The sequence below is a fragment of the Paenibacillus sp. Soil522 genome (genome assembly GCF_001428245.1).
Classification (GTDB): Bacteria; Bacillota; Bacilli; order Paenibacillales; family Paenibacillaceae; genus Pristimantibacillus.
Map to the genome: position 1 here is coordinate 57,672 of NZ_LMRV01000013.1, position 57,671 is coordinate 115,342.

At 49.3% G+C, this 57,671-nt stretch carries 54 protein-coding genes and 1 tRNA gene (2 of these 55 cut by a window edge); 14 read left to right on the forward strand and 41 right to left on the reverse strand.

The features are described from left to right. The 6 genes from lonB to ASG81_RS03190 all read right to left on the reverse strand — a co-directional run. Positions 1–459, reverse strand: the 5' end (the start) of a protein-coding gene (lonB, locus tag ASG81_RS03165; protein ID WP_056629133.1) for an ATP-dependent protease LonB. The gene continues 1,245 nt to the left of window position 1, outside the view; only the first 459 of its 1,704 coding nucleotides appear in the window; its start codon is at positions 457–459; the stop codon falls past the left edge of the window. Between the two features lie 247 nt (positions 460–706). Then, complete coding sequence (gene ispG, locus ASG81_RS03170; RefSeq protein ID WP_056629135.1) at positions 707–1,816, reverse strand: flavodoxin-dependent (E)-4-hydroxy-3-methylbut-2-enyl-diphosphate synthase; 1,110 nt, start codon at positions 1,814–1,816, stop codon at positions 707–709. 196 nt (positions 1,817–2,012) lie between these two features. Continuing rightward, the gene (gene clpX / locus ASG81_RS03175) at positions 2,013–3,269 is read right to left on the reverse strand and encodes an ATP-dependent protease ATP-binding subunit ClpX (protein WP_056629139.1); all 1,257 of its coding nucleotides are present in this window, start codon (positions 3,267–3,269) and stop codon (positions 2,013–2,015) included. Between the two features lie 16 nt (positions 3,270–3,285). Next, the gene (gene clpP / locus ASG81_RS03180; RefSeq protein WP_056629141.1) at positions 3,286–3,879 is read right to left on the reverse strand and encodes an ATP-dependent Clp endopeptidase proteolytic subunit ClpP; all 594 of its coding nucleotides are present in this window, start codon (positions 3,877–3,879) and stop codon (positions 3,286–3,288) included. Between the two features lie 230 nt (positions 3,880–4,109). Continuing rightward, on the reverse strand, positions 4,110–5,399 hold the full coding sequence (gene tig, locus ASG81_RS03185) for a trigger factor (RefSeq protein WP_056629143.1): 1,290 nt from the start codon (positions 5,397–5,399) through the stop codon (positions 4,110–4,112). A gap of 88 nt (positions 5,400–5,487) precedes the next feature. Then, positions 5,488–6,393, reverse strand: coding sequence for a hypothetical protein (locus ASG81_RS03190; RefSeq protein WP_235548713.1), 906 nt, complete (start codon positions 6,391–6,393; stop codon positions 5,488–5,490). 239 nt (positions 6,394–6,632) lie between these two features. On the opposite strand from ASG81_RS03190, the gene ASG81_RS03195 reads away from it, so the two are divergent. Then, positions 6,633–6,709: transfer RNA gene (locus tag ASG81_RS03195), tRNA-Arg, on the forward strand. 160 nt (positions 6,710–6,869) lie between these two features. Here the strand turns inward: ASG81_RS03195 and ASG81_RS03200 are convergent. The 8 genes from ASG81_RS03200 to ASG81_RS03235 all read right to left on the reverse strand — a co-directional run bounded on the left by ASG81_RS03200 (position 6,870) and on the right by ASG81_RS03235 (position 16,399). Continuing rightward, on the reverse strand, positions 6,870–7,595 hold the full coding sequence (locus ASG81_RS03200) for a ThuA domain-containing protein (protein ID WP_056629145.1): 726 nt from the start codon (positions 7,593–7,595) through the stop codon (positions 6,870–6,872). Further along, on the reverse strand, positions 7,596–8,696 hold the full coding sequence (locus ASG81_RS03205) for a Gfo/Idh/MocA family protein (protein ID WP_056629146.1): 1,101 nt from the start codon (positions 8,694–8,696) through the stop codon (positions 7,596–7,598). It lies immediately after the preceding gene. Positions 8,697–8,725: 29 nt separating this feature from the next. Continuing rightward, entirely contained in the window at positions 8,726–10,270 is a 1,545-nt protein-coding gene (locus ASG81_RS03210) for an ABC transporter substrate-binding protein (protein WP_056629148.1), read from the reverse strand. A gap of 64 nt (positions 10,271–10,334) precedes the next feature. Beyond that, positions 10,335–11,222, reverse strand: a complete 888-nt coding sequence (locus ASG81_RS03215) for a carbohydrate ABC transporter permease (RefSeq protein WP_056629149.1) — start codon at positions 11,220–11,222, stop codon at positions 10,335–10,337. 18 nt (positions 11,223–11,240) lie between these two features. Continuing rightward, the gene (locus tag ASG81_RS03220; protein ID WP_056629363.1) at positions 11,241–12,173 is read right to left on the reverse strand and encodes an ABC transporter permease; all 933 of its coding nucleotides are present in this window, start codon (positions 12,171–12,173) and stop codon (positions 11,241–11,243) included. Between the two features lie 321 nt (positions 12,174–12,494). Continuing rightward, entirely contained in the window at positions 12,495–14,108 is a 1,614-nt protein-coding gene (locus tag ASG81_RS03225) for a response regulator transcription factor (RefSeq protein WP_056629150.1), read from the reverse strand. Between the two features lie 18 nt (positions 14,109–14,126). Further along, the gene (locus tag ASG81_RS03230) at positions 14,127–15,869 is read right to left on the reverse strand and encodes a cache domain-containing sensor histidine kinase (protein WP_056629152.1); all 1,743 of its coding nucleotides are present in this window, start codon (positions 15,867–15,869) and stop codon (positions 14,127–14,129) included. A 155-nt stretch (positions 15,870–16,024) separates the two neighbouring features. Next, positions 16,025–16,399, reverse strand: a complete 375-nt coding sequence (locus ASG81_RS03235; protein ID WP_235548714.1) for a hypothetical protein — start codon at positions 16,397–16,399, stop codon at positions 16,025–16,027. 98 nt (positions 16,400–16,497) lie between these two features. Between ASG81_RS03235 and asnB the strand changes: the two genes are divergently transcribed. Beyond that, positions 16,498–18,342, forward strand: a complete 1,845-nt coding sequence (gene asnB, locus ASG81_RS03240) for an asparagine synthase (glutamine-hydrolyzing) (RefSeq protein ID WP_056629155.1) — start codon at positions 16,498–16,500, stop codon at positions 18,340–18,342. Positions 18,343–18,412: 70 nt separating this feature from the next. On the opposite strand, the gene rdgB is transcribed toward asnB, so the two are convergent. From rdgB to ASG81_RS03255, 3 genes are all read right to left on the reverse strand, one after another. After that, on the reverse strand, positions 18,413–19,075 hold the full coding sequence (gene rdgB / locus ASG81_RS03245; protein WP_056629157.1) for an RdgB/HAM1 family non-canonical purine NTP pyrophosphatase: 663 nt from the start codon (positions 19,073–19,075) through the stop codon (positions 18,413–18,415). 4 nt (positions 19,076–19,079) lie between these two features. Then, complete coding sequence (gene rph, locus ASG81_RS03250) at positions 19,080–19,817, reverse strand: ribonuclease PH (RefSeq protein ID WP_056629159.1); 738 nt, start codon at positions 19,815–19,817, stop codon at positions 19,080–19,082. Between the two features lie 269 nt (positions 19,818–20,086). Continuing rightward, entirely contained in the window at positions 20,087–21,139 is a 1,053-nt protein-coding gene (locus ASG81_RS03255) for a GerMN domain-containing protein (RefSeq protein WP_056629161.1), read from the reverse strand. Between the two features lie 130 nt (positions 21,140–21,269). Here ASG81_RS03255 and ASG81_RS03260 point away from each other — a divergent pair, with 130 nt between their 5' ends. From ASG81_RS03260 to ASG81_RS03275, 4 genes are all read left to right on the forward strand, one after another. Next, on the forward strand, positions 21,270–21,809 hold the full coding sequence (locus ASG81_RS03260) for a phosphatidylglycerophosphatase A family protein (protein WP_056629164.1): 540 nt from the start codon (positions 21,270–21,272) through the stop codon (positions 21,807–21,809). 58 nt (positions 21,810–21,867) lie between these two features. Further along, complete coding sequence (locus ASG81_RS03265; protein ID WP_056629165.1) at positions 21,868–22,548, forward strand: TIGR00266 family protein; 681 nt, start codon at positions 21,868–21,870, stop codon at positions 22,546–22,548. A gap of 132 nt (positions 22,549–22,680) precedes the next feature. Beyond that, on the forward strand, positions 22,681–22,992 hold the full coding sequence (locus ASG81_RS03270; protein WP_056629167.1) for a hypothetical protein: 312 nt from the start codon (positions 22,681–22,683) through the stop codon (positions 22,990–22,992). 75 nt (positions 22,993–23,067) lie between these two features. After that, positions 23,068–23,421, forward strand: a complete 354-nt coding sequence (locus ASG81_RS03275; protein WP_268795755.1) for a phosphotransferase family protein — start codon at positions 23,068–23,070, stop codon at positions 23,419–23,421. Positions 23,422–23,478: 57 nt separating this feature from the next. On the opposite strand, the gene glpX is transcribed toward ASG81_RS03275, so the two are convergent. The 4 genes from glpX to fni form a co-directional block, all read right to left on the reverse strand. Beyond that, positions 23,479–24,450, reverse strand: a complete 972-nt coding sequence (gene glpX, locus ASG81_RS03280; protein WP_056629170.1) for a class II fructose-bisphosphatase — start codon at positions 24,448–24,450, stop codon at positions 23,479–23,481. 287 nt (positions 24,451–24,737) lie between these two features. Further along, complete coding sequence (locus ASG81_RS03285; RefSeq protein ID WP_056629172.1) at positions 24,738–25,751, reverse strand: MBL fold metallo-hydrolase; 1,014 nt, start codon at positions 25,749–25,751, stop codon at positions 24,738–24,740. A 2-nt stretch (positions 25,752–25,753) separates the two neighbouring features. Then, positions 25,754–26,500, reverse strand: a complete 747-nt coding sequence (locus ASG81_RS03290; RefSeq protein WP_056629174.1) for a class I SAM-dependent methyltransferase — start codon at positions 26,498–26,500, stop codon at positions 25,754–25,756. A 227-nt stretch (positions 26,501–26,727) separates the two neighbouring features. Continuing rightward, a complete protein-coding gene (gene fni / locus ASG81_RS03295) occupies positions 26,728–27,783 on the reverse strand; it encodes a type 2 isopentenyl-diphosphate Delta-isomerase (RefSeq protein WP_056629176.1) in 1,056 nt (351 codons plus the stop codon). Positions 27,784–28,082: 299 nt separating this feature from the next. Between fni and nagB the strand changes: the two genes are divergently transcribed. Next, entirely contained in the window at positions 28,083–28,808 is a 726-nt protein-coding gene (gene nagB, locus ASG81_RS03300; protein ID WP_056629177.1) for a glucosamine-6-phosphate deaminase, read from the forward strand. Beyond that, positions 28,809–30,005 carry an N-acetylglucosamine-6-phosphate deacetylase gene (nagA, locus tag ASG81_RS03305; RefSeq protein WP_056629180.1) on the forward strand — a complete coding sequence of 399 codons (1,197 nt, stop codon included), beginning with the start codon at positions 28,809–28,811 and terminating at the stop codon, positions 30,003–30,005. Positions 30,006–30,099: 94 nt separating this feature from the next. Here the strand turns inward: nagA and ASG81_RS03310 are convergent, their stop codons facing one another. The 7 genes from ASG81_RS03310 to citZ form a co-directional block, all read right to left on the reverse strand. Next, positions 30,100–30,882, reverse strand: coding sequence for a DeoR/GlpR family DNA-binding transcription regulator (locus ASG81_RS03310; protein ID WP_056629182.1), 783 nt, complete (start codon positions 30,880–30,882; stop codon positions 30,100–30,102). A gap of 2 nt (positions 30,883–30,884) precedes the next feature. Further along, the gene (locus tag ASG81_RS03315) at positions 30,885–31,841 is read right to left on the reverse strand and encodes a sugar kinase (protein ID WP_056629185.1); all 957 of its coding nucleotides are present in this window, start codon (positions 31,839–31,841) and stop codon (positions 30,885–30,887) included. A 49-nt stretch (positions 31,842–31,890) separates the two neighbouring features. After that, positions 31,891–32,313, reverse strand: coding sequence for a hypothetical protein (locus ASG81_RS03320; protein ID WP_056629187.1), 423 nt, complete (start codon positions 32,311–32,313; stop codon positions 31,891–31,893). A gap of 214 nt (positions 32,314–32,527) precedes the next feature. Beyond that, positions 32,528–34,681: a DNA helicase RecQ gene (gene recQ, locus ASG81_RS03325; RefSeq protein WP_056629190.1), complete on the reverse strand. Its 2,154-nt coding sequence runs from the start codon at positions 34,679–34,681 to the stop codon at positions 32,528–32,530. A 127-nt stretch (positions 34,682–34,808) separates the two neighbouring features. After that, positions 34,809–35,750: a malate dehydrogenase gene (gene mdh / locus ASG81_RS03330; RefSeq protein ID WP_056629192.1), complete on the reverse strand. Its 942-nt coding sequence runs from the start codon at positions 35,748–35,750 to the stop codon at positions 34,809–34,811. A 356-nt stretch (positions 35,751–36,106) separates the two neighbouring features. Continuing rightward, positions 36,107–37,402 (reverse strand): NADP-dependent isocitrate dehydrogenase, encoded by a 1,296-nt coding sequence (gene icd, locus ASG81_RS03340; RefSeq protein ID WP_056629197.1) that lies wholly within the window; start codon positions 37,400–37,402, stop codon positions 36,107–36,109. A gap of 67 nt (positions 37,403–37,469) precedes the next feature. Then, entirely contained in the window at positions 37,470–38,582 is a 1,113-nt protein-coding gene (citZ, locus tag ASG81_RS03345; RefSeq protein WP_056629199.1) for a citrate synthase, read from the reverse strand. A gap of 304 nt (positions 38,583–38,886) precedes the next feature. Here citZ and ASG81_RS03350 point away from each other — a divergent pair, with 304 nt between their 5' ends. Continuing rightward, complete coding sequence (locus ASG81_RS03350; protein WP_056629201.1) at positions 38,887–40,434, forward strand: Ppx/GppA family phosphatase; 1,548 nt, start codon at positions 38,887–38,889, stop codon at positions 40,432–40,434. Here the strand turns inward: ASG81_RS03350 and ppk1 are convergent. The 9 genes from ppk1 to ASG81_RS03395 all read right to left on the reverse strand — a co-directional run bounded on the left by ppk1 (position 40,406) and on the right by ASG81_RS03395 (position 52,140). Then, entirely contained in the window at positions 40,406–42,472 is a 2,067-nt protein-coding gene (ppk1, locus tag ASG81_RS03355) for a polyphosphate kinase 1 (RefSeq protein ID WP_056629203.1), read from the reverse strand. The genes ASG81_RS03350 and ppk1 overlap by 29 nt on opposite strands. A 97-nt stretch (positions 42,473–42,569) precedes the next feature. Next, the gene (locus ASG81_RS03360; protein ID WP_056629205.1) at positions 42,570–42,962 is read right to left on the reverse strand and encodes an FxsA family protein; all 393 of its coding nucleotides are present in this window, start codon (positions 42,960–42,962) and stop codon (positions 42,570–42,572) included. Positions 42,963–43,034: 72 nt separating this feature from the next. Then, a complete protein-coding gene (locus tag ASG81_RS03365) occupies positions 43,035–43,502 on the reverse strand; it encodes an acyl-CoA thioesterase (protein ID WP_056629208.1) in 468 nt (155 codons plus the stop codon). Positions 43,503–43,628: 126 nt separating this feature from the next. Then, positions 43,629–45,383, reverse strand: a complete 1,755-nt coding sequence (gene pyk / locus ASG81_RS03370) for a pyruvate kinase (RefSeq protein WP_056629210.1) — start codon at positions 45,381–45,383, stop codon at positions 43,629–43,631. A 94-nt stretch (positions 45,384–45,477) separates the two neighbouring features. After that, positions 45,478–46,548: an acetyl-CoA carboxylase carboxyltransferase subunit alpha gene (locus ASG81_RS03375; protein ID WP_081417097.1), complete on the reverse strand. Its 1,071-nt coding sequence runs from the start codon at positions 46,546–46,548 to the stop codon at positions 45,478–45,480. After that, positions 46,538–47,407, reverse strand: coding sequence for an acetyl-CoA carboxylase, carboxyltransferase subunit beta (accD, locus tag ASG81_RS03380; RefSeq protein WP_056629212.1), 870 nt, complete (start codon positions 47,405–47,407; stop codon positions 46,538–46,540). The genes ASG81_RS03375 and accD overlap by 11 nt, the downstream gene beginning before the upstream one ends. A 40-nt stretch (positions 47,408–47,447) precedes the next feature. Further along, complete coding sequence (locus tag ASG81_RS03385) at positions 47,448–47,639, reverse strand: hypothetical protein (RefSeq protein WP_053374720.1); 192 nt, start codon at positions 47,637–47,639, stop codon at positions 47,448–47,450. Positions 47,640–47,734: 95 nt separating this feature from the next. Then, the gene (locus ASG81_RS03390) at positions 47,735–48,226 is read right to left on the reverse strand and encodes a phosphatidylglycerophosphatase A family protein (protein WP_056629214.1); all 492 of its coding nucleotides are present in this window, start codon (positions 48,224–48,226) and stop codon (positions 47,735–47,737) included. Positions 48,227–48,453: 227 nt separating this feature from the next. Continuing rightward, on the reverse strand, positions 48,454–52,140 hold the full coding sequence (locus ASG81_RS03395; protein WP_056629216.1) for a DNA polymerase III subunit alpha: 3,687 nt from the start codon (positions 52,138–52,140) through the stop codon (positions 48,454–48,456). Positions 52,141–52,329: 189 nt separating this feature from the next. Here ASG81_RS03395 and ASG81_RS03400 point away from each other — a divergent pair, with 189 nt between their 5' ends. From ASG81_RS03400 to ASG81_RS03410, 3 genes are all read left to right on the forward strand, one after another. Further along, a complete protein-coding gene (locus ASG81_RS03400; protein WP_056629218.1) occupies positions 52,330–52,656 on the forward strand; it encodes a YtrH family sporulation protein in 327 nt (108 codons plus the stop codon). A 3-nt stretch (positions 52,657–52,659) separates the two neighbouring features. Beyond that, on the forward strand, positions 52,660–53,175 hold the full coding sequence (locus ASG81_RS03405; RefSeq protein ID WP_056629220.1) for a hypothetical protein: 516 nt from the start codon (positions 52,660–52,662) through the stop codon (positions 53,173–53,175). An 87-nt stretch (positions 53,176–53,262) separates the two neighbouring features. Then, positions 53,263–53,559 (forward strand): YtpI family protein, encoded by a 297-nt coding sequence (locus ASG81_RS03410; protein WP_056629222.1) that lies wholly within the window; start codon positions 53,263–53,265, stop codon positions 53,557–53,559. An 8-nt stretch (positions 53,560–53,567) separates the two neighbouring features. Here the strand turns inward: ASG81_RS03410 and ASG81_RS03415 are convergent, their stop codons facing one another. Continuing rightward, positions 53,568–54,929: a DRTGG domain-containing protein gene (locus ASG81_RS03415; protein WP_081417098.1), complete on the reverse strand. Its 1,362-nt coding sequence runs from the start codon at positions 54,927–54,929 to the stop codon at positions 53,568–53,570. Between the two features lie 90 nt (positions 54,930–55,019). After that, complete coding sequence (locus ASG81_RS03420; RefSeq protein ID WP_056629224.1) at positions 55,020–55,493, reverse strand: hypothetical protein; 474 nt, start codon at positions 55,491–55,493, stop codon at positions 55,020–55,022. 230 nt (positions 55,494–55,723) lie between these two features. Here ASG81_RS03420 and ASG81_RS03425 point away from each other — a divergent pair, with 230 nt between their 5' ends. Then, complete coding sequence (locus tag ASG81_RS03425; RefSeq protein WP_056629226.1) at positions 55,724–56,077, forward strand: helix-turn-helix domain-containing protein; 354 nt, start codon at positions 55,724–55,726, stop codon at positions 56,075–56,077. 111 nt (positions 56,078–56,188) lie between these two features. On the opposite strand, the gene ASG81_RS03430 is transcribed toward ASG81_RS03425, so the two are convergent. After that, positions 56,189–56,470: a hypothetical protein gene (locus ASG81_RS03430; protein WP_056629228.1), complete on the reverse strand. Its 282-nt coding sequence runs from the start codon at positions 56,468–56,470 to the stop codon at positions 56,189–56,191. Between the two features lie 91 nt (positions 56,471–56,561). Next, positions 56,562–56,897: a YlbF family regulator gene (locus ASG81_RS03435; protein ID WP_056629230.1), complete on the reverse strand. Its 336-nt coding sequence runs from the start codon at positions 56,895–56,897 to the stop codon at positions 56,562–56,564. Between the two features lie 198 nt (positions 56,898–57,095). On the opposite strand from ASG81_RS03435, the gene ASG81_RS03440 reads away from it, so the two are divergent. Continuing rightward, a protein-coding gene (locus ASG81_RS03440; protein WP_056629231.1) for a YheC/YheD family endospore coat-associated protein crosses the window boundary here: on the forward strand, positions 57,096–57,671 show its 5' portion. The gene runs 798 nt beyond the window's last position; the window shows 576 of its 1,374 coding nt (coding positions 1–576); its start codon is at positions 57,096–57,098; its stop codon lies off the right edge, out of view.

Consider the following 57,671-nt stretch of genomic DNA (forward strand, 5'->3'; position numbering starts at 1 on the left):
GTCATGCACCGAGCCGATGAGCGGATCGGCTATTCCGCGCTCATCAAAACGCGCGGTTGTCGCATCGATCTCTGTAAATTTCGCCTCTGGCAAAAACGGCGAGGAAGGATTTTTTTTCGCCTCCTCCAGCACGACACGCGCAGCAGCTGTCTTCCCGACTCCCGGCGGACCATAGATGATGACATGCTGCGGGTTTGCGCTGCACAGCGCCGCCTTCAAGGCACGCAGTCCATCGCGCTGACCTACAATGTCCTGCAGCGCCTGCGGTCTAGTCTTCTCTGCAAGAGGCTTCGTGAGCGATACGCTCCTTAACTTCCGCAGCTTGTCCATCTCCTTCCGCGATTCCCGGTCAACTGCTGAGCGGTTCGTCTTCTGATTGCGCAGCAAGTTCCAGAAATACAAGCCAATAACGACAGCAAAAAAAACTTGAATCAACATCAATATAACACTTAAACTCATTAATAATCCGCTCCTCTCAAGCGAAAACGGCTGAAGCCGTCTTAGTAGTACAGGCTTATGTTCATATAAGCAACCTATCCGTAATAAGCATCCGTAATTGATAGTATTGCCTCTACAAAGTGGTAATAACCGTTAGTGCAGTTATTTTTCGCGGGCCTGGAAAGGAAGCGGACGAACCGCTTTAAAAGAACAAAAAAAAAAGACTTACTCACGTCAATAACCTGACGCAAATAAGCCTCTTATTCGATTAGGCCGGTGTATGATGCTTGCGGCCTGGAATTTCACCGGTCGCTTCAAACACGCGTACGATTTCGTCGATTTCCTTCTTAAGCTCGTTTAAAAGCTCAGCTTCCGGCACTTTACGAATCATTTCCCCGTAACGGAACAGCATGCCTTCTCCTCTAGCTCCTGCGATACCGATATCAGCCTCGCGAGCCTCGCCAGGGCCGTTAACGGCACAGCCGAGCACGGAAACTTTAATCGGCACTTTAATTTTGGCGATATAATCCTCAACTTCATTGGCAATGGAGAACAGATCGATATCCAGGCGGCCGCATGTCGGACATGAAACCAGCGTGGCCGCGTTCGTAATAAGCCCGAAAGTTTTCAGCAGCTCGCGAGCGACCTTAACCTCTTCAACCGGGTCAGCGCTAAGGCTAATCCGTACCGTATTGCCGATTCCAAGCGCCAGCAATGCGCCGATGCCTGCCGAGCTTTTGATGGTGCCGGTATGCAGCGTGCCTGCTTCCGTAATGCCAAGATGCAAGGGATACTTGATTTTTTCTGCCGCCATGCTGTATGCAGCAATCGCCATCGGCACGTCGGACGCTTTTAGCGAAACAATAATATCGTGGAAATCAAGCTCCTCCAAAATACCGATATGAAAGAGTGCGCTCTCGACCATTGCTTCCGGCGTCGGATAACCATACTTTTCCAGTAGATGGTTTTCCAGCGAGCCGGCATTAACGCCTATCCGAATCGGAATCCCCTTGTCCTTGCAAGCCTTTACAACCGCTTCCACCCGCTCGCGGCGGCCGATATTGCCCGGATTAATCCGAACCTTGTCCACGCCGTTCTCGATGGCCAGCAGCGCTAGACGATAGTCAAAATGAATGTCCGCAACAAGCGGAATATGAATGCGCTTCTTAATCTCTTTGATCGCATCTGCAGCTTCTTTATTATTAACCGTTACCCGGACAACCTGGCAGCCGGCTTCCTCAAGGCGCAATATTTCCGCGACAGTCGCTTCCACATCCGCAGTCTTCGTCGTACACATACTTTGAATAATAACTTCGTTGCTGCCGCCAATCGTAAGATCACCGACTTTAACCGCTGCCGTATCTTGACGTAAGTACATAAGCTTATCTCTCCCATGAACGTCAAAGTCCACCCTTTGACTGGCGGCAAAAATAACCGCGCGGCTGGGTGGAAACAATGACGGTAGTCAAGCGTAAACGGCTGTAGCCGTCAAATGGCGGCAGAGCTCGTTTCGCGGTGAAAATATAAACTGCGTAAAAACGTAAACTTATATTCTCTTATCGTTGAACGCTTGTTTATGCGCTCTCTTCTTTCTTCTTACTCTTCTTAGCAGTAAGCTCAGGCATAATTTTGTCTTGAACCGTTTGTTCGGTTATTAAGCAAGTACTCAGGTCATCGCGTGACGGCACCTCGTACATCACTTCAAGCATGATGCTTTCGATAATCGCACGCAAGCCGCGGGCGCCTGTGTTCCGCTTGATCGCTTCCTTCGCAATGGCATCAAGCGCAGCCGGCTCGAAATCAAGCTTCACGTTGTCCATCTCAAGCAATTTTTGGTACTGCTTCACAAGGGCGTTCTTCGGTTCGGACAAAATCCGAACGAGTGCCGGCTCATCAAGCGGCTCGAGCGTTGAAATGATTGGCAGACGTCCAACAAACTCCGGGATAAGCCCGAATTTCAACAGATCCTCAGGCAATACCATCGTTAGGTATTCGCCAGCTTTCAAATCCTTCTGCAATTCGCCTGTGGAGCTGAAGCCGATAACCTTCTTACCGATACGACGCTTGATCAAAGACTCAAGCCCGTCGAACGCGCCGCCGCATATGAACAAAATGTTCGTCGTATCAATTTGAATGAACTCTTGGTGCGGATGCTTACGACCACCTTGCGGCGGAACGGATGCTACGGTACCTTCTAATATTTTTAGAAGCGCTTGTTGAACGCCCTCGCCCGACACGTCGCGCGTAATAGAAGGGTTTTCCGATTTGCGCGCCACTTTATCGATCTCATCGATATAAATGATGCCGCGCTCCGCTTTTTCCACATCATAGTCGGCAGCTTGAATGAGCTTGAGCAAAATGTTCTCAACGTCCTCGCCGACATAGCCCGCTTCCGTAAGCGAGGTAGCATCAGCGATAGCAAAAGGAACGTTCAAAATTTTCGCCATCGTTTGAGCAAGCAATGTTTTACCGGAGCCCGTAGGGCCTAACAGCAAAATATTACTCTTTTGCAATTCGACGTCTTCAATTTTGCTTCCGGAATTAACCCGTTTGTAATGGTTATATACCGCTACAGACAACGATTTTTTTGCAAACTCTTGGCCGATGACATACGAGTCCAGAATAGCCCGGATATCTTTCGGTTTTGGAATATCCTTAAGATCAAGCTCTTCCTCGTTGCCGAGTTCTTCCTCAACAATTTCGGTACACAATTCGATACACTCATCGCATATATAGACACCGGGACCGGCAACCAATTTACGCACTTGATCCTGCGATTTACCGCAGAACGAACATTTCAATTGGCCTTTTTCGTCGTTGAATTTAAACATGTTATCACCCCTTCGATTAAATCGTCGATACCGGTGCAGTAATCACCTTGTCAATCAAACCGTAGGCAAGAGCCTCTTCCGCGCTCATGAAATTGTCACGGTCGGTATCGCGGTCGATTTTTTCATAAGGCTGTCCGGTGCGATCTACGTAAATTTGATTTAACTTTTGTTTCGTTTTCAAAATCCAGTCCGCATGAATTTTGATATCAGAAGCTTGACCGCTTATGCCGCCAAGTGGCTGGTGAATCATAACCTCTGCATTAGGAAGCGCAAAGCGCTTGCCTTTCGCGCCCGCTGTTAGCAGAAGCGAGCCCATGCTTGCTGCCATGCCCATGCAAATCGTGGACACCTCAGGCTTAATATATTGCATCGTATCAAAAATACCCATTCCCGCAGTCACGGAGCCGCCGGGAGAGTTGATGTACAGATGAATGTCTTTCTCCGGATCGTCGGCCGCCAGAAACAGCAGCTGTGCAATGATGGAGTTTGCTACATCATCATCGATTGCGCTCCCAAGGAAAATAATACGGTCCTTCAGCAAACGGGAGTAAATATCGTAAGAACGTTCTCCGCGATTCGTTTGTTCGACTACGATCGGTACCAGATTCATGCGACCAACCTCTTTTCGTTTATGACTTTGGTTACTTACTTATTGTAACACGTCGTCGTAGTGATGTCATTTTTCCGATAATACAGTATACGGCGACGGCCGTTCGTTATGTACGGAGATTAGCCTCCACGGCAAGCACATTTTCATATGTAGGGTCAAAATAAGGCACGTACCAATGACGTGCCTTATCTTGAGACAAACGATTTATTTAATTTTGATTATGTGAGCGATTAAACCGTTTTGCTATTTTCAAGCAAGAACTTAATTGTTTTGCGAAGCTCGATATCTTCTTGCAGGCTGTTCAGGTTGCCGTTTTTCGTGAAAATTTCACGAAGCTCCTCGGAAGGACGGTTGTACGCTTTGGACAGCTTTTCAAGCTCTTCATTCAAATCCTCGTCATTTGCAACAATTCCTTCAGCTTTAGCGATTGCGTCAAGAACGAGGTTGTTGCGAACGCGTTTCTCAGCATCTCCGCGCATTTGATCGCGAAGTACGGATTCGTTTTGACCGGAGAATTGGAAGTACAGCTCCATGTTCATGCCTTGCATTTTAAGACGGCTCTCAAAATCCTTGATCATGTAGTCTGTTTCAGAAACGATCATCGGCTCTGGAATTTCAACTTCTGCCGCTGCCGTAGCTTTATCAACAACAGCTGTTTCGCGAGCTTGCTCGCCTTCTTGGTCTTTGCGCTCTTTCAGTTTGCTTACGAGATCCTGCTTGTACTCTTCAAGCGTATCGAACTCGCTAACGTCTTTGGCAAACTCATCGTCAAGAGCTGGAAGCGTTTTGCGTTTGATTTCGTGCAGCTTCACTTTGAACACAGCAGGCTTGCCTGCAAGATGCTCTGCGTGGTAGCTTTCAGGGAACGTTACTTCAACGTCCTTGAAATCGCCGATTTGCATGCCGACAACTTGCTCCTCGAAGCCAGGGATGAAGGAATTCGAACCAAGCTCAAGCGAATAACGTTCGCTTGCTCCGCCTTCGAATTGTTCGCCGTCTACATAGCCGTCGAAATCGATAACCGTGATATCGCCGTTCTCTGCAGCGCCTTCTTCAATAACAGAAAGCTCAGCATGACGCTGCTGCAAACGCTCCAGCTCAGCTGCAACTTCCTCTTCCGTAACTTCGGATGCGACCGCTTCAACTTCCAAGCCTTTGTATTCGCCAAGCGTTACTTCAGGCTTAACGATAACTTTTGCTTTGAATTTGAAAATTTCGCCTTTTGCGAACTGCTCAACATCAATCTCAGGACGGTCAACCGGCTCTAAATTATGTTCTTTTACTGCATCGGAATAAGCATCCGGCAACAGAATGTCAATTGCATCCTGGTACAGGCTCTCAATTCCAAAACGGGATTCGAAAATGCCGCGCGGTACTTTACCTTTACGGAATCCAGGTACGTTTACTTTTTGAACCACTTTCTTAAAAGCCTGATCAAGAGCACCAGCGACTTTCTCCGCTTCTACCTCCACGTCGATTGACACGATGTTCTTGTCTATTTTTTCCCATGTTGCTTTCATTTTATGCCTTCCCCTCCGAAAAATGCTCATGCATTTTAGTTATCACGTTTCATAAACCATTCTATTATAAACAAGCTGGGCCAGATTATCAAGACTCTGGTTCGTCTTCCCGTGATTGCTGCAGTACAGCAACCTGTCTTAATGCCTTGCACGCTTGCTCATAACGGAATCTTAGTCCTTCGGTAATGCCGTATGTATCACGAATATCGTCATCGTTCGCCGAGCCGTAAACGGTTAGGAGCAGCGTCAAATGTAGTGCAGCCGCAAAGTAATCAACCGTATCCTCGTCTTCCCTCAGCATCCAATGATAAGCTGCCGTACCATACAAGAACTGCAAACTTTCCTTCCATAACTCTCTGGCAAAATGCGGCAATGTTGGATCATCAACCTCAGCAGCCTGCTCCGTCCGCTCTAAAATCCGGTTAACCTGCGAAGGGAAATCATCCATTGAAAGAGGCGTAGCTTCCAAAATGAGCTCTACAGTCTCCCCCAATCTCTCCAGAGCCAGCGGTCCGGTGGCGCCTCGCTTGCGCAAGCATTGGAGCGCCTTAAACTGAACGACAGGGTGTACCTGACTAGTTACCAGCCATTTCTTGATGGAATCATTCATATCAGGAGATTGGATATAAACAGCGCGTTCAAGGGCAAGTATTTGCTGATCGATCATGGGATGATTTTGCATGATGTAGAGCACTTGATTCACATAAGCCTCATCCTGATCGGGAGGATTTAGAAGCTGCTCGCGCAATGTCGCCTCGTCGTCTTCCTCCTCATGCTTGGCTATAAGAAATCCCGTACCTTCATCACGATTTCCGTCTTCGGGAAAGGCCATGTCGAGCCATGTCAGAAGACTGTCCCACTCTTCATAATGGCGCGCATCCTCGCCCTGGCATTGCAGCAAAAAGCGCAGCAATTCCTTGGCCTCCCCATATTGCTCCGCTTCTAGCATACGGGTTAACTGTACCTGATAATGGTCCAGCATGCTAGGGAACAAATAAACGTTATCCTTGTTGTCGCCTTGTGTGTCGTTGGGAGTTGTAATGATAACACCGCCTTATGGTCACGCCGTTTGATCATTCATTCAATCTTGCGTCCAATTATACCATGTACAAACAAAAGAAAAAACAAATGTAGTATACCAACAACCCATAAACCATATTTTAGATTAAATAGACTAAAAAATTTAAAATGCACTTGCAATAGCACAATATCTTGTGTTATATTATTTCTTGTGTCCCGGTAGCTCAGCTGGATAGAGCAACGCCCTTCTAAGGCGTCGGTCGGGAGTTCGAATCTCTTCCGGGACGCCATTTATTTTTATAAACAAAGCTATACATAAATAAGTAAACCTCCTTCAAATTTTTACTTTCGAAGGAGGTTTTTTCGTCTAGTTAAGATAACGATACACGGCTCTATCTACGCCTTAAAAGGGCCGTCTCAGGTCATTGACCTGAGACGGCCCTTTTTGCATTACCGGCTTACAATCGCTTCCATCGGAACGGGGATATGCCCGTAATTGGGCTTCGCGCCCCCTGCTGCCCCGCACCATTGCACAGCGTTGGCAATGACCCGCATCACATCCGCATTGTGATAGGTTGGATAGGTTTCGTGGCCTGGCCTGAAATAGAACACCTTTCCTTGCCCTCTAAAGTAGGTGCAGCCGCTTCGGAACACTTCTCCGCCTTCAAACCAACTGACGAATACGAGCTCATCGGGAGTCGGAATATCAAAATGCTCGCCGTACATCTCTTCCTGTTCAAGCTCGATATATTCACCGATCCCGGCAGCGATCGGATGAGCCGGGTTCACGACCCAAAGCCGCTCCTTCTCGTCCGCCTCCCGCCATTTCAATGCGCAGCTGGTACCCATGAGCTTTTTAAATATTTTCGAATAATGACCGGAATGAAGAACGATAAGTCCCATGCCCTGCAAAACGCGTTCATGCACCTTCTCAACAATTCGGTCATCCACCTCGTCATGCGCCATATGCCCCCACCAGATCAATACATCCGTATTGTTTAATGTCTGCTCAAGCCCATGCTGCGGTTCATCCAGCGTTGCGCCTTTCGTATCGCAGCCGTAGTCCGCCAAGGAACGTGCGATTACGGTATGAATGCCTTCCGGATAGATGGCCTTTGCTTTTTCATTCGTCCGTTCATGACGATATTCATTCCATACGGTAACGCGAGTTTTCATCTATCTTTCTCCTCCTGCTGCTGCGAGATGATTGGACCGGAATTGCTCCAAGGATACTGTCCGTTTGTTTATTGCAGCCTGATAAATAGCTTCAAGCACTTCTTGATTGGCATAGCCGTCTACAATTGTAGGCAGCTCCTCACGTACATGGCCGCGTACCATATCGAAGAAATCCTGCATTTGGGTGAGCTCGTATTTGGACGGCACTTTTTGCACTTCCGTCACAACGGAGGCTTGATGTTCCTCATTGGGGTGAATCCATATTAATTCATTCCCCCGCTCACAGCCTACCAATATCGTTCCCAGCTCGCCGTAAATCGTCAATTCAAGCTGATTTCCTGAACCGTATGCATTTCTTGACGTTTGGAACACCCCAGTTACCTGTGAATCAAGCGTCGCCAGAAAACCGGTGAAATCATCTACATCTACCGTACCCTCTGCACCTGCAGCGGGGTCGCGCCGGTTCGTAATAAATGTCTTCATATGTGCCGACACTTCATCAAATTCACCAATCATAAACCGGGCCACATCGACCATATGAGAGCCGAGATCGGCGAGTGCGCCGGTGCCCGTAATTTCGCTGCGATAGCGCCAATTCATCGGGGTATCGTATACCGGAACTCCCCATGACTGTAAATATTGGACGAAAACATGCCTGATCTGTCCCAGCTTTCCTTGCTTAATCAAATCACGCGCATAGCGGAAGGAAGGCACATAGCGATAGGAGAAGCCGACCATTGATGGAATCGGATTAGCTAGATATAGCTGATTCAGCTCGCAGGCTTCTTCGTATGTGCGGGTGAAAGGCTTCTCCGTCATAATGGCTTTGCCCTGCTGCAAACAGCATTTCACTATCCCGAAATGAACATTATTCGGCGTAATGGATAGTACAGCATCCACCTCATCGCAAGCGATCAAATCCGAATATTGCTCGAATCTGCGCGCTGCCGGGATGCCTAATTTGTCGCCGGCCCGGTTTACAGCCTCACTTGCCGAATCGCACAGAGCGGTAATGCGCACCCCTTCCAAACGGGACATGTTTTCCATATGCGAATTAGCCATGCCGCCCATTCCGATCATGCCAACTCTTATTTCTTTCATATGATTTCTCTCCATTTCCGGTATAATTGCTATTTGTTATTTGCTTTAGCCCAAATGTCCAGCTGTCTTTGCTTCTCCGCAATAATTTTATCCATCCCTGCCGCTTTCATTTTCTCAACGAATACGGGAATATGCTCTTCAGGATCGACAGAACCTGTTACAATGACGTTTTTGTATTCTTTCTCCACGTTGCTGGTTGCCGCAATCTCCGTTTTGACAGGCTCAGCATTAAATGTAAATCCTAATGCGCGGGATTTCTCGGCGCTCTCGTTATAGTCCAAATACGATTGCCATTTGTTCGGATCCTCGTTCGCCCAAATATGAATCAATGGAAGATTGCCAAGCATCCAGTTTCTAGAAGGCGGGTAGCCCGTATTGCCGCCATCTACACCTTCTGGAAAATCGATGATGTTATCCGATTTTTTGACGTAATGCGTGCCTTCAATCCCGTTAATGAGCAGGTTCATAAGATCGCTGTCTGTAAACAAGAGATTTATGAACATCATAGCCCGCTCCGGATTTTTTGAAGTGCGCGAAATGGCAAGCACGGCACTGGTTGCATCCGTTGTGCTCGTAAACGGCGACATTAACTGAATTTCTACCAATTCTGTCCCTTGCGAACGGGAGTTTTCCAGATTGGAGCCCGGCTTGAACGAACCGGTTTGGGCAAACGCTTTGCCCGAGCCTAAAGCTTTGCCGACGTCTTGCAGAGTAGCCGCATCTTTATTGATATAGCCTGCCAAATACCATTTACGCATCAGCTTTGCGTATTCCATATATTTCGGATCTTCGATTTTACTAATGACTTTCAGCCCTTCGCCAGTGCGGACAAGCTCTCCCGGACCGTCGCCCAGCAAATCGTAATAACCGTAATCAAGAATGGCCGCGTTCGGGGAAGCCCCTCCGTTGACGATAAACGGCGTGACGCCCGGTTCATTGTCTTTAATGGTTTTCAGCAGCGGCTCCAAATCCGCCAGTTCTTTTACTTTCGACAGGTCGAACTTATATTTGTCCACCAGATCCTTTCGCAAAATCAAGCCTTTGTCAGCCGCAAATTCCTTATTAGCGACCATACCGTACAATTTGCCGTCCACTTTGGCAGCGTTGACGATTTCCGGATTGATCGTATCCAAGAAAGCTCCGCCATACTTTTTCACCAAATCGTCCAAGGGCAGAAATTGACCTTTGCCGACCTGCTGCGAGAAGCCGTTCCAGCCTGCCGAGAAGATGAGATCGAACGCTTCGTTGGACGTAAACATAAGGTTCGTCTTATCCCCCCATGCACTCCAATCGATCGAACGGATTTCAAGCGTTGCATTGATTTTCTCTTTCAAAATCACATTCACTTTATCCAAAACGAGCTGTTCATCTTTAGGCTGCGAGCCCGGAAGCACAAGAACCATTTTGTACGGATCAAGCTTCTTCTCTGCTGTTTCGCCGTTGTTAGCGTTTGCCGCTTCGCCCTTATGATTGCTGCTTACATCAGGAGTGTTCGAATTGCCGCAGCCAGACGCAATAAGTGAAATAACAAGCACCATAAGCAGCCAAACGTAGTACCCTCTTCTTTGTTTCATCGTGATACCCCTCCCATATGTTTAATGAAAACATCTATACTAAACTGGCCCGTTTGCTCCAGCATTAGCCTTTCACAGCACCAACCGTCATCCCTTGCACAATATATCGTTGGAAGAACGGATACGCGAGCACGATCGGTCCAAGCCCGACAACCGCCATCGCCATCCTGACCGTTTCCGTCGGAACGCTCGCCAGCAATTGCGATTGAAGCGCGCCTGTCGTCTGATTCAGCACGACTTGTATGTCCGTTAATGTTTTGTTCAATAAATACTGGATACTGTACATATCGATATCATTAATATAGATCAAGCTGTTGTACCAGTCATTCCAGTAGGCAAGTGTCATAAACAAACCAATCGTCGCCATAACGGGCAGAGACAGCCGCAGGACGATTTGAAAAAAGATACGCAGCTCGCCTGCTCCATCCATCGAAGCCGATTCAATGACCTCCGGCGGAATCGTCGTTGTGAAGAACGTTCTCATTATGAGTACGTTGAAGCCCCCGATCAGAAGGTTCGGTAAAATTAACGCCAGAAGCGTATTATTGATATTCAGCACATTCGTATAAACCAAATACCAGGGCACAAGTCCCCCATTAAAGAGCATGGTGAAAAATACGTAGAAGGTCAGTGCTTTCCGCAGCGGGAAATCTTTGCGCGAGATGGGGTAAGCAAAGAGCGCCGTGAGCAACAGTCCGCAAATCGTACCTATGACCGTCACGAATATCGTTACCCCGTAAGCATTTATGATAGTCGAAGAATCGTAGAACAGGTAAACGTATGCGCTAAAATCGATTATTTCAGGAAAGAAGGAGTAACCGTTGCGCAGAAGTGATTTTTCCTCCGTAATGGATACCATGAATATAAGAAGCAATGGAAAGACCGTCGCCGCGACGTACAAAACGAAAAACAGATGGATGATAAACTGCGGGCTCCTTTTTAGTAAAGTCATTGCCTTGTTCCCCCTAGCCTAAAATAGCGCGTGATCGCTGTTTATTTTTCTGACGATGTAATTTACGCCGAAGATGACCAGAAATCCGAGCACCGATTGATACAAGCCGGCCGCTGAAGCCATCCCGACGTCTCCCATCTGCAATAACGCACGATACACATAGGTGTCAATCACATCCGTAGTGGAAATTAGTGCCCCCGAATTCATCGGAACCTGATAAAACAGCCCGAAATCCGCATTGAAAATTTTGCCCACCTGCAGCAGCGTCAAAATCATGATGACAGGCATAAGAAGCGGAACGGTAATCGAACGCACCTGCTGCCATTTGCTTGCCCCGTCCAGCGTTGCGGCTTCGTAATATTCGGTGTCTATACCGACGATGGCCGCCAAATAAATAATGCTGAAATATCCGACGCTTTTCCACACATTTACGATTGTCAAAATATAAGGCCAATACTTTGGTTCGCTATACCAGGTAATGGCATTCATCCCTAGCGGTTCAAGAATTAATTTGTTAATAAATCCGTACTCCACGCTCAGAAAACTAAATGCAAGGTAACTGACAATGACTGCCGAAAGCAAATAGGGAAGCAGAATAATGCTTTGATAAAACCGCGACATTAGCTTTTTTTTCAGCTCGTTCAGCAATATGGAAACTCCGACGCCTAGTATAACGTTAATGAGAATAAATAATGCGTTGTAGAGCACCGTATTGCGCGTAATCAGATAAGCCCTATCCGTCCGAAACAGAAACTCAAAATTTTTAAAGCCGACCCAATCGCTGCCAAGTATGCCTAGCGCGTAATTTAAATCTTTAAACGCAATAATGATTCCGAACATCGGCAAATAATTGTTGATTAGAAAATACAGGATGCCCGGCACTGTCATCAGCAGCAAAATGTGATGCTTTCTAAGCTTCTTCCAGAAGGATGCCCTGCTGCTTCCCGTCATTATGGCTTTCAATATGCATCGCTCCAAATCGTTGTTTACTATAGAGCAATCATATCTTGTTCTGAGCATTCGACCTACCTCTTAAATGACTTGATCGATACGGATTGTGACATTCAAGCGGAAACGGCAGAAGTCCTCCTTGCGGGGCCAAGCGTAAACGGCTGACGCCGACTCTGGCGGCAAAAGCTCGTTTCGCGGTGAAATATAAGCAGAAATAAGGGTGAAACTTATACATTCTTATATTTAAAAAAAAGAGCCTGTGCTGGGCACATGACTCTTCGTAAAGGGGCTCGGCATGTAACTTGAACGCTCAAACGCCAGCTATTGGTTTTTGGAAAATTGCTTACGGTACTCCTGCGGATTTAGCCCGTAATATTTACGGTACAGCTTGGAGAAATGCGAAAAGTTTGTGTAATGAAACATTTTAGCTATGTTACTGACGGTCTCGCTCGTGTTCAGCAGCAGCTCGTTAACCTTTTTCATTTTCTCCTGGATCATATAATCAGAAAGACTCATCCCGCATTCCTTGCGGAACAGTCTCGATAAATAGGCAGGGTTAATGTGGACGCTTGCCGCCAAGCTTTCACGGGACATCTCATCGAACAGATGAATATCAATAAATCGCTTTACTTTCTCCACAATCGTCGACTCTTTATTCTTATCGGACAAATGATTGCATGCCTCCCGGATCATCCGCATCGTCCATGCCCGTAATTGAACGAGCGACTTTGTAGCTGTTGACGGGTCAAGATCCACGCTGCTTCCGAGCACCGCATGAGCAGGCACACCGCGTTTCTGCAGCACATAAAATACGGTCTGCAAAAGTCCGTGATAAATGATCGTCAGCGTCTCTCCCTTTATACCTGCATCCGCTCCCAGCCTGTCGAACATTTCGGAAGAAATTTTTTGCAGCTGATCATACTGTGCTTGCTCCAGCAGTTCTGCCCATTCAAAAAATGCAGGCAGATGAACCTCTTTCGCGGAGGGAGCCTGTTCCTTATAAAACATTACCGCCTTGCTGGCGGTGACATTGTTCCTCTCCATTTGAAGCAGCGCGTTGTAAGACTGCGATACGGAGGTAAGCACAGACCACTCGCCGATGTAGCACGATATCGAGCTGTACAAGTATGTCGAGCATGCTTCGATATAAGCTTGGCATCTTTTCTTCATCCGGTCAAAAGAAAGCGTCTGCTCCTTCGTTCCATCGTCAAAGAGCAATGCAAAAATAACACCGTTGCCGTCCTGGACAACTTGACCTGCATCGTTTTGGAGCAATAGCTCTTCGGCCGTTTTCCGCAAAGCATACTCCATCACTTCTTCATCCCGCGTGTTGAATGGCTTCTCCCACTTCTCCATACTGATTAAGACCGGAAGCACTTTATAATCGGACTTAATAGGGATGTCATTTATGGCTAGCGCCCGTTCGATATGCGACTGCAAAGGAACGATCCGCTGCCACATCAAATCCTGCCAAAATCGCTCATAGAGAACCGTTTTGTTCGATTCCCACATTTTATAGTACTTCATGTAGATCTCATTTTGCCGCTTATCCCTTTTCACTTCGAGCTGCTGGTCCAGTGCTTTATTCACTGTCAATTTTAATACATCGAAATCAACCGGCTTAAGCAAATAATCGAAGCTGCCAAGGTGAATAGCTTGCTGTGCATAGGCGAAATCAGCGTGACATGTCAAAAAGATGATCGGAATGAAAGGAAACTGCTTCCTCACCCACTCTGCCAGCTCGATCCCGTTTTGTCCTGGCATTTCAATATCGCAAAGGATGATATCAACCTCTGTTTGAGCAAGTCTTGCTTTCGCCTGATCCGCATTATGCGCCTCGTAAATGTCTGTGAATCCCAGGCTGCCCCAATCAACGCCGGACTTGATTCCCTCTACAGCAAACCATTCGTCATCCACTATTAACAATTTATGCATATTTCAGCCCAGCTCCTTTCACTCGGAATGAATCCGGAATGGAATCATTAATTTAATACAGGTCCCTTTGGGCTCGCCGGGGGTTATGACTATCTGTGCGGCAGCACCGTATTGAAGCTTAAGCCGCTCACGCACATTCCATATGCCTAAATTGCCCTCACCGGAATAAAGAAAGGAATGAACATCGTTCAGCTCGGCGATCTGCTCCTCCGATATTCCTCTTCCATTATCGAGAATGATAATTTCATAAGCGGGATTCTCTTCTGTCTCCGAAATCCCCCATCTCACATGGACCTCAATTTTAAAGGGCTCATCACTCATTTCAAACCCATGCTTAATCGCATTTTCCACGAACGGCTGTATAAGCAATGGCGGGATTGCCGCCTGCTCCAGTCCCTGCTCCACAGACAGCTCAAACTTTAAATAGTTCGGAAAGCGCAGCCGCTGAATTTCCAAATAACTTTCGATATGCTCCAGCTCATTGGCTACGCTTACAAAGCTCACGTTCGTACGCGTCACGAACCGGAAATATTTTGAGATATGCATGGACATTCGTTTAATTAAGTCGTTTTTGTTCAGCTCTGCCAAATTGTATATGATATTAATCGCGTTTAGTAAAAAATGCGGGTTTATTTGCGCTTGCAAATGTTTTAATTCGGCCTTTTGGGTTCGGATTTTCTCCTCATATACGTTAATTTTCAGATCCTGAATTTCAGCCGCCATATCGTTAAACGTATCGTTTATAATCGAAAATTCCTTTGATTTCTCATTGCCCAGCCGCGCTTTGAGCTCTCCCCTTTTTATTTGTCTCATCCCTTTTATCAAATCGCTCATTGGCTTCAATAGCGTATTTCGCAGAAACAATAAATAAATGGAGAGCACGGCTGCTCCAACTAAAGGTATGAGATAAATAAGACGCTGAAAGTATGGGAGCTGCTGCAGCAGCTGCGATTCGGGTACAAGCACGGATAAGTAAACATCGGAAAACTCCGATTTTGTGGCGACTATAATATAATCAGCCTCTCCCTCAAGCACACGGTACGGCTCATTTACAGAAGGCAGCATAAGCTTATTGCCTCGTACCATTTCTCCAATCGATGTATCTGTCAAAATCGTTCCGTTTTCCGATACGAACATCGCTTGTCCGCTTTCCCCGATGTCCAAATAAAGAAAAGGAACCATCAAACGATTCATATCAATCCAAATGCCCATCACTTGGCCATAATCGGTCTTCACAAACCGAACAATCGCCGATTGTCCGCTATACTGTATGACTTTCCACTTTTTCTCCGCAAGCGAAGCATCATCTTGCCGGGTGAGGAAATCGCGCAATGCTGAGCTCGCATCCTCGTAATCGGTAACGTCTCCGCCTCTATATACGGTACTAAGAAGCTCGTCATTATCCGGCGAATATACAAAGATCATATTCACATGCTCGAAGCTGCTCATATCCGCAACCATCTGATTTTGAGTCCGCACTTTAGCAAAAAAATAGTTAGCGCTGCCGGGCTCAGACGTTGCGTATGTCGTCAAATCCGAATTTTTCGCAATATAATTGTAAATATAGTTTTCGCCATCCTCAAGTGTCCGGTCAATTTCATTCATATACATGGAAAGCATATTTTTCGTCGATTGGCCTACCTGATTGCGAACGACGTCCATCGCATAATAATTGATATAAATCAGCAAACAAAACAAAGGTACCGTAACCGCCAAAAAGCCGACTATTAATCTAAACCGCAATGACGCTTTATTTTTCATATGCAGTCTTTCCTTTTCATTGAGGTATGGGGTGAAAGGACTTTTCCTTATTCCATTCTATATCATTTTAATAGAATTGACTGTACATAAAAAGGATGCTCAGCAGCCTTTCACTACTGACGCATCCTCTCGTCCTGCAAGTCCATTAACGGCCGTTACAGCAGCTGCATTGATTCGATATGCCGTTTTGTCGTCTCCGTGCCAAACTTATGCAGCTGCTCGTAAATTCGTTGAATCAGCTCGTCATAGCCGCCACTCATTTCGCTGTCGCTAGCAGAACCGTACGGGTGGCTGGTAAAATGATACATTTCCGCCTCATCCATGCTGGACAGCTCATCAAACAGCTCCCTAAGCTTTATATGCTCTTCCTCATTCACTATTATCTCAAGCTCATATGCAGCTGCTTGTGGGTCCTCTAATATTTGTCCCGCCTGAACCGATACGTAATAAGTCTTGCGCTCCCCGCCGCCATCATCTTTTTCAACCATTAATCGCGTGCTCCTTCCTGCTTCCTTAACTTTTACAGCCACCACTAGCATCCCCCTTCGGACAGACATTTTATCCCTTTTTCCGCATATAACTGATATTATCGCTACTTTGAGACCAGCAAAAGAGAGGAATGAGATCGATGTGTGGAATTACCGGCTGGATCGACTGGAACCGTGATCTGACTAAGCAAAGTGAAAGCTTAGAGAAGATGACCGACACTCTTGCACCGCGCGGTCCCGACGCTTCCGGCACGTGGATATCAGCGCATTGCGCTTTAGGCCACCGGCGTTTATCCGTCATTGACCCGGAGAACGGCGCACAGCCGATGATCCGCCATACCGGCGAAGACAAATATGTCATTGTCTATAACGGGGAACTTTATAATGCGCCGGAGCTCCGCAAGGAGTTGGAAAGCAGAGGCAGAGCGTTTGCGACAAATTGCGACACAGAAGTGCTGCTGGTCGCTTTTATGGAGTGGGGCAAGTCGTGTGTGGAACGCTTTAACGGAATATTTGCGTTTGCCATTTGGGATGTAGCCGAGCAGGAGCTGTTCCTTGCACGCGACAGGCTCGGCGTTAAACCGTTGTTCTACAGCACGCAGGACGGTTTATTTATTTTTGGCTCGGAGCAAAAATGTATATTGGCCCATCCGGCAGTGAAGCCTGAGGTCGGCGCGGAGGGACTGGCGGAAATATTCATACTTGGTCCAGCCCGCACTCCGGGCCATGGTGTATATAAACAAATTAGCGAGCTCAGACCTGGCCGATGTATGACTGTCAATCACGCTGGTTTAAAGACTACAACGTACTGGCAGCTTAAGAGCAGCCCGCATGAGCAGGATATCGAAGCAACCGCAGAGCAAGTGCGCGAGCTGCTCAAGGATACGGTTGAGCGTCAGCTCGTTTCCGATGTGCCCGTGTGCACCCTCCTGTCCGGCGGACTCGATTCCAGCGCGCTGACGACGCTTGCCGTTAATTATTACAATGACAACGGGCAAGGAAATGTCCACACTTATTCCGTAGACTACACCGATAACGACAAACATTTTAAGGCGCATGCGTTTCAGCCTAATAGCGATGCTCCTTGGATCGAGAGAATGACGACGCATCTGGGTACGGTCCATCATCCGATACAATTCGATACGCCTGAGCTGGTATGCGCTTTAGAAGCAGCCACCTTCGCCCGCGATCTTCCCGGCATGGCCGATGTCGATGCCTCTTTGCTGCTGTTCTGTCATGAAATTAAGAAGGACGCTACCGTAGCGATATCCGGCGAGGCGGCCGACGAAATTTTCGGCGGCTATCCTTGGTTTCATCGTGAAGATGCGCTGGGTGCGAATACATTCCCATGGTCGCTCGCCTCGGCCATGCGTGCCGACCTGCTTGCCCCCGACGTAGCCGCATGGATTAAGCCGCTTGATTATATTGGAGACCGGTACATGCAAGCGATAGCCGAGGTCCCTCATCTGGATGGCGAAACCGAGCAGCTTCGCAGAATGCGTCAAATGTCATATTTGAATATCACCCGCTTCATGCCGACGCTGCTTGACCGCAAGGATCGAATGAGCATGGCAGCCGGCCTGGAGGTTCGGGTTCCCTTCTGCGATCATCGGCTGGTGGAATACGTATGGAACATCCCTTGGGAAATCAAGACAGCAGGCGATCGGGAAAAAGGCATCCTGCGCAAAGCGCTGCGAGGCGTGCTTCCTGATGACGTGCTGACTCGAAAGAAGAGCCCATACCCAAAAACGCATAATCCGAACTACTTGGCCGCCGTTAAAGGGCTGCTGCTTGACGTGCTGAATGATCCCGGCTCGCCGCTGCTTCCGCTTATCAATGTCCAAAAAGTAAGAGAGCTCGCGGAGTCGGATTCCGCGAAATCGAACATTCCCTGGTTCGGCCAGCTTATGTCCGGCCCGCAGCTATTCGCTTATTTATATCAGATGAATGTGTGGCTGAAGCAATATAAAGTGGTTATAGGATAATGGAAAAAAACCCCATCTACAAGTCGCCGCTTCAATCGGCCGACCGTGGATGGGGCTGTTTTTTAACGATTTAGGCTTGCTCAAGCAGCGGAAGGAGCCGTCTTAGCGCTTGCCCGCGATGACTGATTTCCTGCTTCTCTTCCTTCGACAGCTCGGCCATTCCGCGGTTCAAGCCAGGCAGCCAAAACAACGGATCATAGCCAAAGCCGCCGGAACCATGCGGCGCATCAGTAATAACCCCGTCAACGGTACCCTCCACTTCGACAAATAAGCCGGTTACCGGATCATACAGCGCTAACGCGCATACGAATTGCGCATGGCTTAGCAATTGCGAGCCGTCAGGAAGCTGCCCTAAATCCGCTTGTTCCTTGTTTGCGAGCATAAGCTTCAGCTCCCGGATCAGCTTCGCATTGTTATCGCCGTCAGTCGCGCCTTCACCCGCATAGCGCGCAGAATAAACGCCCGGCTCTCCACCCAGCGCAGTGACGCGCAATCCTGAATCATCCGCCAGCACGGGAACGCCCAGCGCTTCGGCAGTCGTCTTCGCTTTAATGCGCGCATTCGCCGCGAACGTCTCGCCGTCTTCGACGATGTCCGGAATTTGCGGGTAGTCGAGCAGGCTTGCCGTTGTTTTACCAAGCTTCTGGAGCGCGTGCGCAAACTCCTTCACCTTACCGGCATTTTTTGTGGCAACGACAATAACCTCATGAGATAAGACAGAATGCCTCGTCATGACATTAACCTCCAATGCGGTCCGCCAAAGGTCCCAGCGCATCCTTTTGCTTGCTGATCAGCTCCGTGATGCCCTCTTCTCCCAGTGCCAGCAATTGGTTAAGCTCTTCCCTTGAAAATGGCGCTTCCTCGCCCGTACCCTGTACTTCAACGAATTTGCCGCTGCCAGTCATGACGACGTTCATGTCAACCTTTGCCTTGGAATCCTCTTCATAGTTCAGATCAAGCAATGCTTTCTCCTGAATGACGCCTACGCTTACCGATGCCAGAAAATCAGTAATCGGGTATTTGGTGAACTGGGATTTCTGGGAAAGCTTATTGACCGCAATAGAGAGTGCGATGAAAGAGCCGGTAATGGACGTCGTACGCGTACCGCCATCCGCTTGAATAACATCGCAGTCCAGCGTTATGGTCCTCTCGCCGAGCGCCTGCAAATCAACGACCGAGCGCAATGCGCGCCCTATCAGGCGTTGAATTTCCATCGTCCGTCCGGTCAGCTTCCCCTTCGCGGCTTCGCGAATGTTACGTGTATGCGTTGCCCGCGGAAGCATCGCATATTCTGCTGTAATCCAGCCCTTGCCCTGCCCCTTCATGAACGGGGGAACCCGCTCCTCGACGCTTGCCGTACAAATGACCTTCGTATCTCCAACCTCAATGAGAACCGAGCCCTCTGCGTATTTATTGACACCTGTAGTTATGGTTACCGGCCGAAGCTGGTTCGGTTGCCGACCGTCGTTTCTCATGCTAATTTCCTCCTGATTGATGCGTTGTATTATTCGTTATGCAGTTTATCGTCCATGAAACAAATGGATCCCATCTACAATCCTTCCTATTTTAACAAAGTAGCCTGCGAATTGCATCCGCCGCACCCAAAAAAAAGAAAACAGCCGCCAATTGGCAGGCTGATAACAGGAGCAGCCTGCCTACCGCCTAAGACGCAATCCATACACAAAAGAGTCTGCCCAAAAGCTTTCACTTTTGAGCAGACTCTTCATTCATTTCATGCTAATGATTAAGATTTTATGGCATTGACGTGATGCGGTCTACCTACGGGCTCGCTGTAAGAGTTGTTGGCCATATCTACGATATTGGCTTCCCCGTTCACTTTGATTTGGACGGTTGCCGCACCCGTATTTTCTGTAATGGACAGGACTAGCGCCTGCAGCATTTCGGTCGGAAGCTTCTGGCCTTCCTGATAAGCCTCATCCTGTAAATCTACGGTAACGACGTCTCCGTCCTGCACGACGTTCTTCACCTGAACATCCGGCAAAATGACGCTGGTCAGCTCTTTTTTGTTAAGCGGGCCGGAGATCAGCTGCTCGAGTGCCGCTTGTGCAGGAGATGAAGAACGGGCTACAAGACGGGTAACCGGGACATAATATTGTTCGTCGCTTAAGGTTTGAGCGGAGAAGTAAAGCGTCACCGGCGTAGACTCCGCATAATTCACACCTTCAGCCGCTTCGATATTAATGCCTATCGCCCGCGTCAACGTTTCGTCAAGCGGGTAGCCGTCGACTGGCATTTCCGACAGCTTGGCGCCTTCGCACCAGATTTCTACCCCTTCGATTCCAGGCATCGCCGTGAGTGTCCATGTGATTGCTTCTACGATTGTTCGCTCGTCTTGCACGTTGTAGTCGTTGAAGGGCTCGGAAAATTCAACCGTAGCAAGCTTCTGTTCTTTATCGTATTTGTAAGATTTAATTTGAGTGCCCTGCGGGATAACAGCGCGGAAATCCTCCGGCAGTTGATTCGCGTAAGCGCCGTTCTCCACCATCATTTCAAGCGCCTTCTGTGCTGCTGTTTCGTTTGTGCCAAGCGTGGTCTGAAGAGAGATCGGAGCCAAGTAGCCATTGCGGTCTTCGAGATAAACCGTCATTTGCGATTCTTCGCCAAGCTCGGCGGCCTGTCCGGTTTCCGCTCCTTCCGTTCCATCCTTAACCTCTACTTGCGGCGGGTCTATTGACTGGCTTGTCTCTTGCGAGAAAAAGCCGCATCCTGCAGTAATAATGGGCAGCACCAAAACACCTGTAAGCACAGCACCCCTAATCCATCTTTTTTGAATCATATTACCTTTCCTCCCTAATCAAGTTTTGCCTGTCGGCTTTGTACAACTCCTTATTTGTAGTACTATGTATACGAGCCCTTCCCTTTTTTAGACCAGTTTTGTCCATAAAATCCTAAGGGGGAATAAAAACATGTCCAATCCCGAAATTTATAGCCTCAATAGCCGCAAAGTGGCTGAGGCTACAGACGAATGGCTCATCAAACGCGGAGTTACGAAAATGGCGATAGCCGAGCTCGTGCATTTTTTGCAAAAGGACTATTTTCCTGACTTGACGCCCGAGGATTGCATGATACATGTCGATGCCGTCCTATCGAAGCGCGAGGTGCAAAATGCCGTACTGACCGGCATTCAGCTCGATATTCTTGCCGAGGAAGGCAAGCTGATGGCACCTCTGCAGGATATGATTAAGCATGATGAGAGTCTGTATGGCTGCGATGAAATATTGGCGCTGTCCATCGTCAATGTGTACGGCAGCATCGGATTCACAAATTTCGGTTACGTCGATAAGCTGAAGCCCGGCATTCTGGTTAGGCTGAATGATAAAAAAGACGGGGAGATTCATACGTTTCTGGATGATATCGTCGGGGCTATTGCAGCTTCGGCAGCAAGCCGGATCGCGCATCGCAAACAAGCGGAACGGGAAGGCTTCACGCAGCCTCCGCTCGATTAATAAAAGCTTGTTTACGAAGCAGGAATATGCTATCGCAAACCTTTAAGGAGGGCATGCCATGAATTACGATATTTTTTATAAAGGCGCATTTGCCATGCTGAAAGTGAAGCTGAATCCGGGCGAGAGCGTTAAAGCCGAAATGGGTGCGATGGTTTCCATGTCGCCCAGCATCGACCTTAAAGGCACAACAGACGGTGGATTCATGCGCGGGCTAGGAAGGATGCTGAGCGGGGAAACGTTCTTTTTTCAAGAAATGACAGCTGTTCGGGGGCAAGGTGAAGTCCACCTTGCTCCTCCCTCGCTCGGCGATATTGAGGCGATTGAGCTCGATGGCTCCTATAAGCTTTACGTACAGAAGGATGGCTTCTTGGCTGGCACCAGCGGCATTGAGGTCAACACGAAGATGCAAAATCTAGGCAAGGGACTCATGTCCGGTGAAGGCTTCTTTATCGTGGAAATCAGCGGCAGAGGCACCGTATTTCTGTCTTCCTACGGCGCGATCCATGCCCTCAACCTGAGTCCCGGCGAAGAGGTGATCGTTGATAACGGTCACTTGGTCGCTTGGCCAGGCTATATGAATTATTCGATTGAGAAAGCATCGAAGGGCTGGCTGTCCAGCATAACGAGCGGCGAAGGCATCGTATGCCGCTTCCGCGGCGAAGGCATCGTCCTTATCCAAACCCGCAATCCTACGAGCTTCGGAGCCTGGTTGAAAAAATTTATACCCGGCGGCAGCTAACAGCAATAGAAATCATAACAAAGGATCAGCTTGTCCACGGACAGGGCTGGTCTTTTTTGTTTATACCTGTTCTATCCCTTTAAAGCATACAGCCGCAGAGCTAAAATAAACTAATATCAAATATTAAGGGAGATGTTTTATTGTCTGATAATCGCATACCATATTCTTGAACGGGAGCTGCAGGTGGCACGTCACCTGCAAACCAGTGGCGTTCCAGTGTTGTTGCCCATTCATAATGCAGGACCTCACGATGTTGATGGCAAGTGGGCGATATTCTGGAGCTATGTGCCTGCTACACAATTAGAGCCTCTTTCGCCGGAACATGCAGTATCGCTGGTCAATGACCTCTCCTTAGCAATGAAAAGCTTGACTGGCTCATTCCCCGTACTCGGCGTATGGGAGCGGACATGCCAGGCTGCTGCAAAGACTGAGAGAACAATCTGAATCTCGTATACAAGCTTTATTAGAGGTTTTTGTTAAGGTAGACAAACAAATCCGTATGATTGCGCCTGAGCACTGATACCTGCTCATGGAGATGCTCATGCCGGGAACCTGCTGCCAAGCCCTAACGGCTGGCTCTGGATAGATTTTGAGGATGTATCATTAATGCCAGTCTACTGGGATCTGGCTTCATTTGTTGGTAATCTTGTCTTATTCCGTGGTATTCAAGAGCCAACTTATAAGTACATGCTGAATAATGCGGAGATTGTTGCCGACAAAAAAGCATTTGAGCTTGCGCTTAGCGCACGAATACTCTTGTCTACCTTATCCAATCTGGATTTAGCACTCGCAGGCCATGGAGATTTGGTATTCGCAACTCGTCAATTGGAGCTTGCCGAACCGTTTCTATACTCTATTAATCCGAACAGATAAAAAAGGGGCTGCCCCTTTATCGGTCTTATCGACCTTCAAGAGCAGCCCCGTTTTGGTTTAATTATTGCCGTTCAGAAATGTCTTATTCGGTAAATAGTGCACGGCGCGGACGAAACGGATCGTTTTGGTTTTAGCCCGCATGACGATGGAATGCGTCTCGGCTCTTTGATCCGGGAAATACTGCACGCCGCCCAAAAACTCGCCTGGCGTAACGCCCGTAGCCGCGAAATAAACATCGCCCGTTCCGATCATATCCTCCATCGTAAGCACCCGGTACGGATCCTCGATTCCCATCTGAACGCAGCGGTTATATTCGGTGCTGTCAGCCGGCATTAGGCGCGCCTGCAATTCTCCGCCCATACATTTCAGTGCTGCCGCCGCTATTACACCCTCCGGCGCGCCGCCCGAGCCTACATATAAGTCGATCCCCGCTTCCGGGAACGCTGGCGCCATCGCACCGGCTACATCGCCATCCGATAAAAACTTAATGCGGACGCCGACCTTGCGCAGCACCTTAACGATCGATTCATGACGCGTCCGGTCCAAAATCATAACCGTTAAATCCGACACCTTCTTATTTAATGCATTCGCCGCTTTGGCAAGCGTCACATCCATCGGGTCCGTAATGCTTAGCTTGCCAACGAGCGCGGGACCGAAGGCTAGCTTCTCCATGTACATATCCGGCGCATGCAGCAGCTGCCCTTTGCCTGCGACCGCGAGAACGGACATCGCATTATTTAATCCTTTCGCCACGATCTCCGTTCCTTCAAGCGGATCAACCGCAACGTCAACTTCCGGACCGTTAAGGCTGCCAACTTCCTCGCCGATATAGAGCATTGGCGCTTCATCCATTTCCCCTTCGCCAATGACAACAGTCCCGCGAATCGATACGGAATCAAACATCGAGCGCATCGCCGACGTTGCTGCGCCGTCAGCGCTATTCTTATCGCCTCTCCCCATCCATGGCGCGGATGCGAGTGCCGCTAATTCCGTTACACGTACTAGTTCTAATGCCAATTCTCTCTCCATAATCCAATCTCCCTCTGATCTCTTATTACGGAATAGATAATTAGCGTGCATGTTGAGCTCATTTCCGTTATTTAATATGTATCATATATTTATATATGTCGCAATATATATTTCACAATCTTCATAAAATCATCATTTTTCAACTCATCATTTATTTATGCCAACCGTATCCGTTTAATACAGCAGCAAAAGAGCGGGCCCTCACAGGAAAAAACCTGTAATGACACGCTCTGATGGCGATTTATATATTAAAAATAAAATACGCGCATATTGGGCTTCCGCGGCCGCTAAGGCGTCACTGCAGAATATTGATAGACACCATCGACAGAAACAGAGGTAATCCGGGCATTACGCTCCAAATAAACCAAATGCGCGAGCGTCTCCGACATCGCGAATCTCCATTGGTGGGCGTTGCCGTTCAGCCGGCTGCCGAATAGAGCCTCGCACACGTCATAGGCGGAGCGGGGCTCTTCAGCGAGCATCGCAGCCATTTTGTCGAGCCGCTGTTCATGATGCTGCCGCAGCTCCGCAATTCGGCCTTGGAAATCGGTGAAAGGATCACGATGTCCGGGAAAAGCGAGCTTGACCCCGTATTGACCCAGCTCATGCAAGCTGTTTAGAAAGGCTTTCAGCGGATTTCCTTCCTCACCCGGAACGAAGCTAACATTCGGCGAAATATCCGGCAGCACCTGATCGCCGCATATCATCCATTGCCTCTCCTTCTGATAGAAGCAGAGCTGACCGTTCGCATGACCGGGCGCATCGATTAAGAGCCAGCTTAGTCCGCCAAGCATCATATGGCTGCCAGCCTCGAAATAAGTTACCTCCGGCTGCGGCGATACCATGTTCACAAACGTTTCAAGATTTTCCGCAATAGCCGCCCTTAACGCGGCCGGCATTCCATGCTCCGCGTATAGAGATTGCAGCTGCTGGGAAAATACGCTGCCCTCCCCCCACAAACTTATGGCATAGGCATGTGCCCCGCGAGTCATAAATACAGGCGCGCCGCTTCTTTCCTGCACATAACCAGCCAACCCGTAATGATCGGGATGCTGATGCGTCAGAACAATTCGGGTAATATCCTTCCAATGTAAGCCATGCCGCAGCAGGACAGCATCCCACACATTAATCGCTTCGTCCGTACGCAGGCCGGGATCAATGAGCGTATAGCCCTGCTGCTCGGGAATCAGATAGCTGTTCACCCATTTCAGTGAAAAAGGTACAGGCACCTTTACCTGCAGCCAGCCCTCCTGCCATGATGCCGAATGAACGGCTGCTTCCTCTGCTTTTCGCTTGTTCATTGTCATATCGCCTTTCCTGCCATGATCATACGAGGGGAGAGCGCCGGATCGTATTTCGAGCCGTCATAATTACCGTACAGCTGCTCCAAAGAAAGCCCGCAAGCTGTAAGATGACGATCAAACCAATCCAGCTTGTACAGCCTTACCCGTTCCAAATAATGCCGTGGCTCCTCCTGCGTCTGCGGATCGGAAACCGTAATCTCCTTCTGCACCCAGCCATCCTTAATCGACCGAACCTCTTGAATGAACAAGCCCGTTTTCTCATCCAGGCGTTCCGACCTTGGCACTAAGTTTTGCTCCACATAATTGGGATTAAGAAAATCGATGAGAAACGAACCGCCCTCGCGCAGCACTCTTCGAATATGCCGCAGCACGTTAACATTTTCCTCTTCATTCGAGAAATAACCGAAGGAGGTAAATAAATTGACCGTCGCATCGAAGGTGTCTCCCTCGAACGGCAGCTCGCGCATATCGCCCTGCACCCAGTTCACGAGTAAGTTCTCGTCATGACGACACGCTTCATGGAGCAAAATATTCGATAAATCAATGCCCGTCACCGTATAGCCAAAGCTGGCCAGCGCTATTGCATGCCTGCCCATTCCACAGCCGATATCCAGCACCTGTGCACCTTTAGGCAGCTTCAGCCACGCGATCATTTTGCTAACCTCTTTATTTGCGTTTTCCCAATTGCGATGTTTATAGACTAGCATATAGTCTGAGCCGAAGCTCTGTTCGTACCATGGTTTCATTGTATTGCTCTCCTTCATTATGAGCCAGCGCGCAGCAAATCGTTATGATTGCTTAATTGTACTTGAATTCCTTCATCCTCGCAAAACAGTTTCAACCAGGGATGATTTTTGGTTTTTGGCGAAACTATGGAAGCTTAAAAGCCGAACAGCCTTCTCCCCGCTGCAAAATAAAGGGTGCCTCAGCAGACTTATCGCTTGCTGAAGCACCCTTGTTCGTGTTGCAATTCTTATTTGCGCAGTAGCCTGTTCGTTTGACGCAGCTCGTTTACCGTACCTGCACCAATGCCAAACATCGCCGTACGCAGTTCAAATTCGATACGTTCGAATTGCTGCAGCAATTGCTCCTGCGATACCTGATTGCTGCCGCTCGCCGCTTGCGGCAGCAGCACCCGTCCAAAGCCCGCCATATTCGCACCCAGCGCGATGGCTTTCGCCGCGTCAACGCCGGTGCGCAATCCTCCGCTTGCAATAATATTCGCATCCGGAAGCCGCTCGCGAATCTCCACAACGCTTTCAGCTGTAGGTATTCCCCAATCTGCGAACGATTCGGCCGCCTGCCTCCGCAGCTCGTCATTCGAGCGGAATTTCTCGACCTGGCTCCAAGAAGTGCCCCCCGCGCCCGCTGCATCAATAAACGAAACGCCGGCCCCGGCAAGCGCCGCTGCCGTATCTGCATCGATTCCCCAGCCGACCTCCTTGACGCCGACAGGTACTTCCAATGACTTGCAAACCCGTTCAATGGATGACAGCAGCTTGCTGAAATCCGTATCCCCCTCTGGCTGGAACACCTCCTGCATGCTGTTGAGATGCAGGACGAGCGCATCCGCTTCGGCAATTTCAACCGCTCTGCGGCAGGATTCCACGCCAAAACCATAATTAAGCTGTACCGCGCCTATGTTCGCAATAACAGGAACAGTAGGCGCATCCTTGCGGATGGAGAACGAGGCCGCAAGCTGCTCATTTTCAATTGCGGCGCGCATGGAACCTAGGCCGATCGCCCAGCCTCTTGCTTCCGCCACCACGGCCAAACGGCGATTAATGGCGCCCGCTTCGTCCGTTCCCCCCGTCATGGAGCTGACGAGCAGCGGGGCACCGAGCTTTTTGCCAAACCATTCTGTACCCAGCCTCACCTCGCGGAAGGAAAGTTCGGGTAGCGCATTATGTTTAAAACGATACCGCTCCAAGCCTGTTTCTATGCCAACGCTGTTTACTTGCTCCTGCAAGCAAATGCGTATATGTTCCCCTTTTCGCTTCGCGGTTGCTGCTTGCTGATCTGCTGTCATGCATGTTCCTCCCAAGCGTTCACGGCTTACGCCTTTTATCCCGGCGCAGCTCACGTTTCGCTTCTCTAATGACTACCTACTAGCATAGCATAATTTTCTGATTCCCGCTCCCGGCTCCATGACTTTGACACATGATGTTAAATGCTTGATCTTTTATGCTAATGACGCTGGTGCATTATGCTGTCTATTATTTTATGATTGTAAAAATCATTTATTTGATTTTTACAATCATTTTATATTGTTAATCCGTCGAAACTCATATAGAATAAAAGTAACTAATCCATCGAGGAGGCACATAAATGGAAATGATTATATTTGATACGCAGCAGGAATTGGACGCTTACGCAGCAGAGCTAATCATAAACATCGTAAACGAGAAGCCCAGCGCGGTTCTCGGGCTGGCAACGGGATCGACACCTATCGGAATTTATGACAAAATAGTAGAGTCGTACAATGAGAAAAAAGTAAGCTTCAAGGAAGTAACGACGTTTAACCTGGATGAGTACGTCGGGTTAAAGCCTGAAAACGATCAAAGCTACACTTATTATATGAACAAGCATTTATTTTCACACATCGATATCCCATCGGATCAAACGCATTTGCCTAACGGCATGGCACAGGACATCGAAGAGGAATCCGCCCGTTACGACACGATGCTTGATGCTCAGCCGGTTGACATCCAGCTGCTTGGACTAGGCCATAACGGTCATATCGGATTTAACGAGCCTGATGTCAATCTGCCCTACGGCACTCATGCCGTGAAGCTGAAGGCGGAAACTCTCGAAGCGAATGCCCGCTTCTTCGCTTCAATGGATGAGGTGCCTAAATATGCGATTACGATGGGCGTAGGCTCGATTTTAAAAGCGAACACGATCGTATTGGCCGTTCGCGGGGCGGACAAAGCGAAGATTGTAAAGGAAGCACTGACGGGTCCGATCACGACCAGTGTACCCGCTTCATTGCTGCAAACACATGCACGCGTAATCGTTCTGCTCGATCGCGAGGCAGGAAGGATGATGGGTTAAATGACTGAAAGCTCTGCTAACTGGCTCATTCATCATGTGAATATCGTGCTGGAGGACCGGGTCGTTACCGGAAGTGTCGTCGTTCATAAGGGCGAAATAGCACAGATTATTGCTCAAGACGGTGAGGATTCAGCAGGCACTGCGACGGAACCGTATGATTCCATAGATGGGCGGGGAGGCTGGCTGCTGCCCGGCTTTATCGACGTTCACGTACATGGCGGCTTTGGCGCTGATTTTATGGATGCCAGCAGCGGCAGCTTCGATACCATTACTAGATTTCACGCCTCACAAGGCACAACCGCAATGCTCGCTACGACGATGACCGCTTCTAAAGATGAAATAGAAGCCGTACTGCGCGCAGTATCGGACTACCGCAAATCCGCGATGCCGTATGCTGCTCTGTACGGTGTCCATTTGGAAGGCCCCTTTATTAGCGAGAAATGGCCCGGCGCGCAAAACCCTGCCCACATTATGGCCCCGCAGCTTGAATGGATGAAGAAATGGCATGCCGACTGGCCCGGTCTTATTCGTCAGCTTACGCTGGCTCCAGAAAAAGCAGGCTCGATCGAAACGATCGAATGGCTCGCCGAGCAAGGCATCAACACGGCATGCGGGCATACCGATGCCGTCTATGATGAAGTAATAGCAGCAGCAAATGCCGGTCTGACGCAGGCTGTCCATTCATACAATGCTATGCGCGGCCTGCATCACCGCGAGCCGGGAACGCTGGGCGCCGTTCTAACCGATGACCGCATCGCCGCTGAGCTGATCGCCGACGGCATCCATGTGCATCCTGCGGCGATCAAGCTGCTGCTGGCCGCGAAGCCTGCAGGCAAAGTTATCCTGATTACGGATGCAATGGCTGCAGCCGGTATGCCGGACGGCGAATACAGCCTGGGCGGTCTAGCCGTTACCGTGAAGGGCGGCGAAGCGCGTCTGCAGGGTGGCAACGCCCTTGCAGGCAGCTGCTTGACGATGATCGGCGCGGTTCGCTATATGCTGGAGCATACGAATTTGACGATTACCGAGGTCAGCCGCTTAGCGAGCGGCAACGCAGCGAAGCAGCTCGGTATCAGCGAGCGAACCGGCTCCATCGCAAGCGGCAAGCAAGCCGACCTAGTCTTGACCGATGCGTTGCTGAACGTTCAACAGACATGGGTGCAGGGCCGCTCTGTTTACGAGAATACGCAAAGCTAGATAGTTATGTGTAAACGACTCATAGTTGCAAAAAAAGACGGTATCCTTATGAAAGGATACCGTCTTTTTTTAAGCCGTTCATGACTCATGATTGCTAACCCGTCACATGCACGGAAATGCCATGCTGCTTCACTTCAGCCTCAAGCTCCGCTGTTAGCGGGACATCCGTAATGACGCCGCGCAGCTCAGTTAAGGACGCAATGGAGAAGAGCGATGTGCGGTCTGTTTTCGTGTGATCGAATACGGCATATGCCGCTTGCGAGCGCTTAATAAGTGCTTTGGCGATTTGCGCCTCTTGCTCCGAGTAGGTCGTAATGCCGCCGGAGGCAGAAATGCCGTCGACGCCGATGAACATTTTACCGATATGCAAATGGGCGACCATCCCCTCGCCAAGAGGTCCGCAAAGCTCGAAGCTGTTGTGGCGCATAATACCTCCGGTCACGACGACCTGAATGTCGCTGCCCGCCAGTTCCATCGCGATATTGACCGCATTGGTCACTACCGTTATGCCCCTACGTGACTTTAGCATCTTCGCAATCAGGAAATTGGTCGTTCCGCCGGAGAGTCCAATGACATCGCCTTCGATAATTAAAGAGGCAGCAAGCCCGGCGATACGCTCCTTCTCCAGAATCGACAAGCCTTCCTTCTCGGCGAAAGGCAGATCCCGAACGGCGTTCATCCCATCGTATATCGCGCCGCCAATCGTCCGAATAACCGGATATTCAGTTTCCATCTGCTCCAGGTCTCGACGTGCCGTCGCTTCAGAGCAGCCGAAGCGCTCGACCATCTCCGGAATCGTCACCCGGCCCTGCTGCTTTAGCAGCTGCAGTACCGCCTCCCGGCGACGCTGTCCCTTGGACCCGCTCACATCAGCCATTGTCAGCGCTCCACCCATGCTTTGGCAGTCAAGCGCTGCTGGACGACGCTCCACTCCGGCAATGCTTCCCAATCGCCGCGCATCTGCACGACTAACGATCCGTTAATGCTGGCAAGACGCACCGCTTCCACCGGGGAATATCCTTTCATAATTCCTGCCAAGAAGCCGGCGCAGAAGCCGTCTCCTGCTCCTACCGTATCCACAACCTGCTCAGCCGGATAAAATGGCAAGCTTTCCTCTTGGCCTTTGTCCAATACGACCGTCGTATCGCCTCTGCCCTTAATAATGGTGACTGCCTTCAGCTTCGTGAGCCGATCTTTGATATGCTCATAGTTATCCGTATCATACAATAGCTTTAGCTCGTCCCAGCCCGGCAAAAAATAATCCGCATCCGCAGCAAGCGGCAGCAGCGTCTCGCGCGCTTCTTCAATTGACCACAGCTTAAGCCGCAGATTAGGATCGAAGCTGACGAGCACGCCCGCTTCCTTCGCGATGTCGACAGCCCGGCGAAGCGTTTTACGGCAATCCTCGCTGAGTGCAGCAGTGATACCGGTTACATGAAGCAGCTTTGCGCCGCGTATATAATTCTCGTCAAGCTGTTCAGGCTGCATCCGGCTGGCGGCCGAATGCTTTCTGAAATAGTGGACGGCCATTCTGCCCGCTACATGCTCGCGAAACATCATACCCGTCGGCGCTTCCGTGCTAAGCTGCACGCGCGACACATCCACGCCTTCGCCGCGCAGCGTTTTCAAAATAATTTTGCCAAACGGATCGTCGCCCAGCGCCCCAAACCAGCCTACAGAGGAACCTAGACGAGCAAGTCCTATTGCGACATTGCTCTCCGCTCCGCCGAAGCCTTGTTCAAGCGTCGCAGCGCGCTCGATCGACTTATGCCCCTCCGGCATAAATAGAGCCATTGACTCGCCAAACGTTACAATTTGCGGTGATGCTTCATGCACGTTGCAATCCCCCTACAGCGTTATATAATCTGCATTCGTATACTTTGCTTTAATACATCGGAAATTTCATGAAATAAATGATCGCGATATACAGCACCAGCACGATGATGCTCATTATACGTGCTTTGTTAATATGTGCGCTTGCGCTTTTGCCTTCTTGAATGGATGCGACTACAAGCTTAAGCGGCTTGGAAATAATTCCGCCCAGTGCGGCTATACCAAGGAAAAGCACCATAATAATAACCATCCATGCAACGCTGTAGTCATCCTGGGACATTAAATAACCACCCGTTAGAAGTTGCAGGACTAGAAAATACTGCGCAACCCGATTTGCCGAGAGCAGACCCTCCGCCAGACCCCCTTGCCCAGCGCCAGCGAGCTTGGATGCTCTTCCTACCATGATAGGCAGCACGATATAGAATCCCATGCCTGCTGCACCTATCACGTGCAATAACAACATTACATTAAACATTATTACTCCTCCTGTTTTGGCAAAGCGTACTCAACGATTCGCTATTGCCAAAATTATATATAACAAATAGTTTATCAGAAACGAGATTTTTTTCAAATGACTACGCCCACAATCCGGCGGTTTGCAGGCATTTTCGCGAAATTCATTCCGAATCGTTCCCGAAATTTTCACACATAGGCGTTTATCACGCCCTAATCCCTGCTGCTGGGCAGCTCTAAGCTTTAAAACCGTACTTGCTCATAACCCCATGAATAGCGAAGTAGGTGACCTCTTCCGGCAAAGCGTCTTTTATCGGCCGCAGCTTTTCATTCCCGAGCTCGCCGACCGCTTGTACGATCAGCTGCTCGTATTCCGCAGGTATGATACGGCTCCAATCAACCTCCTCGCCCTCATCGGCGCAGCGAATGATATGTCCCTCAACCGTCACCCTGCTTAATCCGCGATCCTTCGCAATCTCATCCGGCTCTTGACCGGCTTGGAAGAGCGCAAGTGTAGTCAAATGGCTCGGCTGCTCGTCGCTAGCCGCTCTCTTGCTGGATGCTGAAGTTTCCTTAGGCGCTGCCGTAAAGCTTCCTGTCGCCTTGCCTTCGCCTCCGAACGAATGGATGATGGAGAGAAGTCCGTCTCCGTACTTTTCCGCTTTCGCCGATCCGATACCCTTTACGGTCAGCAGCTGATCCGCCGTTTGCGGCTGAACATTAGCAATTTCTCGAAGCGTCGCGTCAAAAAACAGCATAAACGGCGGCACGCCTTCCACAGCAGCTTTTTCTTTGCGCCATTGTTTAAGCGCTTCGAATAACGGCGAGACAGCCGCATTATCGTTAGAAGCCGATTGCCGGACAGTCGCTCGAACTCTTTGCATGATCGATTCACGGCCTTCCAGTACCGGAAGCGCGTTTGCCGTTAAAGAGACGACCGGATATTGCCCTTCGCTAAGCTTTAAGTAGCCTTCCGATACGAGCCAATAAAGCCAATCCGCAATTTCCTTCTCGGGCAAATGACGCATAAGGCCGTAGGTGGACAAGCGGTCCAGCCCGAATTCAAGCAGACGTTTGTCGCGTGAGCCCTTCAACACCTTGGCAGCCATCGTAACGCCGAAGCGGCCTTTCATCCGGCCGACGCAGGAGAGCGCCATTTTCGCTTCCTCCGTCCGATTAACAGGCTCGCTTTTATCGAGGCAGCTGCTGCATTTGCCGCAAGCCTCTACGCCGGTCTCGCCGAAATAATCGACGATAAACTGCTGCAAGCAGCGCTGTGTCCGGCTATAATTCATCATCGTATGAAGCTTGGAGAGCTGAATCGATTTACGTTCCGTATCTCCGGTGCCCTGCTCGATCAGGAAACGCTGAACCTGCATATCGGCAGGCTCGAACAATAGGATGCATTCGCTTTCCTCTCCGTCCCTGCCCGCGCGGCCGGCCTCTTGGTAATACGATTCTATGTCGCCGGTCATTTGCCAGTGCAGCACATAACGGACGTTCGGCTTATCGATGCCCATGCCAAAAGCATTCGTCGCGACCATGACGCGTATATCGTCGAAACGGAATTTTTCCTGCGTTTCCGCGCGCTCGGCGTCCGACAAGCCTCCGTGATATTTGCCTGCTTGAATGCCTCTGCGCGCAAGCTGCTCATATACGTTCTCGACTTCTTTTCTTGTTGCAGCATAGATGATGCCCGACTGCTCCTTACGCCCCGCTGCAAAGCTCTCAAGAAACTTCTTCTTGTCCACGCCTGTAACGACGGAGAGCGATAGATTGGGCCTTGCAAAGCCAGTCACAAACACGCTCGGATCACGAAGTTTAAGCATATTTGAAATATCGGCCGCTACCTCGTTCGTTGCCGTAGCCGTAAACGCGGCCACAAGCGGCCGATCCTTCATCCGCGCTATCCACCCGGAAAGCTGGCGATAGCTTGGGCGGAAGTCATGTCCCCACTGGGATACGCAATGGGCTTCGTCAATCGCAATGAGCGGGATGGACAGCTGCTCGGATAAGGACTGGAACATTGGCGCATCGAGTCGTTCAGGCGCAACGTACAGCAGCTTATACTCGCCCATCATCGCATTTCGCATGACATCGCGATACTCCGCCGCTCCTAACGAGCTGTTTAGAAACGCGGCAGACACCCCTACCCGTCGCAATGCGTCGACCTGATCCTTCATGAGCGATATGAGCGGCGAAATAACAAGTGAGGTGCCCGGCAGCAGCATCGATGGGATTTGATAACAAATCGATTTCCCGCCGCCGGTGGGCAAAATAGCCAGCGTGTCGCGTCCTTGCAAAATGCCCGATATGATACCCTCCTGCCCTTTGCGGAAAGTGTCATAGCCGTATACCCGTTTCAAAGCTTGTCTCGCTTGTTCGATCAACGATCATCCCTCCTGCACTTAAAGGTTCCTGATGCAAAAATAAACAGGAGGACCCTGGCAGCATTCTGTCAGGGTCCTCCCAAACGCATTCATTTATATAAACTGCGTCATAGCAATCGTTTGCTTATTAGCCTGTTACAACTTGAATCACGTTACGAACGGATTGAGCGGATTTATCAAGCGCAGCTTTCTCTTCAGCAGTCAAATCAAGCTCAAGCACTTTCTCGATGCCGTCGCCGCCAATGATGGCTGGTACGCCCATGAACAGGTTGTCATAGCCATATTCGCCTTCAAGATAAGCGATTACCGGAATAATCCGTTTTTTGTCTTTCAGGATTGCTTCTGTCATTTGCACGAGTGAAGCTGCAGGCGCATAATACGCGCTGCCGTTACCAAGCAGATTAACGATTTCGCCGCCGCCAACGCGAGCGCGTTGTACGATTGCTTCAATGCGTTCTGCTGGAATAAGCTTCTCGATCGGAATGCCGCCAACGTTCGAGTAACGAACGAGCGGAACCATGTCGTCGCCGTGTCCGCCAAGCACGAAGCCGCGAACGTCTTCAACGGATACGTTCAGCTCTTGTGCAATAAATGTGCAGTAGCGAGCTGTATCAAGTACGCCGGATTGGCCGATTACGCGGTTTTTAGGGAAACCAAGCGTTTGGAATGCCGCGTAAGTCATTGCATCAACCGGGTTGCTTAGGATGATGACATAAGCGTTAGGACTTGTTGCTTTAATGTTTTCGCAAACGGATTTCACGATGCCGGCGTTAGTGCTGACAAGGTCGTCACGGCTCATGCCCGGTTTACGAGCGATACCGGCAGTAATGATAACGACATCTGATTCTTTCGTGTCGTCATAGTTCGAAGTACCGATAATATTTGCATCTACGCCAAGGACAGGAGTCGCCTCGAGCATATCGAGCGCTTTACCTTTAGTTGGATTTTCAAGCGGTGCGATATCAACAAGAACAACATCGCCCAGTTCCTTTTGTGCAAGCATAAGAGCAGTAGTCGCGCCAGTGAAGCCAGCACCTACGACAGTAATCTTTTTACGTTTAATCGCCATCTTGTGTAAAACCTCCCGTAACATTGCTTATTTTTGAAGGGGAGACCCCTTTGACCCCCATTTTTGCTTTTAGGCCAACCCTAAGTGCTTTTCGAACCCTCCTAAATCCTCCCTTCCAAGGGAGGACCCCGAGGCGCTGCGCCCTCTGGACACCTGCGAATTGGAAGAACGAAGGAGCTATACAGGCGCGAGCTGGACACTTTTGAGCAAGGATCGCTTTCGTCCCTGCGGGACACGCTTGCAGTTGGTTCGTGCAGCGGAATTTGTCCCTGCGGGACGTTAATTCCTTGAGGGTCAAACGGTTCCCTTGTTTTACTAAGAGATTAAAGATTAAAGATTAAAGATTAAAGATTGGACTACATGTTTTTGATGATTTCGTCTGCGAACGCGGAGCACTTAACTTCAGTTGCGCCTTCCATCAAGCGAGCGAAGTCATAAGTAACTGTTTTGTTGTTGATTGATGCTTCCATACCTTTATAGATAAGGTCAGCCGCTTCTTGCCAGCCTAGGTGCTCAAGGAGCATTACGCCGGAAAGGATTACGGAGCCTGGGTTTACTACATCAAGGTCAGCGTATTTAGGAGCTGTACCGTGAGTTGCTTCGAAGATTGCATGTCCAGTCAAGTAGTTGATGTTCGCGCCTGGAGCGATACCGATACCGCCGACTTGTGCAGCTAGAGCGTCGGACAAGTAGTCGCCGTTCAGGTTCAAGGTTGCGATAACATCAAAATCAGTAGGACGAGTAAGTACTTGTTGCAAGGCGATATCCGCAATTGCGTCTTTAACGATTAGCTTGCCGGCAGCTTCAGCTTCTTTTTGCGCTTTGTTTGCAGCATCTGTGCCTTCAGCTTCTTTAATGCGGTCGTATTGACCCCATGTGAAAGTCTCGTTAGCGAATTCTTGTTCAGCAACCTCGTAACCCCAGTTTTTGAACGCGCCTTCTGTGTATTTCATGATGTTGCCTTTGTGTACAAGGGTAACGGATTTTTTGCCGTGCTTGATTGCATATTCAATCGCTGCGCGAACAAGACGTTGTGAGCCTTCTTTCGATACTGGCTTAATGCCGATACCGGAAGTTTCAGGGAAGCGGATTTTGTTAGCTCCCATTTCTTTTTGCAGAAACTCGATTACTTTTTTCACTTCTGCAGAGCCTTCTTGATACTCGATACCTGCATAGATATCCTCAGTGTTCTCACGGAAGATAACCATGTCAACAAGCTCAGGACGTTTAACCGGGGATGGAACGCCTGTGAAATAACGTACAGGACGCAAGCAAGTGTAAAGATCAAGCTCTTGACGAAGCGCTACGTTCAATGAACGAATACCGCCGCCGATTGGCGTTGTCAAAGGTCCTTTAATCGCTACGATATACTCACGGATTGCAGTAAGTGTATCAGCAGGCAACCACTCGCCGAACTCGTTGAATGCTTTTTCGCCGGCAAACACTTCGTACCAAGCGATTTTTTTCTCGCCGTTATAAGCTTTTTCTACCGCTGCATCTAGTGCGCGTTTCGAAGCTTTCCAAATGTCGCGGCCTGTGCCGTCGCCTTCGATGAAAGGTATGATTGGGTTGTTAGGTACCTGTAGTACGCCGTTATCAATTGTGATTTGCTCGCCTTCTGTTGGAAGCGCGAATTTTTCGAACTGAGCCATGAATGAAATCCTCCTAAAATAGTACCTGCTTATATGCAAGTATGAGTTATTTTAACTTAATTAGCAATTAGCGCTTCTCGATCGGAATGTACTTCGCATTAACCGGTCCAACATAATCGGCACGCGGACGAATCAGGCGGTTATCCTGATATTGCTCAAGGATATGCGCGCACCAACCGGATACACGGCTGATTGCAAAAATAGGTGTAAACAGGTCGCGTGGAATCTCAAGCGTCGTGTAAACGGAAGCGGAGTAGAAGTCAACATTTGGCTTCAAGCCCTTTTGTCCTGTTACCAGCTCTTCGATTTTAACAGACATTTCGTAAAGCTCCATGTTGCCTGTCAGCTTGCCGAGCTCGCGGGACATTTTTTGCAAATGCTTCGCGCGTGGATCGCCGTTTTTGTATACACGGTGACCGAAGCCCATAATTTTGTGTTTGTTCGCAAGCGCGTTGTTAATAAAGCTTTCAACGTTAGCTGCCGAACCGATTTCTTCCAGCATCACCATAACGGCTTCGTTCGCACCGCCGTGAAGAGGACCCTTCAAAGCTCCGATTGCGGACGTTACGCCTGAATAAATGTCAGAAAGCGTAGCAACCGTTACGCGTGCCGCAAATGTCGAAGCGTTCAATTCGTGGTCAGCATGAAGAACGAGCGCTTGATCAAGTGCCTTAACCGCCACTTCAGCAGGCTCGTTTCCTGTAAGCATATATAAGAAATTATAAGCGATCGATACACCTTGCTTTGGAGCTACCGGCTCTTTGCCTTGACGAATGCGTGCGAAAGCAGCAATAATCGTTGGCAGCTGTGCTTGCAATTTAATGGCTTTAAGTTGATTTGCCTCTGGAGTCATATCGTTAGCGGAGCCGTCGTACAATGCTAGGCTGGAAACCGCAGTACGAAGAGCAGCCATCGAGTTTGTGTCTTTTGGATATAGCTTAATTTGATCAAGCACGCCCTCAGGAACCGCTGCATATTGATCCAGTTGCTTCTGCAGTCCATCTAGCTCGGAACGATTAGGTAATTTACCGTACCATAGCAGGTATGCGACCTCTTCAAAACTTGCATTTTCCGCGAGATCGTCAATATCAATACCACGGTATGTCAACACGCCATCAATTATTGAGCTGATGGACGAAGCTGCGGCGACAATTCCTTCCAGACCTTTAGTTGCTGTCATCGTTCTCTCTCCTTTAACTTGGGTATCGTTTACATAATTAAGCATTCTTTGTACCATCACCTTTAATCATAAATGATTTCGGCAGTGAAGTGAACAAATACAGACATAAAAATGCTTTATCGGCGTCATTAATATTTTTTTCGCTTATTATTTCACCACATCTTGTCATATGCTCCAGCCTGCATTTTTCCCTATTCGCTCCATTTTTAGCCGTGGCATAAAGTATTTTTACAGAAGTGAATATAATGGTAAAATGTCAAAAAGAGAACTTACAGAGCAAAACTTGCTGCATTGGAGGCACTACATGACAGAACAACGCATCGGTATTATTGACATTGGCTCCAACTCGGTCCGGCTCGTCGTATACGAGCGGACAGCAAATGGTGCTCATCGCGTGTCTGATAGCAGCAAACGGCCTGCCAGATTAAGTGAACGCATTGACGAGAACGGCCGTATCTCTGGGACAGCAATCGATGAGCTAATCGACACGCTGACGCATTTTACTATGATCTGCACACATAATCATACCAGCCATATTCGGGCAGTTGCTACGGCTGCCGTTCGAAATGCTAATAATCGTTCCGAAATACTGGGTCGGATCAAAGCGGAAACAGGCTTGACCATCGAATTGCTCTCTGGCGAGGACGAGGCTTCCTATGGCTTTCTCGGCATGATCAACTCACTGACTATTCGGGACGGCTTTCTAATCGATATCGGCGGCGGAAGCACTGAGCTGTCTTTATTTCGCAACCGCGCGCTCGTCCGTTCCGTGTCCTTTCCGTTTGGATGCGTAAATCTCAACAAACGATACGCTGCAAAGGGCATGCTGCAGGACGATGCTCTGAAGTCGCTTGAGACATATGTATCAGAAGCCGTCCGGAACGAACCGTGGATCGGAGAAACGCCAGGCATGCCGCTCGTCGGAGTAGGCGGCACCGTGCGTGCACTTGGCAAAATGCATCAAGCGGCCTATAAATACCCTTTCCCGCAAACGCATAACTATCCGATAACAGGTGAGCAAGCCGATATGCTGTTTCATCAAATGCGCAAGCTGCCGCTGGACAAAAGGCGTAAGCTGCCGGGCTTGTCCAAAGACCGCGCCGATGTCGTAGTCCCCGGCGTAGCTATATTACGCGTACTGTTTCGGGCGACCAAGGCCGCATATTACCGCATTTGCGGCGCGGGCCTGCGGGATGGCTTGTTCCATGCGACACGATTTCCGAATCATCCGAAGCAGGTCGATGTGCTGAAGTACAGCCTTACTAATTTGAGCGCCCTGCATCCGGAAGCACCGAAGCAGCATGTACTGCAGGTCAACCGAATATCGCTTGAGCTCTACGATGCCCTGTACTATTTGCAGCCATTGCCGCTGCAAACGAGGGTGCTGCTTGATGCGGCGTCACAGCTGTTTCGAATCGGTGCCTCCATCGATTATTACGAATATGCAAGACACTCCTTCTACCTCATCATCAACTCCCATTTGAACGGGCTTACGCATCGGGAGATGATTATGACGGCAGCTATTGCTTCTTACAAAAGCAAAGGCCGTGCTCGTCAGCACATTTCCGAATATAAGGAGCTGCTTAATAAGTCCGATCTGGATGTCATTTATAAGCTTGGCGCGCTGCTGCAGCTGTCGACTGCACTGGATCGAACGGAAACACAGGCAATCGCACAGCTAAATGTCCAATTATCCGGCAATCAACTGCTCCTGCGGCCAATCAAACCACGCGGTACGCTCGATGTCGAGCGCCGCGAGGTGGAGGAGCTTGGCTCCGAATTCAAGAAGCTGTGGGGAGTAGCGCCTAGTCTGGACTATACGGCTACCCACGTCCCTTCCACGACGATATAACCTTCGCCTCGAATTGACTGCGGAACGGCTGCTTATTTTCACTGGAAATGTGTTCATAAGTGCCGTTCGCCTGCAGCTCGCGGGCCTTCACATTATCATCAATATTAAGATGAAGCATCTTGATCAGTATTTGTCTGAGAGTCGAATCGAATACCGGACAAATGAGCTCGATTCGCCTTGTCAGGTTACGAGTCATCCAATCCGCGCTCGACAAATAAACTTCCTCTTCCCCTCCGTTATAGAAGTACATAATTCTCGCATGCTCGAGGAACCGGTCAACGATGCTGATGACCTGAATATTTTCGCTGCGCCCCGGTACTCCCGGCCGCAAGCAGCATACTCCGCGGACGATAAGCACGATTTTCACACCTGCCTGAGAGGCTTCGTACAGCTTGTCGATCATTTCTTGATTCGATAACGAGTTCATTTTGGCGATAATGCGCGCCGGCTTTCCAGCGATTGCATTCAATCTTTCCCGATCAATGAGCCGGTACAGCTTTTCCTTCAAATCCGCTGGCGCAACGCCGAAAGCTTTCCACTCGTAAGGGGAGGAATAGCCGGTTACTTCGTTAAATAGAGCCGAGGCATCTCCGCCGATAATAGGATGTGAAGTAAATAGTCCGATATCCGTGTACAAGGTAGCCGTATTGTCATTGTAATTGCCGGTTCCAACATGCACATAGCGACGAAGCGTACCCTGCTCGCGCCGAACGACGAGCAATATTTTTGCATGCGTCTTTAAACCGACGAGGCCATAAACGACATGACAGCCCGCCTTCTCCAGCTGGCGCGCCCATGCGATGTTTCGCTCCTCGTCAAACCTCGCTTTTAGCTCGACAACGACCGTTACCTGCTTACCTGCTTCACCAGCCTTAGAAAGCGCTTGAACGAGCGCGGATTGCCCGCTGACGCGGTAAAGCGTCATTTTGATAGCTAATACGTCTGGATCATAAGCTGCCTGCATGACAAAATCATTGACGGCTTCAAACGACTCGTATGGATGATACAACAGTACGTCGCGCTGACGGATAACCTCGAACATGTCGTCTGTTTCATCGAACTCCCTCGGATACACAGGCTCAAGCTTCTCATAACGCAAATTTTCATTTCCTGGCACAGCACCCGCAAATTTCAGCAGAAAGCTCAGATCGAGCGGACCGTCGATTTCAAACAAATTATCCTCGATCTCCAGCTCTTCTGTGAGCATTTCGAGCGCATAAGGATGTATGCCCTTAGCAACCTCAAGCCTAACGGGAATTCCCCAGCGGCGGCGGCGCAGCTCCTTCTCGATTTCCTCGAGCAGATCCTCCGCATCCTCCTCGTTCAACGTAATGTCCGCATCTCGTGTCAAGCGAAACGGGTTCACCGAAAACGGTATATAACCGTTAAACAACGTGTTGATAAACTGTTCAATCAAATCCTCAAGAAGCACAAATTCCGTCTTCTTGCTGTTAATTCTTCCCGGAACGGGTACAAATCTCGGCAGGATAGAGGGTACCTGTACAATCGCAAACAGCGGCTCTTCCTCTGCCTTCTCCCCCTCTTCTCTTAGAAGCACCGCCAAATACAGCTCTTTCGTATGAACGAGCGGAAACGGTCTGCTCTGATCGACTGCCATCGGCGTCAGTACTGGAAATACAATTTCATGAAAATAATCGAAGACCGCCTTGGTCTGCGATACATTGAGCTCTTCGATCGAGCGAATAAATATACCTTCACGGCTTAATCCGCGAAATACTTCTCTGTATGTGCGGTATTGATCATGTACCATTTGTGTTGCACGCTTAATAAGCCTTTTCCAAAGCCCAGGCGGCGTGTAGCCGGTAAAATCGGTTTTCGTCAAGCCGGCTCTCATCTGCATTTGGATGCCTGCAACTCGTACGCTCATGAATTCATCCAGATTGCTTGAAACAATCGCTAAAAACTTAGCTCTCTCGAGCAAAGGATTGTTTAAATCCTGAGCCTCTTGAAGAACTCTTCGGTTGAATTCGATCCAACTTAAGTCACGGTTTACATAGTTGGACAAAAGCTTGGTCATTTCTCACGCCTCCTGAGTCAATTACGATATATGTCTATTTTATTATGAAGGATGACTATTATTTCCATGTTAACCTTTTGTAAAGGTCACGTAAATATTAGAACCTTCCTATTCTAAAATTACCGTTTCGCATTCTTTTTTCAATCCATTGCAGCATGATTTGCCTATAATAGATACGGGACGCGGGAATTAGCAGCGTAATGCCCACTATGTCAGAAATAAATCCAGGCATGAGCAGCAAAATACCCCCGGCAAGCACACAAAGACCGTCTAATAGCGTTTGACCGGGAATTTGCCCCGCTTGCATTTGCTGCTGAGCCTCTCCCCAAACTCTGCGTCCTTCCGTCCGAGCCAGATAAGCGCCTGCCAACCCCATAAGTATAAGTATAAAAAAGGTATTCCAACCGCCAATCCAGCTGCCAACTTGAAAGATCCCCCAAAGCTCTACAATCGGAACGACAATAAACACAGCCAACAGCCATTTATACATGATTCGACATCTCCTTCAACGTTTGCACAGCAAACTTACTGCATATTAATAGGCTTCGTTTGCGCAGCAAACTTATTTTGTGCGAAGCAGTTCATAGAGCTCTGGCATCACTTTGTTTATGCGAGCCGGCTGCCACAGCTGATTTACCCATACGTGCTTGGTCCCGCCTTCGACTAATAGCTCCCCTGGAAGCTGTTTGCCTGCTGCAAGCTCTGAGGCATGGAAATCAGAAAGGGCTACCCTTCTGACCTGCGACTCAAAGGAAACGCGTACCGGCGAGAATTCTGCTACCCGCGTACATACAAGAACGGTATCGTCATAACGCGCAGGGAGCACATAACGGCATTGCAAGTCGACGACCGGCAGCAGCAAGCCACAGTCCTCAATTGTTTTATAGTCGTAGCCTGCATTTCTTATCCATTCTGTACGTCCAATTTCAAACCAAGTTACATAATTTCCGTGAAAGACGACAGCCATTTGATCGGTTTCCTGATAACGAACGCGAAGCGGATGCATATACCAACTGGAAGCTGAATGCATGAATGTTCCTCCCAAAGCCTTTTTACGAATAGCTTAAATACAACATGTAAGATTAGCAAAAAGCGACGGTGAGATCACCATCGCTTTAGCTTTCGAAACTATATAGTTGTTAAAGTGACAGTCTAATTACAGTACTTTCGATTGACCGTGATAGATCACGCCAGTCTCGCCGTAAATAGTCACTTCCATGCCATCCTCAAGAATATCTGTCGCATTTGCAATGCCGAGGATAACCGGGATTCCAAGGTTCAGGCCTACTACTGCAGCATGGCTGGTAATTCCGCCTTGCTCCGTAATAACCGCACCAGCTTTCTCAAAAGCAGGCATATAATCTTTGTCTGTAGAGATCGCAACCAAAATGGAGCCTTCAGTCGTTTTCGCGATTGCTTCCTGCGGTGTACGCGCTACAACGATTTTACCGATAGCCGTTTGGCTGCCGATGCCTTGTCCTTGTGCCAAAAGCTCACCAATGTGGTGAATTTTGATAAGGTTTGTCGTGCCGGCGCGGCCGACAGGAACGCCAGCTGTTATAACGACTGTGTCGCCCAAGCTAAGGAAGCCTGTGCTCATGCCGCCTTTTACAGCATTTTCAAACATTGCGTCCGTCGTATCCGCATCTGGACCCAGCACAGCGAATACGCCCCAAATGAGAGAAAGACGACGCAATACCTTCTCATCTGTCGTTACCGCGATAATAGGAGCCTTAGGCTTGTACTTCGATACCATGCGGGCTGTAAAGCCGCTTTTCGTAGAGGTAATGATCGCTTTCGCACCCAAATCGAGCGCGGAGTTAGCAACAGCTTGGCTGATTGCTTCCGTAACCGATGTTTGCTGTGCATTAGCTTGCTTTGTAAAAATTTCACGGTATTCCAAAGCCGCTTCAGCTCGCTCAGCGATACGAGCCATCGTTTGTACCGATTCAGTCGGATATCTGCCTGCAGCTGTTTCGCCGGATAGCATGATTGCATCTGTTCCGTCAAAAATCGCATTGGCTACATCGCTCGCTTCTGCGCGGGTCGGACGCGGGTTGCGCTGCATGGAATCCAACATTTGTGTAGCCGTAATAACGGGCTTACCAACGCGGTTACCTTTTTTGATCATGTTTTTTTGCACGAGCGGAACTTCTTCGGCTGGAATTTCAACCCCGAGATCGCCACGCGCTACCATCAAGCCGTCTGAAACCTCAAGAATCTCATCGAGATTGTCTACGCCTTCTTGGTTTTCGATTTTGGAAATGATTTGAATATGGCCGGCATTGTGACGCTCAAGAAGCTCACGGATTTCAAGCACGTCGCTCGCTTTGCGCACGAAAGAAGCTGCAATGAAATCTACGCCCTGCTCGATACCGAATACGATATCATTCGCATCCTTCTCGGTAATACCAGGCAATGAGATTTTCACTCCAGGTACGTTAACGCCTTTTTTGCTTTTAATCGGACCGCTATTCACGATACGGCATACGATTTCAGTTCCTTTAACCTCTTCAACCGTCAATCCAATCAAGCCGTCATCGATCAAAATCGTTGAGCCGACCGTTACATCGTTTGGAAGATTATTGTACGTAATCGGAACGCGGTTGCGGTCGCCCAAAATTTCTTCCGTAGTAAGCGTGATAGTATCACCTTGATTCAATTCGATTGGCTCTTCCTTCAGCTTGCCAAGACGAATTTCAGGTCCCTTCGTATCAAGCAAAACCGCTACCGAAGTTCCGAGCTCAGCATTTGCTTGGCGGATATTTTTGATGCGGTTACCATGCTCTTCGAAATCTCCGTGGGAGAAGTTAAGACGGGCAACGTTCATGCCTGCTTTGATTAATTTCTTTGTGTTTTCCAACGATTCGCTGGATGGACCGATCGTACAAACGATTTTTGTTTTACGCATGTTATAGTTCCTCCGTATATTGCCTGATATTCTATTTTAAACTTACATGACCTCCTGCTGCTTGTACAGCGGAATAGTCAATTTCACATAACATTTACTGAACCGAAGGCGCAGCTTCCGTCGACTGCACGCGGGATTGATTCGTCCCGTTTGCCGCTTCGCCAATATTGGCTACTTTAGCTGCCGCGCTTTGCACTTCGAGCGGCCGCTCAACAATTTTGAACTGGCCGACCTTACGGAATTTATTATAGCGGTCCTCGATAAGCTCTTCTGCGCTCATTTGCATAAGTTCCTGCAAATGATGCCATATCTTATCCTTAATCTGTTCCGATTGGAAAGCTAAATCCTTATGAGCGCCCCCTTGCGGTTCCGCTACGATATCCTCGATAACGCCAAACTCAAGCAAGTCCTTTGCCGTAATTTTCATCGCTTCAGCGGCTTGGTCCGCTCGGGAAGCATCCTTCCATAGAATGGATGCTGCACCGTTTGGAGAAATCGCGGAATAAATCGCATTTTCCAGCATTAGAACGCGGTTGCCCACGCCTAAAGCTAACGCGCCGCCGCTGCCGCCCTCACCAATAACGATACAGATGATAGGCACACCGAAACCGGCCATTTCCCGCAGGTTGCGCGCAATCGCTTCCGATTGTCCGCGCTCCTCGGCGGTTTTGCCCGGGTATGCGCCCTTCGTATCGATAAAGGTAATGATCGGCCGCTTAAACTTGTTGGCTTGCTCCATGAAGCGAAGCGCCTTACGGAAGCCCTCAGGGTGAGGACTGCCGAAAAACCGGGCGATATTCTCACGCGTATCCTTACCGCGCTGATGGCCGATTACAGTAACCGGAACACCGTTAAGCTTCGCCAGTCCTCCAACAATAGCAAGATCGTCCGCAAACAGACGATCACCGTGCAGCTCCATGAAATCGGTAAACACCGTTTGAATGTAATCAAGCGATGTCGGACGCTGATGATGGCGCGCCATATGCATTTTTTGAGCTGGCGTCAATTCACTGTACATCTCTTCTTCCAGCTGCTTGCACTTCTTCTCTAAACCTGATATTTCTTCAGAGAAGTCAATGCCCTTTTCCACGCTTAAGCTTTTAAGCTCGGTAATCTTCTGGCGCAAATCATTCAGCGGTTTTTCAAAAGGCAACTCACCCGCCATAGGATGTTTCCTCCCTTACGCAATGCATATCGAGCAGCTTTGCTAACGTAGGCTTCATGTCTTTGCGGTGTACGACTTTATCCAATTGGCCATGCTGCAAATTAAACTCGGCCGTCTGGAAATCATCAGGCAGCTTCTGGCGGATCGTTTGTTCGATGACAATCCGTCCGGCAAAGCCGATCAATGCGCCGGGCTCGGCCAAATTGTAATCGCCCAGGCTCGCGAAGCTCGCTGAGACTCCACCTGTAGTAGGATCGGTAAAAATCGAAATAAACAAACCACCGGCTCCCTGAAATTTCGAGAGCGCTGCGCTCGTTTTGGCCATCTGCATCAAGCTTAAAATGCTTTCCTGCATGCGGGCGCCGCCAGATGTAGAGAAAATAAGCATCGGCAGTTGCTTCGTATGAGCCGCTTCGATCGCTCTAGTAATCTTCTCGCCAACGACAGAACCCATACTGCCGGTAAAGAAATCAAAGCTCATAACCGCTACGACAACCGGAAAACCGCCGATCATGCCTTCTCCAGTTACCACAGCTTCCCGCAGGCTTGACTTACTCTTCTGCTGCTCAAGCTTGCTGGCATAACCGGGGAAGGATAGAGGATCGACGGATTCCATATCCGCATCGTATTCTAACAAATACCCTTCATCAAGGGTCAATGCAATACGCTCCCATGCGCTTAACCGATGATGATGGCCGCAGGATGAGCATACTTTTAAATTCTTTTCCAATTCTTTGCTGTACTGAATGGTGCCGCATTTGGAGCACTTATTCATCAAGCCCTCTGGCACTTCCCTCTTGCGGGGTGCCGAAGGTATCGTCGCATATTTCTTCTTCGTAAATAAGTCCTTTATTTGCACGTGTGACACCTCTCAAGGCGCAATAGTATAGAGCAGTCCATCATAATGGACGCATAATAGAGTTGAATACTTCTTGAACTTCCTCCAACTCGCCAGACGGAACTAGTATCTCGTATTGCTGTTTGGACAGATTGACAGAGCGGATTTTCACTAAAAACCCTTCCTCTGTTAGCCGCTTCTTGATGTTATCTGCGATTTTTGCTGTTGGTGCGATATAAATGACCGTCCACATCATGGTACCTCCTGAAAACTTTGCAGCCGCAAAGTTCACTTACTAAGCATAGCTATCCCGGTAACAGGCCATATGATCTCATAATGATACCATAGTCATGGGGAATCCGGCAAATCATATCGGATCGCTTTCGGGTCCTGGTGTGCAATTCTTGCCGATGCAGCGGCGGCCAATCCAGCGACCAAGTCATCCAGAAACACATGAATGCGTTCGCCCTTCAAATTCAATTGACGAATAATACCGGGTTTTACTTTATCTAAATATCCGAAGCTCGTCAATCCAATCATTCCATAAACATTCGTAATGCCGAGCGCCAGCGTCTCATCGACGCCGTAGAGCGACTCATCGGTTTCCATAATGGACTGCAGGGGCTCCGGCAGCAATCTCCGCTCCGCTAATTCATCAAGGGCTATGCCTGTATACATGACATACTGCACCTCTCGCTTACCAAGCACCGCTCTTACGCTTTCCTCACATTGTTCCATCGTCAAATCGCCGTTATAGGGACGCTGCAGAGTATAAACAATCTCCGTTATGTCGTCGACTGATACTCCTCGTCTTAAGAGCCATTTCTCGATTCCTGTCATAGGACCCATCCCTCCCGTAACTGCTTGTACGTTTATCTTGGAAACATTAGCGTGAACAGATGACATTGTCCTAAGGCGAAGCCCGTTTTCCGCGGGCTCCATTGCCATCGTCACTTGTATCTCTAAACATATGCGCGAACAAGCCCTGACGTGCATACGAAATACATTTGTTTACGAGATTTTACGAAAGGAATAGATCGACATCGCATTTAATCGCTTATTTTTCTTTATTTCACAACGATTGTGCCTGCTCCCAGCAGCTGCTCGACGGATGCAATGAGCTGTGGCGAAGGCTTTACCCGATAACTGCCGCTAAGCGCAATCGACTTTTGTCCCTGCACATAAAATAACACGGTATCAAGCTGACCGGCGTGCCCTGCCAGAAGCCCTTTAAGCTGCTCAAGTATAGCAGGCTCTTCATTCTGTGACATGATTTTGATATATACGCGCTGCGGCTTGCGTTCAGATGAGGCCGACCGGCCCTGTTCATGCCCGTGGCGCGCCTCAGCGCCTCCTGAAGCATTTTCAGAAGGAGCCTTATCCGAATTTCCGGTAATATTCGGACGCTGAACTTGTACGGCTTGACCTTGTGCATTTTGCGCGCGGCCCTGTGAAGACGCTCCGCCTGTACTTGCATTGCCGCCTGTGCTGCGCGCTGCGCGAGCTTGCGCCTGCTTTTGCAAACGTCTTACCTGCCCCGCAAGATCCATTTCCGCATGGTCAATCGGCACGCAATCCTCAACGATCAGCTTATAATCATCATCCTGCTGTTGAACAGTAGCCTGAATAATCGCTAAGCCGCCTTTCTCAAGCTTGCTTCCGATCCGCTTCCAAATAGTTGGGAACACGACGGCCTCCACGCGCATAATGCGATCCTCCAGCTCCAGAAAACCCATCGCGAGACCTTTCTTGTTCGTGAAGGGTTTAAGCGATACGATCATGACGCCAACAATGGCGATTGCACCGTCCTTCGCATCGCTTAGCTCAACCAACCGATCGAGGCCTAGCGGGGCAAGCTGCTGCTCGGCAGCATCGAGCGGATGGCCCGATAAATAAAGACCCAGCAGCTCCCTTTCAAAATCCAGCTGCTGCCCTGTCGTATAGGGGCGAATATCAGGAAGCTCGACATCCCAGTTCTGAACCTCGTCAAGGCCGAACATTTCGATTTGCAGCTCCTCTCGCTCCTTTCGCCATTTGACCGCAGCCTCGACCGTCTCCTCAAGCGCGCCGAGCAGCTGGGCGCGATGCCCAGGCAAACAATCCATAGCTCCCGCTTGAATGAGCGACTCCAGCACACGCTTATTCACGACGCGCAAATCTACACGCCTGCACAGATCCAGAAGACTTTCGAAGGGCCGCTCGCCGCGCTCCTTCTGAAGTGCTTCGATTGCCTGCGTACCGACGTTCTTGATCGCCGCTAGTCCGAAGCGAACGGCATTCTGGGCCGGCGTAAAGGATACGCTGCTTTCATTCACGTCAGGCGGCAGCACGGCAATGCCCATGCGGCGGCATTCATCGACGTATTCGGCCGTTTTCCGCTGGTTTCCGGTCACTGAAGCCAGCATCGAAGCCATAAACGGAACAGGATAATTTGCCTTAAGCCATGCTGTCTGGAAAGCAAGCACGCCGTATGCCGCCGCATGCGCCCGAGGGAAGCCATAATCGGCAAATCGAACAATCATATCATATACGTGATTTGCATCAAGCTCCGAATAGCCTTGCGCAAGGCTGCCCTTTACAAAATGCGCCCTCTCCTCATCGAGCACCTCACGCTTCTTCTTCGAGACGGCGCGGCGCAGCAAGTCCGCTTCGCCAAGCGAGAAGCCTGCCATCAAGGATGCGATTTGCATAATTTGCTCCTGATAGACGATAATGCCGTACGTATCTGACAGAATGGGCTCTAGCGAGGGATGCGGGTATTCGACTGTAACCATCCCATGCTTGCCTTGAATATATTTTGGAATAAACTCCATAGGACCCGGCCGGTACAAAGCCAGCACCGAGACGATATCCTCGAACTCAGTCGGCTTCATGTCCTTCAGAACACGCCGCACGCCAGCGGACTCAAGCTGGAATATACCAGTCGTATCGCCGCGGCTTAACATTGCGTATGTCGCAGGATCAGAGTCGCTGATCGTGTGGAAGTCGATAACCTTGCCGTACTGCTCCTTTACAGCGCGCAGCGTTCGTTCTACTATCGAAAGCGTCCGCAAGCCGAGAAAATCCATTTTGAGAAGACCGATTGACTCTAAATGCTCCATCGAATATTGCGTGAGCGGAATCCGCTCGCTGCCGACCTGAATAGGCGTATAGTGGGTAAGAGGCTCTTGAGAGATGACGACTCCTGCGGCATGCGTGGAAGCATGCCTTGGCATCCCTTCCACCTTTAAGGCCATCTTCATCATTTCCGCCGTCTTCGGCTGCCGTTCGCTCGCATCACGCAGCTCGCTGCTGATGCGATGCGCTTCCGCAAGCGTAATGCCAAGCTGATTCGGAATGAGCTTCGCCGCACGATCCACCTCTTGAAACGGTACGTTCATAGCCCGCCCTACATCCCGCACGGCAGCTTTAGCCGCCATCGTCCCGAACGTAATAATTTGCGCGACATGCTCTTCTCCGTATTTGGCAGCAACATAAGCAATAACCTCATCACGGCGCTCGTCATTGAAGTCGATATCGATATCGGGCATCGAGATCCGCTCCGGGTTAAGAAACCGCTCGAACAAAAGCTTATATTTGAGCGGATCAACATCCGTTATGCGAAGCGTGTATGCGACCAGGCTTCCCGCGGACGAGCCTCTGCCGGGGCCCGTGCGAATGCCCCGTTCATGCGCAAAGCGGACAAAATCCCAAACGATCAAAAAGTAGTCGCTGAATCCCATCTTATCGATGACAGAGAGCTCATACTCCAGCCGCTGCTCCGCCTTCTGCCGGTAGCCGGAATCGGCCGCCCATTCAGGCAGTCCGGCATATCTGGCGGTCAAGCCGTCACGGCAAAGCGTCATTAAATAATCGGATGAGCTCATTCCCGCAGGCACCGGCCTGAATACGGGCAGAGCGGCTCGGCCCAAGGTCAGCTCTAGCTCGCATTTATCCGCGATTTCTGCCGTATGCGCCAGCGCTTCAGGAACATGCCTGTACAAAAGCGCCATCTCGTCAGCGCTTTTCATGTACATCTGATCCGTCAGCATGCGCATCCGGTCGGTATCATCAATCGTCTTGCCCGTTCCGATGCATAGCAGCACATCCTGTACGGCAGCGTCCTCCGCCCGTAGGTAATGGACGTCATTTGTCGCCGCCAGCTTAATGCCCGTCCCGCGGGCAAGCTTTATCATTTCGGCAGCCACCTTCTTCTGATCCAGAAGTCCGTGATCCTGCAGCTCCAAATAAAAGTCATCTCCGAAAATATCTTTGTATCGCAAAGCGCTGGCTCGCGCTTCATCCGTCCGGTCATGCAATAAATGCTGGGATATTTCGCCGCCCAAGCAGGAGCTTAAGCAAATCAGCCCTTCCGAAAGCTCCCTTAGCACCTCCAAATCAACGCGGGGCTTGTAGTGGAAGCCTTCCAAATGGCCTATGGAGCAAAGCTTCATGAGATTCCGGTAGCCCGTTTCATTTTTGGCGAGCACGATCAAATGATAGATCGGATTATCCTTGCGCGTCCCTTTCTCAAAACGGGAACCGGTCGTCATATAAAGCTCGCAGCCGATAATCGGTTTAATGCCGTGAGCGCGGCAAGCCTTATAAAAGGGGATTGCCCCGTACATGACCCCATGATCGGTCAACGCAAGCGCCTTCATGCCCAGCTCCGCGGCTCTCGCGGTTAGGTCGCGGATTCTCGCGGCACCGTCAAGTAGGCTATATTCGCTGTGTACGTGCAAATGCACAAAAGATTGTTCGTTATGGCCGCTCATCGCATCCGTTCCTTTCCGCTTCGTCCAAATAAGTTAACTCTATTTTATCATAATAGCAGTGGACACGCCCATAGAATGGTAGCAGAGCGTACATGCTCGCGAAGTTGGCTTTTGAAGAACATGCACTTTAGCTTTTGCTTGCGAAATCGTTTTGCTTCACTATTCATTTAAGGGGGGAAAGGAATACCCATGACCTACTTTTTGTCTAAAGCAGGACTTGATTTCTTCATTGCGTTCGGAGTCATCATTGGGGGCTCAACACTGGCGGGAATCGGATCGGTGTTTATGCTGCTGCCGCCTGCGGCTACGATGCTCGATACGGCCGCAAGGCTAAAAATATGGGCGATCGTGGCGGCAATCGGCGGTTCGATCGATCCCGTTCGCGTCATCGAAAGAAATATTATGTTAGGTCAAATATCACCAGCGGCTCAGCAGATTTGTTTTATTCTCTCCGCTTTTCTAGGCGCGCATCTAGGTTCTGAGCTGGTCCGGCTCATCTGCAAGGGAGCAGCATAAGCGATGCGCGTGCCGGCGTTTGACCGTTTTGTGAGAGGGCTGCAGTTCGTTGGGGTATTCATACTCGGGATGATTATCGGAGCCATCGTGTATAATTCGCTTTATTTGGCGCAATTTCAGGCGCTGATCATTTTGAAGAGCGAGCTTGAGGAGAAGCTGGAGCAATATGAGCAGGATATACAAGGTTTAAAACAATTCAAAAACCAGCATACCGTCATAAAAAGCGTCCTGCCCCGCATCGAGAAGGAAGCCGGTCAAAATACCGGTAGACCGGATCTCGACCATGTGACGGAAGCCGAGCTAATCAAGCGAATCAAGGAAGATCTCAAGAGCTTTCTCGGCCAAAGCATTTACGAGATTGATTCCGATGCCCAATTCGCCCGCAAGCTCCTTGAAAAAAAAGTCTATATGGATGTATATAACAAAGACTATTCCATTGAGGTGAAGACGATTCTCGTGGTCGATAACGTCCTGCACGTATGGATCAAGGTCCGCTACTATACCAAGCCGCCTTCCTAAGCACGCTGCTCCGTTCCGTGGTACAATAGAGGCTGTCTATTTCCGAACGCAAGCTGAAACAACATCACTTAAAGGAGCTACATATTCATGGATCAATTATTGCAATGGCTGTTCATGCCGGGCATCTTAATTTCACTCGTGTTTTCGGCCATATTCAGCTTTAAATCACGCCGTTCCACCGATGCGAGAACACGGGCCGTCTTCTCAGCCAGAATGAATATTAGCATGGGTGTCATGCTGCTGTTCATCGCTCTCGTTCAGCTGTTTTTGTCAGGCGGCTCCACGCTTCGCATCGTCATCGGCGCCATCTTCTTATTGCTCGGCGTATTCAATTTATTTGCCGGTATGCGCAATCTCAGCCTGTACCGATCACCAAGAAGCTGATTCAGCCATCAATAAGGATCGATCATCTGGGCCGTCAGCATCGCTTTGGCGGCCAATCCCTGTGTGTCCCTAACTTCGATTTCCAGCTTTGTAAACTTCCGGCTCATCTCCAGCGCACGCGGGATGATCGTAATTTCACTATCGATTTGAACGGGTCTAACAAAATATGTCGTCATGCTCTCAAGCAAGTAATCGCGCTTAGCTGTCTCTCTGATCATTCTGCGCGCTGCCTGCGTCATTAAAGTGGCAAGCAGTCCCTCCGACACCATCCCGAGCGCCCCCGACATCTGCGGCGTAATCGTTCCCTTATAGGCGAGACCCAGCTCGTCCTGGCCCAATGTGTTTGCGTTTGCCGTAGCGATGAAGCTTGTCCACATCAAGTCCTCGAAGGTCTCTCCCGATTCCGGCTGCTTGCCGGCAAATCGCATTGCATCAAGCACTTTCTGCCTCGTTACGACACCCAGCAGCTTGCGGTGCCTGTCAACGATAGGCAGCAGATCAATGCCTTCCGCAGCCATCGTATGCGCGGCCGACGTAACTGTAATGTTCGGGGCTGCCGTAATGGGATGCTTGGTCATTACTTTATCGACAGCACTGTCCTCAGGCGCTCCGACCGCATCCTTGGCCGTCATCATGCCAACGACCCTGCTTCTCTCGTCAATAACAGGAAAGCGGGAGTAGCCGGTTTCGCGAGACAGTTTATGAAAGTCTTCTATGGTATGTCCGATTCTAAGCGCGTCTGCAGGCCGGCTGAATGTGACGATATCTTCAATCAGCATGATTTTCCGTTTAATAAGGCGATCGTACATGGCACGGTTGATCATAGAGGCAACCGTAAACGTATCATGACGGGAGGAAATGATAGGAAGAATACGTTCGTCAGCAAGCTTGATCACTTCCGCACTCGGCTCGAAGCCGCCGGTAATAAGTACGCCTGCCCCCTCCTCCAGCGCACACCGGTGCGCGCCGATCCGGTTACCTACGATCAGCAGGCTGCCCTCGTCAATATACCTGAGCATCGCATCCAGCTCCATGGCGCCAATGACGAACTTATGCAGCGTTTTATCAAGTCCAGCCGCGCCTCCGAACAGCCTGCCCTCCACGATCTCGGCAACTTCGCCGAAAGTAAGCTGATCAAGCGCCTCCCGGCGTTTGCGGTCGATCCGTACCGTTCCGATACGCTCCTTCGTACTGACAAGCCCTGAGCTTTCCGCTTCCTTAAATGCTTTATAAGCCGTGCCCTCGCTTACGCCAAGCGCCTTGGCAATAGCGCGCACCGATATTTTTGTTCCAATCTTTAGGCTTTGGATATAATTCAAAATCTGTTCATGCTTCGTGCTGGTTTCGTTACCCGGTCCGATTGGAGCCACTCTTGTATCCTCCGTCCAACTTGCAGTCTTTATTCCCTATTATAAGAGATTGCAAGCGGCAAGTCATGTTCGTGCCGATTCACGCAGCCTTTAGAGCTGCCACTGCAGCAGCACCTGCTTAACCTTTAGCATACTGTCTATTAATTGCCCCTCCACGCCCTTCAGCCTCCATTTCTTGAATAGCTGCTGAATCGTTTGCACATTGATTGCATCCTCCGCGCCGGACGTAATAAAAGCCTGCCAATCGTATGAAATCGGAAGCGGATACCGCAGCGATTGAATAAGGAATTGCTTCATTTCAATCGTTTGTGCTGGAATTTCTTCATATATGCTGGAAAACAAAAATGAGCTTTGCTCACTGTGCGGTCTGGAAATCTTATCTGATTTTAGATCAAGCTCATATTCAACGATTTGGGTATGCGGATTAACCCGACAGCTGAACGAACCGCGGGCCGTTACAGCCTTATCGACACGATGTGATAAACGGTAAGTGAATTGAACAAGGAAAGGAACATTGTTATAATATGCGCGCACTTTTCTGAAAAACTCAAATTCGTCAACCACTTTGCCATTCTCCTCGCGTCCACGTTTTTGCCTTTTTCATCCTACCATTTTTAGTCAAATTGGTAAATCGATCCTTTATAGGTAATCTTGGTAGTAGAATGATACTTTTTTACACAATTATAGTAAAGACACCATCTATTAGTCAATGACTATAATCACTATTTTAAATATGCTCTATAGAGTGTTGTTGATAGACTAGTAAAGTTTTATCGTTAGGCTGAGGTGACATTATGAGTGAGATTGCAGGGCTTGTAGGAGAAAACATTCGTCTGCTGCGCAAAAAAAGAGGGCTAAGCCAAGAGCAGCTCGCTTTTCGCGCCGAAATAAATGCTTCCTATATGGGACAGGTTGAACGCGGAGAAAAAAATCCGACGATAGACGTGCTCAGCAAAATCGCGCTTGCGCTGCAAACGCCGCTTGAGAAGATTGTGAACGTCGTCTCCAGCCCGGACTCATCGGATGAACCAAACGATGAAGGTTATGCCACTAAAATAGTCCATCAATTGAACGGTTTAAGCTTGAAGGAACAGGAAGCCGTTTATAAATTCGTCAAGCAGCTCGTTCATTTCAAGGAAATCCAATAAGCAGGACAAACCATATTCGGTTGTAAAATACAAAATAGGGACAGTCCCTCAGGTCTTTAGACCTATTAAGACTGTCCCTTTTCAATTGGGCTGGTTTTTAGCTCCTGCCTGCTATCCCCGTGCTCTTCTCGAAGCAGCCTTCTGAACCAGCTTCTGCTCCCACAGCAGCGCCTTCGCCCTCTTAATGTGGGCCAGCTCTTTCCGCTTCGCGTCATTCATAACGAGCGCATTGACATGTGCCGTAATGATGATTAACGCAAACAAGATCCAGACTAGTCCAAATACACTCATCAAGCTCCACGGCGCACTCAGCTCCAGACGCGGCAGCGCATATGTAAGCATCGCAAGCGCAATAAGCAAATATAAAATATGACGGCCTTTTCCGGAAAACATGCCATTCAGCTCCTCTGCAGGGTCATAAGCGGCTCACTACCCTTGTCCGCATTACCATTCTATGAAGGAGTGGCAGGGTATATGTCTCCAGTTAGTCAACGATGGACTTCAGCACATCGGACATAATGCGGTTAACGTCCTCAAACACAACCGCAAAACGGCGCTCCGCTTCGAGCAACTTGCCAATCAACGGATTGAGCGTAATGACTTCATAGAGCTTGTTCATCTTCTCCATATCCTCCGCAGACGGCTCTTCGCCAGCCATCATTTTTTGCTGCAGAAAGTTTTGGCGCTCACGAAAATCATCCAGCATTCCCTTCGCTTCAGGATCTGCGTCAGCAGCCTGCTTCGCAGCCTTCATCAGCTTTGCTTCCTCGCTCTCCTTGAGCGCCTTCGCTAATTCATAAGCTTTGTCATAAACATTCATTTGCCTCTCTCCCATTCGTTTGAGCTGATTTGTTTTTCTATACGTACAATCATACCCCTTAATTGAAACAAGAGCCAAGGTCTTATTCTTATTCCGATTCACAATGGGATAGATGTCCTCATATGATGAAGTAATTCGTGTAAAAAACCTAGTTGCTAACCTCTTATCGTCATCCTCCTGCTTGGAAGGAGATTTATGATGCTCAAATCGAAAGTAGTCTTACAGGTGATTGGCACCGGCATGATTCCTGAAGACACGCTCATGCTTGGCGAATCCTATGTAAAGCAGTGGAAAATCCCTCAAGGCCAGCACATCCTCTTAAAATTCGGTTCCTTTCGGCAGCATGTAAAGGTTATTCCTGTCGCAAAGTACGATGGGATGAGGATGAGTCAAAGCTTAGCGAAACAGATGGGCTTAACTAGCGGATCGTCACTTCGCATACAATACAAAGCCGGCAATTCCACACTTGTTCTGGGACCGTTAATCGGTGTGCTGGTCAGCCGCGATTATCCAAATACACCGGATAAGCCCTTCGGACCTATTACCATGTTTTGCAAGGAGCTTGTTGAAGCCAGTTCGGCGCAAGGCGTTTACGTTTATTTCTTCACCCCTAACCAAATCGGCAGCCAGCTTGACACCACCATTGACGGCTGGGTCTTTTCAGACGGGTGGCAGCAGGTTAGAATGCCCATACCTGACGTCGTCAATAACCGTTTAACTTCAAGAAAATTGGAGAACAGGCCCAGCGTACAACATTTTTTGAAAGATGTAAAA

Excerpts from the sequence above, each read along its gene's own strand:
- ASG81_RS03425 (WP_056629226.1), top strand. The coding sequence starts at position 55,724 with ATGAGTGAGATTGCAGGGCTTGTAGGAGAAAACATTCGTCTGCTGCGC.
- ASG81_RS03360 (WP_056629205.1), bottom strand. The coding sequence starts at position 42,962 with ATGTATAAATGGCTGTTGGCTGTGTTTATTGTCGTTCCGATTGTAGAG.
- ASG81_RS03390 (WP_056629214.1), bottom strand. The coding sequence starts at position 48,226 with ATGACAGGAATCGAGAAATGGCTCTTAAGACGAGGAGTATCAGTCGAC.
- ASG81_RS03260 (WP_056629164.1), top strand. The coding sequence starts at position 21,270 with ATGTCCAATCCCGAAATTTATAGCCTCAATAGCCGCAAAGTGGCTGAG.
- ASG81_RS03210 (WP_056629148.1), bottom strand. The coding sequence starts at position 10,270 with ATGAAACAAAGAAGAGGGTACTACGTTTGGCTGCTTATGGTGCTTGTT.
- ASG81_RS03205 (WP_056629146.1), bottom strand. The coding sequence starts at position 8,696 with ATGAAAGAAATAAGAGTTGGCATGATCGGAATGGGCGGCATGGCTAAT.
- ASG81_RS03435 (WP_056629230.1), bottom strand. The coding sequence starts at position 56,897 with ATGAATGTTTATGACAAAGCTTATGAATTAGCGAAGGCGCTCAAGGAG.
- fni (WP_056629176.1), bottom strand. The coding sequence starts at position 27,783 with ATGACAGCAGATCAGCAAGCAGCAACCGCGAAGCGAAAAGGGGAACAT.
- rdgB (WP_056629157.1), bottom strand. The coding sequence starts at position 19,075 with ATGACGAGGCATTCTGTCTTATCTCATGAGGTTATTGTCGTTGCCACA.
- clpX (WP_056629139.1), bottom strand. The coding sequence starts at position 3,269 with ATGTTTAAATTCAACGACGAAAAAGGCCAATTGAAATGTTCGTTCTGC.
- ASG81_RS03365 (WP_056629208.1), bottom strand. The coding sequence starts at position 43,502 with ATGCATTCAGCTTCCAGTTGGTATATGCATCCGCTTCGCGTTCGTTAT.
- ASG81_RS03395 (WP_056629216.1), bottom strand. The coding sequence starts at position 52,140 with ATGAGCGGCCATAACGAACAATCTTTTGTGCATTTGCACGTACACAGC.
- ASG81_RS03405 (WP_056629220.1), top strand. The coding sequence starts at position 52,660 with ATGCGCGTGCCGGCGTTTGACCGTTTTGTGAGAGGGCTGCAGTTCGTT.
- glpX (WP_056629170.1), bottom strand. The coding sequence starts at position 24,450 with ATGGAGAGAGAATTGGCATTAGAACTAGTACGTGTAACGGAATTAGCG.
- ASG81_RS03350 (WP_056629201.1), top strand. The coding sequence starts at position 38,887 with ATGACAGAACAACGCATCGGTATTATTGACATTGGCTCCAACTCGGTC.
- ASG81_RS03285 (WP_056629172.1), bottom strand. The coding sequence starts at position 25,751 with ATGAACAAGCGAAAAGCAGAGGAAGCAGCCGTTCATTCGGCATCATGG.
- ASG81_RS03375 (WP_081417097.1), bottom strand. The coding sequence starts at position 46,548 with ATGGCGGGTGAGTTGCCTTTTGAAAAACCGCTGAATGATTTGCGCCAG.
- icd (WP_056629197.1), bottom strand. The coding sequence starts at position 37,402 with ATGGCTCAGTTCGAAAAATTCGCGCTTCCAACAGAAGGCGAGCAAATC.
- ASG81_RS03265 (WP_056629165.1), top strand. The coding sequence starts at position 21,868 with ATGAATTACGATATTTTTTATAAAGGCGCATTTGCCATGCTGAAAGTG.
- mdh (WP_056629192.1), bottom strand. The coding sequence starts at position 35,750 with ATGGCGATTAAACGTAAAAAGATTACTGTCGTAGGTGCTGGCTTCACT.
- pyk (WP_056629210.1), bottom strand. The coding sequence starts at position 45,383 with ATGCGTAAAACAAAAATCGTTTGTACGATCGGTCCATCCAGCGAATCG.
- citZ (WP_056629199.1), bottom strand. The coding sequence starts at position 38,582 with ATGACAGCAACTAAAGGTCTGGAAGGAATTGTCGCCGCAGCTTCGTCC.
- tig (WP_056629143.1), bottom strand. The coding sequence starts at position 5,399 with ATGAAAGCAACATGGGAAAAAATAGACAAGAACATCGTGTCAATCGAC.
- ASG81_RS03430 (WP_056629228.1), bottom strand. The coding sequence starts at position 56,470 with ATGTTTTCCGGAAAAGGCCGTCATATTTTATATTTGCTTATTGCGCTT.
- ASG81_RS03385 (WP_053374720.1), bottom strand. The coding sequence starts at position 47,639 with ATGTGGACGGTCATTTATATCGCACCAACAGCAAAAATCGCAGATAAC.
- nagB (WP_056629177.1), top strand. The coding sequence starts at position 28,083 with ATGGAAATGATTATATTTGATACGCAGCAGGAATTGGACGCTTACGCA.
- clpP (WP_056629141.1), bottom strand. The coding sequence starts at position 3,879 with ATGAATCTGGTACCGATCGTAGTCGAACAAACGAATCGCGGAGAACGT.
- ASG81_RS03310 (WP_056629182.1), bottom strand. The coding sequence starts at position 30,882 with ATGGCTGATGTGAGCGGGTCCAAGGGACAGCGTCGCCGGGAGGCGGTA.
- ASG81_RS03290 (WP_056629174.1), bottom strand. The coding sequence starts at position 26,500 with ATGAAACCATGGTACGAACAGAGCTTCGGCTCAGACTATATGCTAGTC.
- ASG81_RS03225 (WP_056629150.1), bottom strand. The coding sequence starts at position 14,108 with ATGCATAAATTGTTAATAGTGGATGACGAATGGTTTGCTGTAGAGGGA.
- ASG81_RS03270 (WP_056629167.1), top strand. The coding sequence starts at position 22,681 with ATGTTTTATTGTCTGATAATCGCATACCATATTCTTGAACGGGAGCTG.
- ASG81_RS03400 (WP_056629218.1), top strand. The coding sequence starts at position 52,330 with ATGACCTACTTTTTGTCTAAAGCAGGACTTGATTTCTTCATTGCGTTC.
- ASG81_RS03220 (WP_056629363.1), bottom strand. The coding sequence starts at position 12,173 with ATGACGGGAAGCAGCAGGGCATCCTTCTGGAAGAAGCTTAGAAAGCAT.
- ppk1 (WP_056629203.1), bottom strand. The coding sequence starts at position 42,472 with ATGACCAAGCTTTTGTCCAACTATGTAAACCGTGACTTAAGTTGGATC.
- ASG81_RS03320 (WP_056629187.1), bottom strand. The coding sequence starts at position 32,313 with ATGTTTAATGTAATGTTGTTATTGCACGTGATAGGTGCAGCAGGCATG.
- ASG81_RS03215 (WP_056629149.1), bottom strand. The coding sequence starts at position 11,222 with ATGACTTTACTAAAAAGGAGCCCGCAGTTTATCATCCATCTGTTTTTC.
- rph (WP_056629159.1), bottom strand. The coding sequence starts at position 19,817 with ATGAGAAACGACGGTCGGCAACCGAACCAGCTTCGGCCGGTAACCATA.
- asnB (WP_056629155.1), top strand. The coding sequence starts at position 16,498 with ATGTGTGGAATTACCGGCTGGATCGACTGGAACCGTGATCTGACTAAG.
- ispG (WP_056629135.1), bottom strand. The coding sequence starts at position 1,816 with ATGTACTTACGTCAAGATACGGCAGCGGTTAAAGTCGGTGATCTTACG.
- nagA (WP_056629180.1), top strand. The coding sequence starts at position 28,809 with ATGACTGAAAGCTCTGCTAACTGGCTCATTCATCATGTGAATATCGTG.
- ASG81_RS03230 (WP_056629152.1), bottom strand. The coding sequence starts at position 15,869 with ATGAAAAATAAAGCGTCATTGCGGTTTAGATTAATAGTCGGCTTTTTG.
- ASG81_RS03255 (WP_056629161.1), bottom strand. The coding sequence starts at position 21,139 with ATGATTCAAAAAAGATGGATTAGGGGTGCTGTGCTTACAGGTGTTTTG.
- ASG81_RS03200 (WP_056629145.1), bottom strand. The coding sequence starts at position 7,595 with ATGAAAACTCGCGTTACCGTATGGAATGAATATCGTCATGAACGGACG.
- ASG81_RS03410 (WP_056629222.1), top strand. The coding sequence starts at position 53,263 with ATGGATCAATTATTGCAATGGCTGTTCATGCCGGGCATCTTAATTTCA.